Origin of the sequence: Myxococcus sp. CA023, assembly GCF_010998615.1 — a bacterium.
GTDB lineage: Bacteria > Myxococcota > Myxococcia > Myxococcales > Myxococcaceae > Myxococcus.
Genome location: NZ_JAAEAH010000003.1, coordinates 1 through 57,671 on the forward strand (window position 1 = coordinate 1; position 57,671 = coordinate 57,671).

A 57,671-nucleotide genomic window follows, 5' to 3' on the forward strand; every position below is an offset into this window, starting at 1 on the left:
AGCGGCCGGCTTTCAACAGCTCGACCACCCGCTCACGGAACTCCGGCGGGTATGGGGGACGTGACTTCGGCATCGTGGGACCCTTTTCGCACAGCGGGTGGAACTCCACGAAACCGGGGCAACTTCAGTGGAACTGCAAGGGCTGGGAACGGGCATCCATGTCATCCATGCGCCCAATGAGACGGGTAAGTCGAGCCTCATCCTGGCCGTCGCAAGGGCGCTGTTCGACCGCCACTCCACGAAGGACCGAGAGATGAACCTGCTTCGTCCCTGGCAGACCAAGCTCTCTCCGCGAGTGACGCTGGAGTTCGAGACGGGGGGGAAGCGCTACCGGCTTGAGAAGGCTTTCCTGGATGACGCCAGCAGCGTCCTGGATGAGTGGACGGGGAGTCGGTTCGAGCGGCTCGCTGAATCGCAGGAAGCGGATGCGTTGCTCCGAGGCTTCCTCGTCTCCAGCCTGCCCGGAAACGGCGTGACGAAGGTGGGCAACTGGGGCTTGGCCCGGCTGCTCTGGCTGAATCAGTCGGCAGAGCGGTACGACCTGCCCGGCCTCGATACACCGCTCAAGGCCCGCCTCCTGGAGACGGTTGGAGTCGCCGCCCTGAGCAACGAGGAACAGTCCCTCCTGAAGGCGATGGAGGGGGCCTACCGCCGGTTCTTCACGCCCAAGACGGGAAAGCTCGTCACCGGAAGCGACCTCGATCGTGAGGGTGCTCGCATGCGGGAGTTGCGCGAGGAGGCAGCTCGGCTGACTCAGCGGTTGGCGGAGATCGAGCAGCTTGCCAGCGAGAGCATGGACCTCGGCCAGAAGCAGATCTCCCTGGCGGAGGAACGGAGGACCTATGAGCAGCGGCTCGCTAGCTTGCACGAGCGCATCGCGGAGGAGGAGAAGCTGGAGCAGCAGGCGGCGCTCCGGGAGAAGGACGTCGAGCGTCAACGAAAAGAGTGGCAGGCGCTGGACCAGAAGCAGCGAGAGCTTCTCGCGCTCCAGCAGAAGGTGGTCCAGCAGGAGGACCTGCTGGCTCGCAACGAGCCGGCCTTGCAGGAGGCCCAGGGACTCGTCCGGCGCGCCGAGGACGGGGCTCGCGAAGCACGCGAGCGACACAAGGCTCAGCAGGGGGAAATGGAACTGGCGGAGCAGCGCGTGGAACGAGGACGACTCCTCGAAGATGCGCGCGCTTCCCTGGCGGAGCAGCGGAAGGTGGACGGGCTCGTCAAGCAGGGGACGCGGGTGGAGACCTCGGTGGAGAATGCCCGACGCAAGACTGCGGCGCTGAAGGCGCTTCCAGATGCAGAGGTGAAGCGCGCCGAGGAGGTGCAGCGCAAGCTGACTCAGGCCCTGGACAGGCTGGACGCACAGGGGGTCGAGGTCTCCTTCACGGCCGAGGGCCCGCAGCGCATCGAGTGGGAGGCCCAGGGGCACACCACACCGCACAAGCTCACCAGCGAGGAGCAGAAGGTCTTTTCGGGGGTGCGCGCTGGTGCACTGCGCATCAAGGGAGTGGGCGAAGTCCGCGTGCGCACCGCGGCCGAGGAGATTGGCAAGCTCGAAGCGGAGGTCGAGAAGCACCGGAAGGACCTGGCGCGCCGCCTCCATGAGCACGGAGTCGATGATGTGGTGGGTCTGCGCGCGGCCTGGGAGTCCCAGCAGGCCGTGCTTCAGGAGCTGTCGAAGTACGAGGAGGCACGGAGCCAGTTCTTGGAGGACAACAAAGTCGAGAGCGTCGAGGTGCTCAGGGAACAGCAGCGTGAGCAGGCACGGAAGACGGGGGCACTAAGTGCCCAGCTCAATCTTTCGCGGGAGGAGCTACAGACCCACCCATTTCCCGAGCTGAAGGCGCTGACGGAGGAACTCAAGGCCCGCAGGCAGGAGGTGAAGGCCCGGGACAAGGCGCGGGAGGAGGCGGAAGGGGCTCTCCGGAAGGCAGAGCAGCACCTGAAGGTCGTCACTCAGGGGCGCAATTCCGCGCAGGCTGCGGCCCAGGCGCTGGGCTTGGAGCTGAAGACCCAGCTCAACACCCTGGGCTTGTCGCTCGAAGGGCTGGGCGCGGAGGTAGAGCGGGGGGAGGCGGAACTGAACCGTCTGGAGAACATGGTCAAGGGGCTCCGAGCGCAGCTTCCCAGGCTGGAGGCACGCGCCACGGTCGAGCGGAAGAAGCTGCAGGACACGTTGGAGCGGATCGGAGACGAGGAGAAGAAGAACCAGGAGAAGCGCATCCGGGCGCAGGCGTTGCTCGAGCAGGCGGCTGCGGACGGTCTGTACTCGCGGCTCTGCGAGGCGGAGGAGAAGCTGGCGCTGGCGGAAGCCGCGTTCCAGCGACTGGAGACACGGGCCCGGGCCGCGGAGAGCCTCCGCACCATGTCCCAGGCCTGGCAGGACCAGGTGACCCAGACGTTCCTGGCGCCCATCGAGCAGGAGATCCACTCCCGCCTTGCGTATATCCGTGGAGGAGGGCGGCCCGAGCAAATCTTGCTGGACGCGGAATTCAGCGAGGCACGGTTGCAGACGGCGGGGGGCCCCTGGCCGCTGGAGGGCTTCTCGTGGGGGATGCGGGAGCAGACCCTGTTCACTTTGAGGCTGGCGCTCGGGGAACTGCTGGCCAAAAAAGGCCCGCGGCCGGAGCCACAGCTCGTCGTCCTCGACGACGCACTGGTGAACACGGACGCGGCCCGGCACCAGCGCGCCCTAGAGGTCATCGAGAGCGCAGGGGACACGTTGCAGATTCTCATCCTCACGGCCTTCCCGGAGCGCTACCGGACTCTCCGGGGAGTGAAGGAGTTCGACCTGAGGGCTCTGGCTCAAGCGTCCTCGCCGTCTTCCTGACCCGAAAGCAAGTCATTCAACCCCGCTCGCCCGTGCTGACCTGTCGCTAGTCGAAGGCGCGCACGGCCAACTCCTTCGCCATCTCGACGAGAAGCTGCGCGGTGAAAATCCAGGTGCCAGCGAGATGACGAGGATGAGGAGCAGTCCTCGGAGCATGCGCATCCATGACGCGTGCCTTCCCACGACGTCACCGCGGTTGCTCGCCGCGTCGGGGCGGTCGAGCAGCGCATCGGATTCTTCAGCGTGCCTTCAAGGCCTATCGCCGCATCGGCGTGTAGTCATGGGCGAGGGCGGTGCGTACTTCTCTTCGTAGACGCGGGACGCAGTGTCCCGAAGCCGGGAGAATGAAGATGTCGAACATTCAAGGGAAGGTCGTCGTCATCACGGGGGCCAGCAGCGGGCTGGGCGAGGAGACCGCCCGCCACCTCGCTTCCCGTGGCGCGAAGGTGTTCCTCGGCGCGCGGCGAACGGACAGGCTCGCCGCCGTGGTGGCGGACATCGAGCGGGGAGGGGGCCAGGCGAGTGCCCGTGCGGTGGATGTCACGAAGCGAGCCGAGGTCACGGCGTTCATCCAGGCCGCGGTCGACAGGTTCGGGCGCATCGACGTCCTGGTGAACAACGCGGGCCTGATGTCGCTCGCGCCGGTGGCGAAGACGCTGGTGGACGAGTGGGACCGGATGGTCGACACCAACATCAAGGGTGTCCTCTACGGCATCGCCGCGGCGCTCCCGGTGTTCCAGCGGCAGAACAGCGGCCACTTCATCAACATCTCCTCGGTGGCGGGGCACAAGGTCAGCATGGGGGCCGCGGTGTACGCAGGCACCAAGTTCGCCGTGCGCGCCATCTCTGAAGGTCTGCGGCAGGAGGTGGGTGGTTCCATCCGCACGACCATCATCTCCCCGGGTGCGGTGCAGTCGGAGTTGCCGATGGGGAGCTCGGACCCGGAGACCGCCGCCAGCGTGAAGGAGATGTACCAGCAGTTGGCGATTCCCGCGGACTCCGTCGCGAGGGCCATCGCCTTCGCCATCGAGCAACCCGCCGACGTGGACATCAACGAGGTCCTGCTGCGTCCCACGAAGCAGGTGCTGTGAGTCCTCACACCAAAACTCTCAAGGCGAGCCCATCATGAAAACGCGCAAGCTTGGGAATGGGAATCTCAAGGTCTCCGCTTGATGCATCCATCCCACAGAATCAGGAAACGTCGAGTGGATGGAGAAGGTCAGCGACGCTCAATACGGGAGCCGGTCGTAAGGGCCGCGCAGGCGCAGGAAGAATCCGTCGCGAGCAACCGCCACCTGGCGTTCAATACGGGCCGGCTCACCGTCGAGCCCGTCAACACGCGGTCTCAGGGGCTCGTCGGGAAGACGTCACCCTGGCGACCGCGCCCAGCGTCCGAGGAGACAGCAGATGCGCAGAGCGAAGCGCCCGTACGTGATTTGCCACATGGTGCCCTCCATTGATGGGCGCATCGTCACGAAGGGCTGGAAGCTCTCGTCGCGCGCCCTGTCCGAGTACGAGCGGACGGCGGAGACGTTCGACGCCGATGCCTGGATGATTGGCCGGATTTCGATGGAGCCCTACGCGGGGAAGGCGAAGGTCCCGGCACGCAAGGCAGGGCAGCCGATTCCGAGGACGGACTTCATCGCGAGGCACGACGCGGAGTCCTACGCCATCGCGCTGGACCCCTCGGGCAAGCTCACCTGGAAGTCGAGCTCCATCGATGACGAGCACGTCATCACCATTCTCACGGAGCAGGTCTCTGACGACTACCTGGCCTTCCTCCAGTCGAAGGGCGTCTCCTACCTGTTTGGCGGCAAGACGGAGCTGAACTTGACGAGGGTGCTTGAAAAGCTCCGTAAGGACTTCGGTATCAAGCGGTTGCTCCTGGAGGGCGGTGGGAAGATCAACGGCTCCTTCCTGGCAGAGGACCTCATCGACGAGCTGAGTGTCTTGGTGGCGCCCATCGCGGATGGTTCCATCGGAACGCCTTCTCTGTTCGATGCGAGCGAGGGAAGGGGCCCGGTCCGTCATCTCAAGCTGGTCTCCTGCGAGCCGCGGAAGAGCGACATGCTCTGGCTGAAGTACAAGGTGCGCAAATCAGAATCGAAAAGGTGATGAGCAGAACGGGCCGGGTGGACTGCCACGTTAGCGGCGCCATGTGTCACGGGCGCCGTCAGCGGAGCCCAGGGGGCGTGGTGCGGAGCTCGGAGGGGGGCTCGCGGCCCTGCTTCCGGTACTCATGCACGAGCGCCTCGATGATGTCCGGTGGTTGGATGGAGCGGCCCGCTTCACGCGCGATGAGCGCGGCCGTCAGTACCACGTTGCGAATCTGCCCTCCGGCCAGGTCCGCCGTCGCCGCCAGTCGGTTCAATTCCTTGGCGGGAAGTTCGTGCGCCATGCCCAGATGCGTGGTCCAGAGCGCGCGCCGCTCGGCGGGTCCGGGCAGGGTGAAGTCGATGATGGCATCGAGGCGGCGCGTAAAGGCTGTATCGAACCGGCTCTTGCTGTTGCTGGTCAGGATGGCCACGCCATCGAAGGCCTCGATTCGCTGAAGCAGGTAGTTCGTCTGTGCGTTGGCGAACCGGTCGTTCGAGTCCTTCACGTCGGTGCGCTTGGCGAAGAGCGAGTCCGCCTCATCGAAGAGCAGCACCAGGTCGGCATGCTCGGCCCGCGCGAAGAGCTGCGAGAGGTTCTTCTCCGTCTCACCGATGTACTTGCTCGTCACGGATGCCAGATCCACGCGGTAGAGCGGCAGTCCGAGTTTCGTGGCCAGCCATCCCGCGGCGAGCGTCTTGCCCGTTCCCGACGCGCCCATGAAGAGTGCCCGGACACCCGCGCGATAGCGCACCGTCGCGGAGGGGCCCAGGCCGTGGACCAGATCGTCCCGAGCGCGGCACCGCGCCAGGAGAAGCTCCAGTTCTCGTTTCACCTGGGGCACGAGGACGATGGCGTCGTCGTGGATGGCGTCCATCAAGGGCTCCGCGAGCGTGCTCATGCCCTCGGATTCCGCCTCCCAGGCCGCTGCGAGCACGTCTTGCAGCTCGGGCTCCGGTCGCCCGTCCAGCGCCGCTTTCTGCCGGGCCAGCCGGCCAAGTTGGGAAATCCGCCCTGCTCCCTGACGGTGCCGTCGGGCCAGCTCCTCGGCGAGGTTCGGTGCGCCCAGTGAGGACTCCCACAGTGCCCGCCGTTCCTCGCTGGGAGGTCGTGGAACGGACCAGCGCAACACCGCGCGGTCCGTCGCGTCGAGCGTGCCCTCGGGTCCGGTGATGGCCAGCACGGGGCCGCCGTAGTTCGGCAGGTTGGGAAGGACCTTTCGCTCGCCGGGCGCGAGCTCGTGGACATGGACGGGGAGCAGTCCTCGCTGAATCAGGAAGGGCCCCAATCCCGGCTGGTGCTCTGCTCCGAGGAAGAGGGGGGCTCGTCCGAGCGTCCTTGCGACCGCCGCCGCCACGGTGCGGGTTTCAGAGAGGGACGTGCCGCGCAGCACGAGCGTCGACCGAGGCTTGTCTGCGAGAAAGCGCGCATACCGGTGCACGCAATCCATGATGGAGGGAGGCAGCGGGACGTCCATGAGGCGGGCCGAGCCTAGCGTTGCCCCAGGCCAGGTGACGTCGTGGCCAGACAGCGCCAGGAAGAGCGGCAGCGGCATGGCCAGCGTTTGCTCACACAGTGGCAGCTCCTCCCGGAGGCGCGTCAGCAGGCCGCTGCCCAGGGCCGCTCCGGCGGTGAGGAGGAGCAGGGCGTCCTGGCCTCCGGAGGCGGCCGGCGCCAGTGCACTGGAAACCAGTCCCAGCGTTGGCCGAGAGGCCTCCACGGGTGCTTGAAGGTACGCGACGGCCCGGCCCACCATCGGGTCCTGCTCGACGGCTGCGACCAGGGCCACTGCCAGGAGCTCCACCAGGGAGAGCCCGAGCACTTCGCCGAGCATGACGAGTCCAGCATCCTCGGAGCCCGGACGTGTGAGGCGCTCCCGAGCGCGAGCGACCCAGTCCCGCCCCGTTGCATCCAGGTGCTGTCGCAGGAAGCGCAGCTCGATGGCTTCTCCATCCCCTGAGTCCTCTTGTGTGAGGGCCAACGCCGCGAGGACCGTGGTGCGAAGGGGCAGGGAGGACGTCGTCATGCTCCGGTCTCGTCGTATTGATAGTGGTACTGGATGACGCGGGCGAGCCAGGGAACCCATCCCGGGTTGATGTCGAGCCCCGCGCGGCGGATGCGGATGTCCACCTGCGAGGCCGCGAAGACGATGTCCAGATGCGTGCGGGTCACAACGAGGCGGCCGGGACGGAGGACGAGCTCTCTCAGCCCCATGTGTGCCAGCCGTCGCGTGACGCGGCCCACCGCGAGGAGGGCCGCGCGCAGCATGAGGGTGGCGTCATCCCAGGGGAGCCGGTGCGCCAGGGGCGTCGTGAGGCATCGGTCGAAGGGTGGGGGCAGCGCTGCCTCGTGAGACGTCGAGGCGAGCGGCATCCGGGTCCGTGCGTCAAAGGCAACGCAGCGTCCCGTGGATTCGCGGACGAGACGGAACGGTGCTCGCGCGCCGACGCCTGCCTGGAATCGCACGGGGAGGCCGAAGGGGCTGGGCTCGGGCAACGGCTCTGCTGCGGCCTCCTGGAGCACGCGGAACAATGGGTCCGTCGAAGGAACACCCAGGCGCTCGGCGACGTGACAGAGGAAGCGCTCCGGGATTCCAAGGTCGGCAAGGGCCGGGTGGCCTGCAAGAAACTCCTCGAGGCCCAGTGCGTTCAGCATGGGCACGAGGAAGAGCAGTCCCCCTGCGACTGTGGGAAGCGCTTCCTCCGTCACGTAGCGCTGGCGAGTATCCTGAGGCGTGGTTCCGGTGTCTCCGGGGGCCTCGTCAGTGTCCGTGGGTGCGGGGCGTGCCCTCTGCCGCGGAGCCGCGGTCTCACCCGCAGGGGACGCGGGTGTGGCTTCCTGGGGTTTCGTCACGTCGTCGGAAGACGGCGTGCCGGAAAGCGCCCGCGGCGATGGAAGCGGCGACGCTGCGATGCCCGGAACCATGCCCGTGTCAGCGGGGGCCATGGGTGCGTCCGGCTTCGGAGGGGCTTGTCGGGGCGGTTCCCGTGGCGTGGGTAGGTACGCCGTAGGGGACTCCTGGAGCGCCCCAAGCACCCGCCATGCCCGCGATGGAAGATTGGGCGCGGCTACCCGGGATGGCATGTGTGTGCAGAGCGCCACCGCGGCCAGCCACAAGGCACGAGCGTCGCCGGCTCCCCAGGTTCGTGCCCAGCGCGCGAGGGTACTCTGGAGCGGTTCGGAGACCTGCGCCGTCGGGCCCACGTCATCAAGGGGCAGCCGCGGCTCCGGGCGGGACGGCAGGTGTCCCCACCAGGCTCGGGCGAGCGCGGGTCCATCCTGCCATCGCAGCGCGCCCAACAGGGGGGCCAGTGCGCCGAGCGCGTGCAGCTCGGAGACGAGCGTCACCGCGGCGGCATGGCCCGGCTCCGTCCGCAACGCGCTGGCGAGCGTGAGGCGGAGCGCGTCGTCTCGGGATATGCCCGGGTGCAGTCCAGGAACGGCCAACCGCCAGAACCAGGCGTCCAGGGGCAGCCCTTGGGCAAGTCGGGTGGCCAGCAGCACGAACGGTTCCAGTTCATCCCGGAAGTAGACCGCCTGCGCGGTGGCGGCGGCCTGCGACCTCGCATGCACCGCGAGCCGCGCCAGCTCGCGCACGCGTTGCTCCACGACGAGCGAGAGCGTGGCCGGGCTGCGGTCCGCGTGAATCGTTCCGAGCGACAGCTGGCGGATGACCAGCACCCGCCCCCCGGGAGCATCCGGAAGGGATGCGGTGCGCAGTGCATCCTCCAGGAGGACAGCCCCTCTCCGGACGAGCGCGGTGCTGGCCGCCGCGAGCTTCACCTGGCGCACTCGCCGTTCCGCGGTCACCGGAGCAGTGTCCGCCGCGGCGTCGGGAGCAGGCCGCCTCGCTGCTCGGGCTCGGAAAACTTCGCCACCGTCTTCTCCGCGAGGTTCACGCTGGCCGCGCTCGTGGAGAAGACGCGCGCGCGGGCCGTTCCGGTGCCCAGGTCCTCCACCACGGCCTGGACCGTGTGAACGCCGGATGCGAGCAGCACATGGGTGCCTACGCGGATGCGCGATGGGTCCACTTGCAGGTCCAGCACCGTTCCCACCCTGGCGGGGGCTGGCTTCGGCAGGTGCCCGGCGACGATTTCTCCCACGGGGGCGTGGCTCGCGAGCAGCAGCGCCGAGCGCACCAGGTCGTTCATCAGCGCCACGGCCTCGGTGCGTGACGGGTTCATCTGCGCGAAGAGCCAGTCCACCAGCTCCTGAAGCTGGCGCCGGCTCGTGACCTCCAGCGTGTTCCACTGGGGCAGCCGGGCCAGGTCCCTGAGGTCCCACGGCGCGTCATACTCGCTGAGCATCGACGCCCATTCCATCCGGACGCGTGGAGGCACCTCGCCGAAGAGGAAGTAGAGGTACGTGGCTACCTTGGCGGTGTTTTCCAGCTCACGGGCCGCGGCTTGAGCGACGTCCGGCCGCCCGTGCGCGGTGTCCATCAGGTCGCCGAAGGAGGTGATGGGCAACGCCAGCTTCACCAGCTCTGCCCAGCCGCGGTGGACGAGGCTGGCCAGCTCCAGCGCCGCGGTGACGACCCTGGCCTGGGAGACAACCTGGCTCTGCGCGGTGAAGACACGGTTCACGCCTTCACCCGAGCGGCTGGGCGCGCGGGTGATCTGGGGGAGGGCGGGGGGCACGCGCACCGTGGCGCGCTGCCGAGCGCCTTCCAGGGTCCGGTGGACGAGGTCCAGCCGGTCCAGGCGCTGGAACAGCAATGGCCCCTGCGCGAACCAGTCCAGCGGGGCGTCGCGCAGGAGCTGGATGAGGGCCCAGAGTTCTGGAGGCGCGGCGCGTGTCTCCGCGAGCGCCGCGGGCAGCTCCGACTCGTAGATGCCGGTGTCCAACGCGCGGACGGGCGTGGCGCGGTCCAGGACCTGCTCTCTCGGCCGGTGGTAGACGAGGAAGCGAACGTGCTCGCGCAGCACCTGGGTGCGTCGTTCGTTGATGCGTTGCAGCCGGGTCTGCTCCTCGGCCAGGAGCGCGCGAGCCACCATGACGTCCTGGCGGGACTCGGAGACTTCCGTGCCAATCACTGTCAGGCGCTCGCCTCCCCGTGCCTCATGGGCCCGGAGCACGCTCACCAGGCGCCCACCTTCCTCCAGGGCCTCCCGGTATTGCATGACGCGGTCCTCGAGGTTCCGCAGCACGGCCAGCACGTCTTCGAGCTGGGCCACGGACATGGAGAAGTAGGTGGCCTCTTCCGCTCGCGTGGGCACCTTGGGCGCCACGTAACCGGTGAACACCTGGTTCCAATCCTCCGCGGTCAGGGCACGCAGCTCGCTCAACGGAATGCCGATGCGCTGCTCCGGGGTGGGCGTTGGCTCTCCGGTCCCCGGGGGCACGCGCGACCTCCGCCACGGGGGAACCTTCACGTTGGGGACCTGCACGGCCTCGAGGTTGAACTCCATGCCGGAGAGCAGCGTGAACAGCTTCCCGAGCACCTCTCGCTTGATGGCCATCGCCGAGTGAAGCGTGCCGATGACGGGCGATACCTTGAGGAGCCGGTCCCGGAGGTTGGATTGATCCAGGTAGCGGACCGTGGACCAGCTCACCGTGCGCTTCGCGTTCAGGACCCCGATGAACTTCTCCACGTCCGTCAATGTGGCGACACGCGTCTCGGCCTGCGCGACGTCGGTCAGTACGGGAGACGCCGTCATCACGGCGGAGGTGGTGCTGCCCAGCATGAGCTGGCGGACGCGATGGATTTCCGACTGGACCTGAAGGAAGGCGGCGTCCACGGCCTCGTCGACTCGCTGGATTCGGTTGGACAGGTCGCGCATCAGCCCACGCAGGCCCAGGGTTCGCTGGGTGGTGTGGAGGGGCGAGCGCACCGGCCGATGCCACAGGAGGTTCTCACGCGCCCTGACAATCACATCCAGTTGGTCGCCGCGGCGGATGGCCGCGGGCGCGGAGCGTGCCACCTCGGTGCCGAGCGTCTTCCAGGGCGTCCAGGTGGTGCCATCGAATCGGGCGTACCGGATGCGTCCGTTGACCGCTCGGGACAGGACATCCAGCACGCCCTTGCCTGGCGCGGACAGCGCGGCGGTGAGCGAATGGCTGTTGCCCAGGTCTTTCCACTCGCTCCACACCAAACCGTTGAAGCGCCGGTGCAGCAGGGAGCTGCCCGTGAGCGCGACCAGATCCACGGTGCTGTCATCCGGTGAGGCGCAGGCCTTGAGCCAGCGAATCTCCCGGCCCAGCGAGTGGTTGGTCCAGACCACCGCGCCGTGCGTGGGATCCGGGGAGACGGTGACCTGCTGGATGTTGCGCTGGGCGTCCAGGAGGAAGGCCATGAGCTGGCCCCGTGACACCACCGCCGAGATGGGCTCGCCCTTGAACGCGAGCGGCGTCTCAAAGGGCTTCGGCCGGATGACGCGTGAGGCGGTGACGGTCATCCACCAGAGTGAGAGGACCTGCCCTCGGAGGGCCTGGTAGAAGACGTCCGTGCGTCCCTCGGAGGGTGACACCGCGGCGGCATCTCCCATGACGTCGCTCGCCAGCACGCGAGGGCTGCTCCAGGGCTGATTGCTGACCCGGGTGTCCAGGTAGGTGTTGTGCAGGTTGCCCTGATCGTCGCGGAAGTAGACGTCCAGCCGCCCGCGCGGCCACATCGCCGCGACGGGCACCGAGCGTGACCTGACCTTGCCCTGGAGCACGGGCGTCACCTTGCTCCACGCCCGGCCGTCGAAGGTCCGGTAGCCCAGCGTCCAGAATGGTCCCCGGAACAACACATGCGCCCGGTCCTCGGTGGAGATGACCACGGGCGCGGAGGTGAGCTGTCCGGCGAACTCCAGCCGGGGCGTCGGGTCTCCCTGGGGCCGAGGCAGCAAATCGGAGCGCGCATCGACGGCCAACCCCCAGGACGGCTCGAAGTGGTTCTGGAGGTAGGCCTCGGCCGAGGGCACCGTCTCACCCGACGTTCCGTAATCCTCTTCGGTGGGGTTCGTCGGGTCGGCGGCGGGGATGTAGCGCGCCTCGTCCGGGTCGGCTTCCGGGTCCACCAGGGGGTAGTGCTTTCCGGTGGCGCCGTACAGGTTGTCCTTGAGGGTGCTCATCCGTGCGCGCACGACGATGCGCCGCTTCAGCCATCCGCCCAGGCGCTGAAGTCCTTCTTCGATGGCAGCGAGGAAGGCGGGGTCCAGCGGTGCGTCATGCAGCAGCCCCGGCTCATAGACGGCGCCAGGCACGGGGACGAGGATGCGAACGCGCTCCTCGCGGGTGATGTCCAGCGGCTCCAGGGCCGCGCTGGCCATCGCCACCGTGTCGAGCTGCTCCAGTGGAATGGGGACCGCCTCCAGCTCGAACCGGTCGGGGAAGAAGCGCCGCGTCCAGGCGCGGTAGTCCACGGCATCCGGAGGCAGCACGCCCACGGGCGGCAGGCGGCGGAAGTAGAGGATGGCCTTGTCCTGGGCGAGCCGCTCCGGGGGAAGCTCCGCCAGGTGGTCGTTGAACTGGAGGATGCGCGCCTGCCACAGCACGGGCGAGCCGCGGGACTTCAGCAACGGCGTGCGCGCGCGTGGCAGTCCACCCGCGCGTGCCACCGCGTGCCGGTCGACGAACAACGCCTCCGGACCGTCCGGACCCTGCCCGAAGCCCATCAGTCCAAGAGGAACGCCCGCGTGCTCCCAGGGAGCGAGCAGTCCACTCCGGCGACGGCGTTCCCGCTCGAAGAGGCTGTACACCAGCCGGCTGCGCCAGCGCAGGGAGTAGTCCTGCGGCATGTACCAGCCCTCGGGCCAGCCCCAGAGCACCAGCGCCGCGCCCTCCGTGCGCACCGCGTCCTCGAATGCATAGGACTCCGGGTCCACCTCGCAGGCGTCGGTCTGCGAGGCCGGTGGCGTCAACACGGACGTGGTGGGGACCAGTACCAGCACCGCGGCTTTGGGAAATGGCGGCGGGTCCGCAGGGGGCTCTTCGTTGGCGAGTGCCTCCAGGGAGAACGTGGAAGGGTCCCGGTGTCCCGGGAAGAGGGGAATCGCTCCCAGCGGGGCGCGGAGCTGCCGGCGGACGATGACGTCCTCGCCTGTCACGGCGATGCCGTTGCCGGGCCGGACATGAACGAAGGTCTGCGTGCCCACCCGCTCCAGATGAACCTCCAGCCCGGCGACGATGCCCGGCGTGAGGTGCTGGCCCAGGAGCGCGAGCCTCCCCGCGCGATGTTCCTGTTCCAGCGCGAGCGCGTCCGCCGACACGGCGCGTCCCGTGAAGAAGTGGGCCCTCCTCCGCCACTCGGCGTCCACGCCGAAGGGCGCCATGCGTGGCTCCACGCGGAGCACATGCTCGTTGGCCAGCGGATCCGCAATCGGCTTGGTAATCATCTCTCAGCTCCGCAGCGCCAGGAACGCCTCGTCGAGCGACACACCTTCGTCCAGCAGCTTCTTCAACTCCGTCACGAACGTGGCGTAGGCCGCGGCGGTGAGCGTCATCACGTAGGCCCCGATGTCGGGCATCCGGTAGGACGCGGCCAGGGTGGCCAGCGGCACGTTCAGGAGGCTGGGGGCCGCCTCGAGCCTCGCCAGGCCCTGCTTGACGGTGGCAGGGAAGCGGTTGAGCGCGGCCATGTACTCCTTGTGCTGGATGCGCTCCAGCCGCAGCGTGGCGGAGGCCATGCCCGCGAACTGCCACCGCGTGGTTCCGTGGGCGAGCGTGTTGAGCAGGGGAACGAGCTGGCCAATGGCCATGGCGGTGCCGCGCTGGGGCAGGGCGGAGAACTCGTCATAGAGCTCCGCCTGCCGGAGCTTCTTCACCAGCTCCTCGAAGTGCTGCTCGCCGTCGTGGTCCTCCGGCTCGGGCAGCGGCTGGCCCGCCGCGGAGTGGTGGAGCGGCAGGCTGCGTCGGCAGGCATACCAGAGGGTCCGCGAGCCGGAGAGCAGCTCGCTCCACGCCGCGTCCACCAGGTCTGTCACGGGCGCCTCGGGCACGGGCTGGACCTGCCAGCGGCGCGTGAGGTCCAGCAGGGCATGCGCGGGCAGCCGCCGCGCCACCTGTCCCACCGCCGCCGCCCGCAGCTTGAGCGGCGCCGCGCGCAGCACCTCGCGGAGGCCCTCCAGCCGCTGCGCCATGCCATGGCGCGCCACGGGCACCATCACCAGGACGGACACCGACTCCAGGGCCTCGCCCGTCTGCGTGAGGTCGATGGGGGGCAGTTGAAGGGACTCGTCGAGGATGGCGCCGAGCTCGTCCTCGGCCACCACCGTCAGCTCGACGTCCACTTCGGGCGGGAAGTAGAACTCCGTGAGGCTGCCCGCCTCGATGGCCGCCGCGGGCAGGGTCCCCGCGGCGGGCAGCGTGAAGAAGTGCTCGCTCGCGAGGAACCGCTCGCTCTGGCCCGCCGCGCGACGCGCCTGGAGCACCTCCTTCAGGTGCTGCTGATATTGAAGCGCGTGGGCTTCACGCAGCTCGCGTGGTGCCACGCCGAAGCCCACTACGCTGCGCTGTTCGGCGCCCACCTCACGCCGCACCAGGAAGGTGTCCAGCCAGCGGAGGGTGCCTCGGTCCAGTGCCAGCATCGCCAGTGGCAGCGCGTCCACGGGGAGGTTCCGCATCCCCGCACCAGCGAAGACTTCATGGGCCGCGCGGCTGCGGCGCGTCTCGAAGGTGCCACCGCTCACCGGGTCTGGGTAGGGGATGAGCGTCAGCGCCACCGCCTCGATGATGTCGCCGTCCTGCGTGGTCCGCGCGGCGCCCAGCGATGTGGGGTACGAGGCAACGGGGTTCGCCGTGTACTCCACGGGGCGCAGCACCAGCACGTACAACCCAGAGCGGCTCCGCGCCAGTTCGCGCGGCACGGGGGCGAGCCCGAAGGCCGCGTCCAGCCGTTGAATCTCCGGGATGTCGTCCAGGCGGATGCCCGTCAAGTCACGAGGCACGACCACCAATTCGCCGCCGGGTGTCAGTCCATGGCCCAGGCGGACGGTGAGCGTCGTGCGGTCCTGGCTGGGCGTGACGGTCAGTCCGTGCATCACCCCGGTGCCATTGGCCCGTGAGAGGTCGGCCTGCCGCGTGAGGAAGTAGGTCTGCTCCCGCGTGAGGTCCTTCGCGGTGAGGAAGCGCCCGTCGAAGAAGAAAGAGCGCACGCGCCGGTCGTCGTGCACCATTGCCCGGGCGGTCTCCAGCGCTTGTGCCGTCTCCCAGGTGAGCTTCTCCCGGGCGGGTCCACTGGTTGGGTTGAACACGGTTATCCCCCTTCGAGAGAGTCGGGCCTAGAAGACGCCCATCCACCGGGCGAGCGCGGCGGTCGAGAGGCTGAAGGGCCTCAGGTCATTGTCGACGTAGACATTCCCCTGCCGCGTGGGCCGCACCTCCGTGCCGCGCACGTCCTCCACGTCCGTTGCTCCGATGACGACGCGGGCGAGGAAGACCCACGCGGGATCCCTCACCTTCAGGTCGGGCTGGGTCGGGTCCGTCAGCAGCGAGGCCGGGATGAAGGTGTCGCTCCACAGCTTCGCCAGCTCCTGTTCGCGGCTGCCTCGCCAGGCGTTGAAGATGGCCTGCCGAAGCTTGATGCGCCGCTGCACCGGGTCTGGTTCGTCCACGGGGTCCGGGAAGGGGCTCTTGGGGACCTCCGGAGGGGGATACGCCGTGGAGCGCGGCACCAGTCGCAGCTCGTATCCATCGCGAATGCGCGAGGCGACCACGGCGTCCATGGCGTCGAAGGGCCCCGCCGCGAAGGCAGGCGTCTTGCCGCGCTCGCACTGGAGGAAACGCAGGAACAGGTCCGCCACCACCCCCGTGGGCGGAAATCCCGCGGCACCGGGGCTCAGCCGGTACTCGGCCGGGGTGAAGACGCCGAAGTCGGCCATCTCCAGCGGCTCCTGCCAGTACCAGCGGTCCAGCTTGAGACACGCATCCATGGGCACTTCCACCAACCGGCCGAAGGGGTCCAACGCGAGCCCGGCGGACACCCGGATCTCCTCATGCTCCGGCTCGGTGCCCTCGTGGTGACTCACCTTGAGCCCGGCCACCGTCCCGACGCCGTGAAGGTACGCCAGGGCCCGGGTGAGCCGGCCTCGGTGATAGGTCTGCTCGGCGGTGAAGTCTCCCGCGTCCAGGAGCACGCCGGTGTCGTAGTGGAGCCGGTCTCGTGTCTCCGCGTCGAGCAAGGCGTCATTCGGGGGCGACATGGTCATCAACCTCCTTCCAATCTGGGGTCCAGGCTCGACGGGCGCTCAATGACGTCCGCGAGCCCCAGCACGCTGTGGCCCACTCGCACCGAGGTGGGGGCGGGGGCGGGTCCGACGTAGGTGTCCACGCCCACCAGCGACGCGACTCCGACGAGCAGCGGACGGCTCGCGGTGATGACGGAGACCTGCACGTGCGCGGGGGCCTCCTGCTCCGCCACCTTCCGGATGAGGCCCAGGGTCCGCGTGTCCGTGCCCTGGTGCACCAGCACCGTGAGCCGGTGTGCCAGCCTCTCCAGGAACTGCTCCACCGCCTCCGCTTCCGCTCGCGTCTGAAGCGTTGCGTCCCCGAAGACGGCCAGGAACTCCTTGCGAGTCTCATCCCCGAGGAGGAGCGTGTCGCCCACGTAGGAGTTCCCGCTCCGTGCCAGGCCCGGCAGCAACGGGTCCTCCGCGTCCGCGAGGTCCGCGCCGAGGATGGTCGCCAGTGTGCGCCGAAGCCGGAAGTCCTCCACTACCACCACCGCGCCTCGGTTCACCGCGCCGTCCGTGACCAGGTCCAGCGCCAGGCGCAGGCCCTCGACGCAGCCGCGCCGCCGGGCGAGCGCGGGCGCGGACCGGAGCATCGCGCGCCGCTGGCTCTCGCCCACCACGGGGTCGAAGGAGAGGCCTACCCAGCTCGCGAGCCACTCCAGCGAATCACCCGGCACGTGCCCCGGGTCGGTGAGCACGTGCGCATGGGCGATGCGGTCCTCGATGGGCGTCAGCACACCCTCGACGATGCCGAGGAAACGCTCCAGGAAGTCCGCGGGAGTCGCCCGGCCGGCGGTGTCCGCGTCCTCGCCGAAGAGCTCCTCGCGATAGAGGGACGGCAGGTAGTTGTCCACGTAGGAGAAGCGCGATGCATACGCGCGCAGCGCTCCCACTTCGGGCGTCCGGCGGCCGTCGCCGAACAGCTCCACCCGCACCCACAGGTACCGTCCGGAGAGCGCACGCACCTTCGCGTGGGCGCGCTGGATGAGGACGGTGAACAGGCCACTCTCACCCGGGGCCGGCGGCGTGGGCAGCATCCCTGGTTGGAACGGCACCTCCGACGGCAGCGGTACCCAGCTCCCGTGCGGGACGTCTGGATGAACAGGGGCTTCCGGGATGAGGCCCAGGCGATGCTCGTGCCAGTGTGGCGAGGCGCTCGGCGGAGCCAGGGGTTCGTCGGTCGCGGCAAGCCAGACGCGCACCCCGGTGCGTGGGGGCAGCAGCGCCTCCACGTACAGGCGGTGCCACACCGTGCGCCCGTCGCCCGAGTCGAAGGGTCGGTTCGGCGGGTTGGCGGCGCGGCCCCGCTCGGCGCACCGGGGCAGCGACAGGGCTTGAAGCGGCACGGGCGCCATGTCGGCCAGCCCTGGGGTGACGGCGTGGTGCGGAGGCTGCGCCCCCTGGAGAAAGGGACCCCCGTCATGGCCGGGCAGGGGAAAGTAGTCCCCCTGGGGAATCGCCTCTGACGCACCGGCCGGGAGCGCGTAGGCCACCGCCTCCACCTTGCCGTCGTCGAGCAGCGACAGCACCGCGGCGCGGCCGTCCGGAAGGATGGCGAGACTGAAGGGCCGCAGCACACCCGGGAGCGCGACGGGCGTGGAGAAGCGGCCCGTGTAGAAGCGCAGCCGCGCGTGCGCCGCGTCTGGGGGAACACCCGCGAGCGCCGGGTCCATGACCCAGCTCAGCACCGCAAGCCGTCCCTCGGTGTCACATGCGAGCGCCACCGGCACTTCGCCAGGCCACGCGAGCGTCTCCAGCACCCGGGTCCGAGGCGGGTCCGGGTTCTCTTCCGTCGGGCGGAACAAGCCAGCGCCGGAGGGAATGGACAGGACGTCCGGAAGCGGCTGCCCGTCCACCCGGCCGAGCACGGCGGGTGGTGCGTTGGGCGCGAAGGAAGGCGGACCACTCAGGACATAGGCGCCACCCCGCGGGTCCGCGGCGATGCGGTGCGCGGCGATGCCTTCGGCCGGGAAGACCACGGCGGACCACACCTTGCGCAGGTGGAGCGCCACCACGCGCTGGGCCACCGCGAGGTAGAGGATGCCGCCAACTCCAGGCGACAGGTCCGTCACCGCGCCGGACAGCCCTACCTGCGCGGGCTCGAATCGCAGGGTGGTGTCAGCGCCCCCGCCCGCCGCGCGCACCTGCCCGGCCACGTTGTCCCACCAGGCCCACGTGCCGAAGGCGTCCACCGCGCCCGGTACGCGAGCGAGCCTGGGCTCCAGCACCGCGAGGTCGAGCGCCTCATCGAAGGTGCGGCTCTCTCCCAGGCTTCCCAGCCGGAGCGTCCTGCGCTTCGCGTCGTAGAGACACACCTCGCCCGCGGAGACCGAGCTCTCCGTGACCCAGTCCGGCGCGTCCGCCAGCATGTAGAACCGGAGGCGGTTGGCGTCCATCAGCAGACCTCGGGGACCATGGGCACCGCCACGCCCGCCTGCGAGGAGTCCATGCCGCCGCTTCCCTCATCGCCGATGCCGTGGAGCATCGTTGGCACCTCTCCATCGGCATTCACCGCCACCTTGAGCAACTCCGGGAGCTGCCAGTCCGCGATGGACAGCTCCACTGGCGTCGTCGCGGTGCTGCCCTTGAGCTGGAGCCAGCTCGGGTTGACTGGGCCCTCGGCCTGCCGGACGGACGGAGCAGGGGGCTCCACCGTGAAGCGCGCCACGTCGGCCGTGGCACCGGCGCGGCGAGGGTCTCTCAGCACGCGCGTCACCGTTCCCCAGGCGAAGAGGCTCACCCCGGCGATGCTGGCCACCCCGGGGACCTGTGCCACCGCCACATAGAGCTCCCGGTCCTGGACGTCCCGGCCCAGCGGCCAGCCCTCTCCGGTGGGACCTCCCGCCGGCAGCGGGAAGATGAAGCGGCGCACGGCCTGCCGCACCGCCTGCACCACTGTCTCCCTGCCAAAGCCCTCGCGCACGGTGATGCCCACGCCGAGCCCCAGTGGGACGTACTCGCAGCCAATCACGTAGAGCTCGGTGGTGAGCGGCCGGCGCGCATCCAGGTAGGCATGGACGGCTTCCAGCAGCGGCCGGTCCGCCCGCGGGTAGGGCGGCTCCAGCCGCGTGGCCGTGGGCAACACCATGACGGAGACGACGCCGGGAACACCGTCTCGCCGTCGCCTTGGCTCGAAGCGGGGCAGCACCTCCACGCGCCCCAACTGCACGCCGGGGGTGCTCGCCGCGAGCCGCCGGTAGTCCTCCTCCGTCACGGCCCGGTCCACGTGGCGCAGCAGCGCGGGGATGCGGCGCTCGGCCTCCGCCAGCGTCTCCGCGTCCCGGCCACCCAGCGTGGGCTCCGGCTGTTGTACCCGCAGCCCCGGCGCGGGGCTTCCATCGACCCGGAAGGCGCTGATGTCCTTCAAGCTGCCAGGCGGGAGATTTCCCGCGGCGCCGCCTCCGCTGCGCATCCGGGCCACCAGCACCTGGGCACCCGCGGGAGGCACGCGTCCGCGCACGCCATCTCCACAGCGGGCGGCGCCCGCCTCGGAGTCCAGGGCGTAGACAGGCTCGTCGCGGCGGGCCAGCGCGAGGTCTTCGATGAGCCGCCACTCGCGGTAGCCCGCCCCTGGCTCTTCGATGAAGAGCTGGAACGTTGCGCGCTCCACAGAGCCGGAGGGCAGGCGAAACTCCTGCTCCGCGTTGCCGTCGCTCTGTCCAATCAGGCGTCCGCCGGTCGTCTCGCGCTGGTCCACTTCAACCGCGTTGATGTCCACCCAGCCCAGCGCGAAGCGCTCCGGCTTGCCGCTGGGACGCAGGCGCAGCCAGGTCACCAATCGCGCCGCCACTCTTGGGTCGTCCAGGCGTGGCGGCCGGTCGCCCAGGCCGGCGCGCGCGTCCGTCCTCACGTCATTGACCGGCGCGCCCAGGTCGGATGGCAGCAGCATCCGTACGACGCCCCGGCGGGACAGCTCTTGCGTCGAGTCCGCCACGACGGTGAGCCGGTGATACACCGGCAACCCGTCCGCGGCGGGCGTGCCCGTCACCTCCCAGACGTGCGGCAGCCGGCCGCGCGCCCCGAGCAGCTCGGACAGGGCGGGGACCTCCATGACGGGGGAGACGCCCACGCTCAGGACGCGAGGCCCCTGTCCGTTCCCCTTCGTCAGGTCCTCACGGAGGGCCACCACGTGCTCCGTCTTGGGGGCGAGCAGCGCGAGCCACAGGCTTCCGTCCACCGTCTCCGTCACCAGGTCCAGCCCGCGCGGGTCAGCGGCGCCGAGGGGGAACACAGGCGTCGTCGCGTAGAAGCCGTGCTGGGCCTTGGGGTCCAGGCCGTAGACTTGTGCGAGCCGGGGCAGCATCGACGCGTGCTGCTGACGCTCCGTCTCCGTGAGCGGGCGCTTTCGGTACGCCTCGGCGGTGAGGTGCACCACGGTCAGCTCATCCAGCGTTTCGAAGGGCACGGGCTTGCGCAACGAGGCGAAGGCCCGCAGCGACACGGAAGGCTGGAGCACCTCGGTGTCGAAGTGCACGCTCACCACGCCGGTGGCGGCCTCGGCGGGGCGCAGGCTCGCGCCCAGCAGCCGAAGGAAGGCCAGTCGCTGGCGCTCGGGAATGAGGTTGGCGCGGTAGAGGATGGAGTCCGCCAGCCAGGCGAAGAGCTCCAGCAGAGTGCGCCCCGGGTCGCCCACGCGGGCATGGGTCCACTCCGGGGTATGGCCTGGGATGCGGGAGAGCAGCTCCTCGACGAGGTCCGGGAAGCTCCTGTCGTCGAGTCGGGGAGGAATGATGGGCATCTAGCCTCCGAGGTCCATGGCGAGCCCGAGCTGCTGCACGTCACCCGTGCGGCGCAGGCGGTAGACGATTTCCACGCGGACCTGGGCGGGCAGGTCCGCCAGCTCCAGCACGTCCACGCGGATGAGTTCCAGGCGCGGCTCCCACTCGGTGAGTGCGCGCTGCACCAGCTCTTGGATGCGCCGGCGGGTGGATACGGTGTTGGGCTGCCCCATCATCCGCTCCAGCCCGGCGCCGAAGCCCTGTCGCATGAGCTGCTCGCCGGGGCGCGTGCGGAGGATGACCTCGATGGACTGACGCACGCTGGCTTCCAGCGAAGGAAACGCCAGCTCGCCGCGTTCGTCCGGCACGAGCCGCAGCGGAAAGCCCACGGGAGGGCGCCTGTCGGAAGGCTTCGGGCTCATGGCGCGGTCAGTCCTCGAACCGCTCGCGCAGCGAGGCGGGAATGGGGATGCAGATCTTGATGAGGGCAATCCAGAAGAAGACGATGTTCAGCAGCGACAGGAAGAGGTTGAGGACGATGAAGGCGCAGAGGGTGATGATGGGAATGTTGAACCCACAGAGCCACCCGATGCCCTGACCTGAGGGGGGACTGGCTGAGCCTTCGAGGAAGTCCTTCGGCGAGTTCTTGTTCAGCAGCTCGTTCATCCCCGGCGGCACCTGGAAGGTGACGTTGGGCTTGAAGGCGCTCAGGTCCTTGAGCGACGGAAGGGGGATGAGGACGGGCGGCCGCTTTCCACGCTCGTACCAGACGGCGATGGTGAAGGGAGCGCTCTCCTCGCTCCAGACGATGGCGGGTGGGCAGCCATCCTCGCGGTGGACCCGGACGAAGGCCCTGGCCACGTAGCGTGAGCCACGCCGCTCGAAGCGCCGCTCGGGAGGGATGAGGTCCCGCATCCGTGGCGCGGTGGCGGCCTTCGCCGCCTGGAGGACCTGGGCCGCATCCGAGGCATTGGGATGCGTCCACGAACGAGGCAACACCACCGTGCCCGTCTTCCCCTGGACGAGGACGTCCGCCAGCCCGGAGAGCGCCGTGCCCGCGGGCCGCTTCTGGCCATTGCCATAGTCGAGCTGCACGCGGTTCATCGCCGTCATGAACGCGGGCACTTGGAAGGCGTCGAACACCGCGACCAGTCCACGCAGGAAGTCGATGAACAGGGCGAGCTTGTCGTGCTTCGCCTGCGGCAATCTGCGCTGGGCGACGTCCTGGTAGGTGACCGACAGGCCTTCGAGCCCTGTCCAGTCCACCGTCTTTCCCGCGGCGAAGTAGGGGGACAGCAAGCTCCGCACCTGCGCGTCATCGAAAGCGGGCGCTGTGCTGGATGCGCCCTCCGGTGCTTCTCCGCTCGCCACCTGGAGGAGCCCGTACAGCACGGTGCGCTTCGCCGCGGCGCACGCGTCGGGCGGTGCGATGAAGAGCGATGTCACGGTCTCCTGGTCCCGGCTGGTGGCCCGCATGAGGCGCAGCAGCTCGCGCCGGACGTCCGCGGGACCGGGGCCCGCGGGCCCTTCGCGCCGTCCAGGGTCGGGGTCGCGCTCCTGTTCCTCACCGTCGAGCGGGACCCAGCCAGCGACCTTGCCGTCCCGCCGCACCCAGGCCTCGCGCGTATTGCCCGCGCCCACGCGTCGGATGACGAGCCCCGCGCTTTCGATGCGGTTCGCCTCGACCCGAGGCTCACCGAACACGTCGCAGCAGGCCTCCAGCAAGGCCACGTTGAACACCCCGTGAACGGGCTGGAGCAGCTTGAGCCCCTGGGGGGTGAGCGTCCCATCGGAGATGAGGGTGCCCGCCAGCGCCTTGCGGCCTTCCTCGGACCTGAGCTCGCCGAAGATGGCTTGAACGAACTCCTGGTCCTGCCGCTCGATGAACGCGGGGGCGCCGCGCTGGGCCGCCAGCGGGGCTCCAGTGGCTCCGTCGAAAACGAGCCCGCGCAGCTTGACGGGGTGGCTCACCATACGTTGCCCGCCCCTGGCGTGTACGTCACGCCCATCACCGAGTTGGTCTGCAGCACGTCGCACTTCACGACGCCCGAGAAGGACGACATCGCCGAGTTGACCGTGACCTGACCGGCGCTCACCTCCACCTGACTGGCGGTGACGGACACCGTGGTCGCGGCCCGGACGGTGACGCCCTGCTGGTCGAGCGTGACGGTGTTGCCCGCTGCCTCCAGCGTGAGCTCGCCTCCTTTGGCCTGCTTCAGCGTGGCGCTCACGCCACCGGGGACTTCCAGGGTGATTTGCGCGGTGCCCTCGCTCGCTTCGACGATGGCGATGCGGCTGCCATTCCGGGCCTTGATGACGTAGCGGTCCACGCGACTTCCACCGGGCGTCTCCGGCGGACGGGCGCGCCCGTTCCACAGGCCCCCCACGACCAGCGGCTGGCGCGGGTCTCCTCCGGCGAAGACCACGGCCACCTCGTCATCCTTGTCCGGGAGGAAGAGCGCGCCCCAGCCACTGCCGGAGAACGGAACGGCGACCCGCGCCCACAAGGCCACGTCTGCATCGGCCAGGCCCTCGGGCGCGGTGAGCAGGCGGACCTTGACGCGCGCCAGGTGGTCGGGGTCCTCCACGGACACGACCTTCGCCAGATAGGTGCCGAGCATGGCGCCCAGCAGGCGGCGCTCCTGTGCGTGTGCGGTGTCGGTCATGGCTCTCCCAGGAAGGCGCACTCGGCCTCGAAGTCCGTCTCATAGCCGTGGAGGGTGTCGTAGCGGTGGCTGGCACGGACCACGTAGTAGGTGTTGTCGAAGCGAGCGCTCATGCCGCTGAGCCTCACGTGGGTCCCCACGCGGAGCGCGGGGGTGCCCTCCGCTGTGGCGTCGATGCGGACGAAGCGCCGGGCGCGCGCATCGAAGGCGGCCCTGGCGATGGCGGTGGCCTCGTCGCTGGTGGACACGGGCAGCGAGCCGAGGTGCTCTGTCCGAGGGCCCAGCGTCTGCTGGAGCAGCTCCGCGCCGGTACGCCCCGCGCCCGGGCCGGGACGCGAGCCGGAGCTCTGGCCGGAGACCCTGGCGCCCTGGATGGCGTTCCACCCGGTGCAAGTGACCTGGGTGGCCTGATGTGCCAGGTCCGCCGTGACGCGCACCCGGCGGAGCTCAGAGTAGAGGGTCAGCTCCAGGGTGCCCCGGCGCACCGCGCTCCGTGCGGAGACGTGGAGCTCGTCACCCGTCACCTGCAGGTCCGCATCCCGTGTGGCCAGCAATCGCCGCACGAAGGCCAGGTCGCTTTCGTTCCACTGGACCTGGAGGCCCAGGGACTCTCGAAGGCCTGTGATGATGGGAGTCAGGCCCAGGTCCCGGGCGAGCTTCTCCGCCAGTTCGGCCAGCTTGATGTCGCTGTGGACATGCGTGCGCCGCGCGAGCCTTGCTTTCTGCAGTGCGTCCTCGGCGAGCACGACGAACTCCGGCGCGGAGTCGTGCGAGAACACGGCTTCGATTCCGGTGATGACGCCGCGAAAAATCTCCTGAGGGGCGCTCTCGGGACCGGTGTAGATGCCGATGGGGGCCCCGAGCCTGAGCAGTTGCTCGTCCTCGAAGACCTGCTCGGCCACGGTGTCGGCGTAGCGGGCGACTGCCTCGAAGCGCAGCTCGAGCGAGCACAGGCCGCCTTCGGCTTCCTCGACCCGCATGCTGCTGACCAGACCGGTGACGCGTGCGTCGGCCTTGCCGAAGATGCGCACCGTGGGGCGGTGATGTTCTGGCTGTGACGTGGCGTCAGTCATGGAGAACGGAGAGCGGATTCAGTCGGCGAAGAGGCGGGCCTTGCGTTGCGTGATGAGCCGGATGGCGCGGGCAATCGATGTCGGATCCACCGGAGGCGGCGTGAGCGCTGGCTCCGCGGCCGGACGCTGGCTCGTGTCTGGCGTGGAACCCGAGACGACGGACCCCTGGACCTCGTCGAAGACGATGGACATGGCTCAATCTCCCTCGAAGCGGAGGCGGCCCCGGGGGGGCAGGGTCGCGCCGAAGCGGGGCCTGGTGACGCGGGCGCGTCCTCCGAGCTCGAAGAGGCCGTCTCCGGTGGTTTCGTAGGTGTAGGTGTCCACGTGCCCGGTGGAGCGCACGGTCTCCAGTCGGACGGAGGTGAGTGGAGGTCCGGCACGCAGTCCCACGAACGCGCCTGCTGTGGCCGAGAGGCCCGCGGAGGCCTGCGCGCCAGACCAGGCATTCGCGGTCCAGCCCGAGGCGGATGCCCCCGTGGTCGCGGGGAAGTTGGCTCCCGCGGAGAAGGACGCCCCCGCGGAGAAGATGGGGTTCGATGCGGACGCACCCACGCCGAATGAGGCTGAGCCTCCCGCGACCGCCCCCGCGGTGAAGGTGGCGCTGCCTCCGAACGAGGCGCCGGCTGAAACGCCAGCCCCCGCTGCGAAGCCACCGCCAGCCGAGAAGCCACCACCAGCCGAGAAGGCACCACCAGCCGAGAAGCCACCACCAGCCGAGAAGCCACCACCAGCCGAGAAGCCACCGCCGGCAGCGAAAATCCCGCTCGCGCCAATTCCACCGCCGAGGCCCAGCCCCGCGCCCGCGCTGAATCCACCGCCAACGCCGAAGCCGGCCCCCGCGCCGATTCCACCCCCCATGCCAAACCCAGCCCCGGCGCCGGCGCCGGCCCCCAATGCTCCTCCAGGTGCGCCCGTGGCGAACGCGGCGGGCGAGGCCAGCGGGACGGAAGGGTCGACGGTCATCACGTCCTGACTGGGGAAGCGCGGATTGTCCTCGCCATTCTGCTCCGCGACGGCGCGCGGGATGGGCTGGTTGGGAGCCGCGGCCACTTGCCGCGAACGCTCTCCCTCGGCGCCTCGTGCGAAGATCTGCTGCTGCCGCGTCATTCCCAGCGCCACCGTTGAACGCAGCGGGATTCCATCGGCCGAAAAGAAGTCGATGGTCTCCTGATAGGTCTCCACCAGTCCGGTGAACTCGAACGCGCCCCAGCGGAACGTGACGTCCGGAGGAATCTGGGTCTTGGTCCCCATCATCCGTGCGATCCGGATGGTCTGGTCGCAGACGTTGGCTCCCGTGTCCGTGGTGTCGAAGACCAGCTCCATCGAGAGCTTCGCGTTGCTCTCCGCGACGAACTGCTGGTGCTCCTGGCCACGGACGTTCTGCAGCTTGTTGTTGACGGTGTACTGGAGCGAGCCCGGATTGAAGTGCACCGGGAGTTCCTGGCCGTTGCTCTCGTTGATGAAGCTCGCGCTCTCGGGAGTCCTGTCTCGCATGGGCTCATTCCTCCTCGAGGGTCAGCCCCTCGTGGACGAGGTGCAGTTCTTCGATACCGACCTCGCTCGACCGAGCGTTGAAGTCGGCCGCCTTGAACTTCACGGGCAGGGCCCGGTCGAGCTTGTAGGTGAGCACCGTCCGCAGTTCGCCATTCTCCGACGGCGCCTTGAGCCGGATGCGCACCGTGCAGCGGTAGCCGTAGTCTCCCGACGTGACTCGCGCGAACCAGCGCAGCAGCCGTTCGCCTTCCGAAATGCCCCGCTTGAGCACCACCGTGCCGAAGGTCACGGGACCTGCGCGCTGAACGGCGCCCAGGTTGTGGCCACCGACCTGAATCACGCGCGGTTCCATCGTGGCCTCCAGCCCGGAGCACTCGGAGAACGCGCCATCCACCGGAGCGTCGCCCCCACCGCTTCCGGACAGCGGCTCCGGCTGGAACGCGAGCTCGAAACGGAAGGTGTGCAGGACAAAGGTCGCATCGCTCATACGGCGTCCTCCTGCCGTAGCGTGACGCCGCCCTCCAGCGACGAAAGCCTCACCTGCAAGCGCTTGAGTGAGGCCGCGGGATCCAACTCGACCGTGACGACGAGGCGGCCTGCATCCAGGTCGTCCTGTGTCATGGTGGTTCGGTCGCACCGCACGGAGAACGCCTCGCCGCTGCTCGCTCCGCGCAGCGCACCCGCTTCGTAGTAGCGGCCCAGCATGGCCTCGAACTGGTAGCGGAGCTCCCGCCAGGTGGTCTCGTTGGAGGCCGAGAACGTCAGGTCCACGCCCATCTGCCGCGCGGCCTTGAGGACCGACGATAGCAACCGGCTCACCGGTGCCTGCCGGTGGCTCGCCATGTTGCTGGAGGTCACATCCGAGAGCACCTGCAGCCCGAGCGGCGTTGGGCCCAATAAGGACACGCGCTCGAGCAGTCCCCTCGGGCCTGCTTCCGGGGGCCGGGGCGTCAGGTCCCGTGTCGAGGGAATCGGGAAGACTCGCCGCACATCCGGCAGAGGCAGCCCCAAGGCATTCCGAAACGTCCCTCTCAGCAGCGCATTGCGCGCCAGGACGCCCGTCAGGACGCCCTCCGGCGCCTCGAGGTTCTCCGGCAGGCCCACGGAGCCAGAAGTCTGGAGCCAGGGATAGGCGAGCTGGATGAAGGCGCTCTGGAACGGGAGGAGGAGGCCGTGCTCGTGCAGGAACCGCCCCATGTCCTGCATCGCGGTGCGCTTCCCGGCCGCTGTATCGAAGACGAGGCTGGCGGAGGGGAGCGGCAGCGATGCGACCAGGTGTGTCTCTCGCAGACGCCGGTCACGCAGCAGCTCCGCGAGGATGGCGAGGAAGCCGGCCCAGTCCTGGTAGCCGGTCAGGTCACAACGCGGCGCCTCGCGCTCCGGCGTGTGCCACTGGGGTTCGGCTTCTCCCAGGGGAATCACACACGGGCCAAATCCCGGAGCACCGAGGGGCGGAAGGCGAGGAAGGGGCAGGGGCTCGGGCACTTCCGCGACCAGCTCTGGCAGGTCCGGAAGGCACAGGAAGGAGACGTCGGGCAGGCCAAACAGGTGCGCCACGCCGTGCCACGTCGTCCGGTCGATGGCGGACGCGGCATGCTCCATTCCAGGAGGCGCGGGCGGCCGACTGCCCGGAAGCAGCAGATTGAGGCGCTGAAGCCGTGTCGGGCGGTCCTGCTCCGGAGGGAGCGGGTCCGCCATCCGTATCACGTAGCACTTGCGTCCCCCCTGCGCGAAGAAGGAGCGGACCGCGGCCCCAAGGGCCGTGGGCTCATCGGGCGTGAGGCCAGTGCGCGCTCGCCAGTCGAAGTGCCGCTCGAAGGCGCCAAAGCTCTCGAAGGGCAGGGGGACGTCGGTGAGGGGATGCTGCGGATCGCTGGGGTCCACGCGGAGCGTGGGGGCGGTCATCCACCCTTGCTCGAACAAGTAGCGCGACAGGGCCGCCGCCACGGGCGACTCCGGACGACGGCGGACGAAGCCGACGAAGCAGGCCACGTCCATCCGCTCGGGCGCGCTGGGCGCCACGCGCTCTGTCGCTTCGAAAGTCAGGCGCCGCATGGACCTGGGTCCCCCATTGCGCTCCGCTCAGTCCACGTCCGGGAAGCCCATCCGCACCGTTTCAGCGGAGAGGACGAGCTCTTCCATGGCCACGTCTCCGCCACCCTTGGCGGCCAGCGTGGGGCCGGAGAACTTCATTGGGGTGACGTTCACCAGCTTCCAGGACTGCACGGGGTTGCGCGCCTCGTCGAGCAGCCGGATGGTGACGGCCGCCTTGCGCCCGAGTGGACCGTTGCGGCGCACGTCCTCCACCCAGCTCCAGATGGCCCGTGAGTCGACGATGCCGCGCTTGAGCGTCACGTCCCCGGTCTTGAAGGGACCGGGGACCTTGCGCACATGGTTCTCCGGGTCGTTGCCGTCGCGGTACTCGGAGATGGTGATTTCGGTGTTCAGCCCGGACACGTCGGAGAATCCACCGAAGGACGTTCCATCGAAGCTGACTTCGAAGTTGAAGGCGCCGTAAGGCGTGGGACGGGTGGTCATGGCGACTGGTCCTTTGCGTTAGGTCCGGGCATCCGCCGTCTTCTGGCCGACGCGGAAGATGACGAACTCGGCGGGCTTCACCACCGCGACGCCGATGAGACAGACCAGCCGCCCGTTATCGAGGTCGTTCTGGTCCATGGTGGTCCGGTCGCACCGGACGAAGAACGCCTGCCTGGGTTCGGTGCCGAGGAACGCGCCGGTGCGCCACTGGTTCTCCAGGAAGCTGCCGATCGTCTCCCGGATGTTGGCCCACAGCCGCTCGCCATTCGGCTCGAACACCGCCCACTGCGTCCCCTCGTCGATGGAGCGCTCGAGGAAGTTGAAGTAGCGCCGGACGTTGACGTACTTCCATTCCGGGTCGGAGCTGATGGTGCGGGCGCCCCACACGCGGTAGCCGCGTCCAGGGAAGAAGCGCAGGCAGTTGATGCCCTGCGGGTTCAGGGTCTCCTGCTGTGCGAAGTTGATGTCCTGTTCGAAGCGCAGCGCGCCACGGACCACCTCGTTCGCGGGGGCCTTGAACACGCCACGCTCGATGTCGCTTCGCGCGTAGATGCCGCACACGAACGCGGAAGGCGGCAGCGCGATTTCACGGGGGACGTCCGCGGCGTCGGGACGGGCCAGCGGGTTGGCGACGACGACCCATGGGTAGTAGAGCGCTGCCTTGGTGGAGTCGAGCTGCGCACGCACGTCCATCGCGTCCTGGGGGCCCAGTCCGCGCGGCGTATCGAGCACGGCCACGCGATAGGCACGCCGTTTCTCCGCCGCGCTGATGAGGCTCAGCCGTACTGCTTGCGCCGACGCATAGGCGGACGAGCCTGGCGCGGCGATGATGGAGATGTCCTCCACACCGCCCAGGCGGTCCAGGGCGTCGTCATACTGTGCGGCTCCGGGTGCCGAACCGTCCGTGCCTCCCGTGAGCGCGAACGGTCCCGAGGCCAGGGCCGTGCGGAGCGCGAACACCGACACGCCGGTGCCTGCCTCGAACGCGTACAGCCGCTCCATCTGCTCGGAGAGCGTCGTTGGCGTGGACGTGAGCACATTGCCGAGGTAGCGCGGGTGGGCACGGTCGAGGCCCAGCCCTTCGTAGGTCCGTTCCTGCCCATCCGCGTCCTGGGTGATGACGGTCAACGTGACGAAGCTGCTCCCTCCCGGGAGCTGCTGGAACTGGGAGGCCGCATCCGCTGGAAGGGGGAGCGTGTCACTTCCGTTGGACCAGGTACTGTCCGCCTGCTTCACCCACCACGTCTCGCCGGGCGTACCGTCCGCGCCGGGTTCGACCGTGGGCGCGTCGAGACCGAGCGCGCTGGAGCTGACCGCCGTCACCTCCAGCGTGTGGCCGGCACCAGGAACCGGGTGGGAGATGACGAGCTTGCTGTCCTCAACCGAGGCATTCGCGTTGGCGCCCAGCAAGGCCTGGAGGTCACCCAGTGTCACCTCGCCCAGGTCGCCCACGTTGTTGTTCGCCGGGTCCGCCGCGTTGTCCACCGTCTGGGCGTCCAGCTTGAGCTGGGGATTCGCGGAGACTTCGATGAGCGCCTGGGTGCCTCGGGCGTCCGTGCCCAGGATGAGCCGTCCGGCGGGTGCCGCGTCATCAGCGCCGCTCAGCCGGGCGTAGCCGCCGCGGACTTGCCGGTTGAGGAGGTCCACGACCTCCAAGGGCGCCAGCGGGCCGTCGGTGGGCAGGGTGAGCGTTTGCACCTGTCCGCCCAGGGTGACGGTGAGCGTGCTGTTGGCTTCAAGGAACGTGGTGGTGGGGTCGAGCTCCGCGGTCGCACCCGCCTCGGCGTTCCGGCCCAGGAAGGTGAGGGTGACGTCCGGGCCTCCATCGATTTGGAGCGCAAGCGTGGTGCCGTCAGGGAGGTTGAACGGCGGCGGGAGGGTGCCCACCACGCGAGCGGCGGAGGCCGCGGTCTGATTCAGCCGCACCATGCTGCCAGCGGGCGCGCGCCGCATGGCACCGACAGTGGCAGGCGTCAGCACCTCCTGCGCCGTGATGGTTCCATTGCCGCCGCTGCCCGGAAACCGTGCGGTGAAGCGCGCACGCAGGTTGGCGTTGGCGTTGGGGATGACCTCCGCCTGTGCGGTGGCGCTGTCGGGCGCGCCCGAGAAGACCCGCGCCACGTAGAGGCGCGCGCCGCCTTCGTTGAAGTACGCACGCACCGAGTGCGCCAGGTAGTTCGTCGTTTCGTCCGTACCGGTCAGGTCCAGATCGCCAAGACCCCCAAACAGCCGGATGAACTCGGCGAAGCTCGTGACGAGCGCCGGCGTGCCATTCGTGGGACCCTTGCGAGCAGGACCCGCGAAGCCACTGGTGCTGGTACTCACTCCCTCAATGGACCTGGCTCGGAAACTCGTCTCTTCGACGTAGACACCAGGTGTGAGATATTCAGGCACGCGAGCCCCCTCTCTTCGTGGTTACGTGGCGCGCAGCCGCGCCGTCAGGGTCAACAGTCATGGATTGGCCCAGGTGAGCTGGATGGTGGCGGTCACCTCTTCGCCAGCGGCTATCTCCAGGGTGGTGCTCAATGGCTGGAACGCGGCGGCGAGCGAATCAGGGTCGGGGGGCAACGACGAAGGCGCCCATGCGGCCCGGATGCTGAAGGTGAAGTGGGGCGGGGCTTCGGGGTTGCTCCAGTTCGCGACGGGGATGCCAGCAATGGGGATGAGCGCATCTCCGTTGTGGTTCGACAGGCCCCATCGTTCGATGCTCGGCGCGGCCAGGGTCAGGGACACGAGCGCATCGGACAGCGGCTTGCCGTGCGCATCCTCCACCCGGAGCCGCACCACGGCGCTGCGGACGGAAGGGCGCATCAATGGGGAGGGATAGAGCGTGACGTCCACGGGCCGGAAGACCGAGTCAGCGGGCAGCGGCTGTCCTGGTGGCGGTGGGGTCGTGCTTCGCGGCAGCACCACGGTGAAGCTCCGGTCCAGGTAGCGACGGGAGGCGTCGCTCGCCACCAGCGTGAAGGGCGTGGGGGGCGGTGGTATCTCCGGTGCCTCGAAATGATCCGTGTAGTCGGCGAAGCCTGGCGCCGCCGCGACCACGAGCAGCCCGCTCGTGTTTCGCAGGATGCGAATGCCTTCTCCGGAGAGGGTGACGGGCTCCGCGACAGGGCGCAGCGTCTCCGCGTCGAGGAGGCGGATGGCGGCGAGGGCCCTGCTCTCGATGCGCTCCATCCTCATCGCTTGGGAACCTCGTTCGTGAAGTCGAAGCGACGCGCCACCACGGGTCTTCCAGGCGGCTTGCCCTGCACGTCGATGCACACCACGCGCGCCACGTACGTCAGGCTGGGCCGGTAGGGGCGGCGCAAGGCATCCCAGAGCCGGGCGAGGTCTTCGTGGCTGATCTCCGCGGGGATGATCTGCACGAGGTCATCGGGTCCCCAGGCTCCCGCGGGGGTGAGGTCCGAGGCGCTCAGGGCCTTGTGCATGTGCAGTCGCAACATGACCCAGGCCATGAGGCGGTGCTCGACGTCGACGGAGTCTGCCCAGACCGTGAGCAGGTAATGCAGGTCCAGGGCGAGAGGCGGGGGGCCATCCGGCCTGGATTCGTTGCGCAGGTGCTCGTTGACGGAGACGCGGTAGAGGAAAAGCGTGACGCCGGGCGTGTCTATCGGTGGAGCATTGGTCTCACTTCCAGCCATGGTCGCGCTGGGCACGAGACTGAAGCTACAGGCCGGGAGCCCATCGTCTTCCCGAGACAACTCATAGGCGTGCCGCAGGTACGAGACCAGCGAGTCACCTACCGAGTAGACGGCGGAAAAACTGGCCACTGCGGAGCCCCCATGTCCGTCAGATGAGTTCGCCTTCCGTGAAGACTGCTCGCACTTTATGTGTCTGAATGGTGTCGGATTTTATACGGGCGTGAGAAGGCCTTGGTGCGGTGGGTGGAATGCGTAGAACCTGTCAGGCCGTCCGCCTCGTCTGGGAGTCTGGCTATTCTGTGTCGATGATTCAGGGGGCATCTGGCCTGGCTTGAGCTGACAAGGAGGCACGGGTGAAAGCGCAGGCGGTTTCCCGTCCAGACGTCCGGGCACGCGCGTCCGAGCCAGTCGCCCGACGCGATGAACAGTCGCGACAGCGAGCGGAGTCCCCGCGCCTGCCGCGCTATTTGATGTTTCGCCTGAGCGCGCAGGCGATATTCCCTTTATCGCAGGGGAACGAATCACCGCTGTTGCAGGCGCCGCGCTCGGAGCCGCTCGACCTGGCGCCAATGAATGGCGAGGCGCCGGGCGCCGCCTTCGTGGATTCAGGCGCCCCCGAATTCCTCTCCGAGACGGGGTTGGACGAACCTGTGATGGAGGACGCCTCGGCGGGGGCGCACAGCGAAGCCTTGGAGGCGCCGCCGGAGGAATCGCCTGTTCCCGATGAAGTGCAGCCGACGGCTGACTCGACGCGTGCGGAGGATGGCGCGGCAGTCGAACCTTCGCCGCATCAAGAGGCAGGCAGCGAGGTGTTGCCTGACGATGCGCGAGACGCGGGCCCCTCCGCTGCCACGGCCAGGGCTTCACAGGACCGTGAGCCATCCGCGCCGGAGGAGGCACAAGGCACGTCCGAGCAGGAGCCACCGGCGGTGGAGGTGGCGCGAGTCGAAGAGGGCCAGGAAGGCGTGGACGCTGGCGGTGGCATGGCGGCGGCTGACGCGGCGCCAGAGGTGCCCGAGCCCACGCCTGCGTTGTCCGATTCCCCCCTGGACGTCGTAGCGGATGCCAGCACGGCGAGCGCGCCCACGATGGCCGCGGTGCGTGCCCAGATTCAGCGCCGGACGGCGGCCATTCAGGTTGCTCCGGTGACGGCGGGCACGGGCGGCGCCCGAGAGGTGCGGTCCGTGACGGAGTCTCGCGCGGAGCTGATTCGCCTCCGCGCCACGGACGTTCCACGCAGTGCCGAGACCGCGATGCCGCCGGTGCCTGAAGGGCTTCCGGAGACACTGCCGACTCCCGAAGACCCGGTTCCCTCGGCCCGAAGGGGCGTCGAGGTGAAGTCGGGGCTGCCACTTCCCACGCAGACGCCCCCCGCGCTCACCGTGAGCCCCTTTGGAAACAACCCGAGGTCGGGAGACCGGCCGGTGTCGGCGGACCTCATCCGCCAGCTCCACCGGGTGCTCGATGAGGGGCCTCCCGTCTCGGACCCCAATGACGAGGCACGATTCCGGCTGCTCATGATGCGCGAGCGCCTCATGGAGCGCTCGGCCCCCGAGCCCGGTCGTGGCACGCCCGTCGCACTTCAGGAGCCCAGGCCCCCTGAAGTTCCTCCGCTCACTCCAGCGCGGCGTACCCAGACGGCGCAGGTCATCGCGCGGCTGCTTGTCCGGAAAGGGGAGGAAGCGCGGGAGTGGGTCTCCTCGGCTCGGAGGAGTGCGTACCCCAACGGCGCGCTCGAGCGCGTCACGGAGACGGCCCACCTGGGCGAGGACACGTTCGCTCCGGAGTTCGAGCGCACGTTGGAGCAACAGCTCAACGCCATCGCCGCCGAGGCAGGTATCGCGGAGGAGGACCTCCAGACGGCCGTCGACGAGCGGCGGCGCGTGCTCGACGAGCGGACCCGCTTGGAAGAGGAAAGCCTCCAGATGTCGCTTCCGGAGGCCACGGCTGAACTCGGAGGCGCGAGTCAGGCGGTCAGTGACGGGGTGGCGGGCGGCCGTATCTGGATGGAGGCGCGCGCGCGCGCGGCGGAGGGAGGGGCCTCTTCACCGACCGCCTCCGTCACCGCGCAGCGAGACGCGCTCCTGGATGACATCAACCGGCGCGTGGCGCGAGCGGACGCGCTGTATCGCCGGTCGGCGACAGTCCGCGAGCAGGAACTCGTCCAGGCCGAGCAGGACCAGCGGGCTGCCTATGAGGCCGCGGCTCAGCGAGACGAGTTCCAACTCGACGAGGACCGGGGCGAGCGCAGTCAGGTGGAGGTCCAGGCGGATGTGGCCCGCAGCACGGCCTGGCTCACCGAGCGACAAGCCTTCCTACGCCGCGAGTTCGAGCGGCTGAAGGGCGAGGCACGCGACGCGGGTCGAGGCTACCGAGTGGAGTTGGCCAGCGCGGGCGACGATGGGCGCGAATCGATTCGCGAGTGGGCCGCGACTCAACTGGGCGAGGAGCGGGACTTCTGGGAGTCGTTCCTGGAGATGCTCGAGGACTGGGCGGACCAGACTCGCGCCAACGCCGAGGCCTGGGAGGCGCTGCAAAACCAGGAGACGGTCCAGGCCGTCGCGGGCGACCTGGCGATGCTCGACCGGGTTCAGCGTGCGGCCTCCGCGGGGATCTCTGAACAAGCGCTGCTTGCCGCCAACGCGCTGTCCGCAGAGGAGCAGGCTCTCGTCCACGCCTACTTCAATCCGGACCCGGCGGAGGGGGCGAGTGATCCGATTGGTGCCGTGGCCGCGGGCATGCGGGCGCGCATCTTCAACCAGCGCAAGGATTCACTGGAGAGTGGCATCCGGGACCTGTTCACGGATTCCGACCTGCACTGGACGGTGTTCGCCGAAGTGGCCCGCGCCGCTGGGAACACTCAATTCGATGCCTCGCATCGGGCGAGCGAAATCTATCGCGCCTACCACGGGGGGATTACGGGCATCGGGACGGACGAGGCCCGCGCCTTCCGAGCCATGACGGGGCTGGGGCCTCTCGAGGCCCTGGCGCTGCGTAAGTGCTACCGGCAGACCTACGGACTGGACCTCGAAAAAGACAGCAAGGGCGAGTTGTCCGGGGCCGAATACCAGCGAGCTCGCGCGTTGCTGGAGGGGGACCGGAACAGAGCTGACGCCGCCGCGCTCCACACGGCGATGAAGGAGGCCGGTTGGGGGACCGGCGCGGGGACGGACGAAGCGGCCATCATGGAGATCCTCCGGAACAAGACTCCGGAGGAGGTCGAGCAAATCTCCCGGTTGTACCGGGAGATGTATCACCAGGATCTCCAGGCCGAGCTGCGGGAGGAACTGGACGACTGGGCCACGTTCACCACGCACGATGCCGATCGCGCCGACGCCCTGCTTCGCAGCGACACCGCGACGGCAGACGCCATCGCCATCAATCAGCAGGTGCTCGGCTTCTCGTGGGCCAACGCGTTCAACCTCACCTATGGCACCTCGTTCGAGGCGGGGGCTCGTGACGAGGTGGCCGCCATCTACGAGCAGGTCCGCAGGGATGTCACGGAGGTGCCCGGCAGCGCGGACTGGTCCAATGAAAAGTTCGAGGCGGAGATCACCCGTCGCGTTCAGGCCATCACCAATGCCTACGGAGGGCTGTCGTCGTACGGCCACATCGGGGGCTCGCTGGAGGAGGACCTCGCCACTCGCTTCAGTGGGCCCAACCGCGACCTGGTGTTGTCGCTGGCACGCAACGACCAGACCGGCGCGGACGCGGCACGCCTCGCCATCGAGCGTCAAAGCACGTTCTACGCCTCCGATGCGGAGATGAACCGGGTCCTCGAGTCGCAGTACGACCGAGCGCTGGATGCAGTCCGGAGGGACATGGCACCCGAGCGGCGCCGTGCCCTCATGGCGCTGCTCGATCTGGAGGAGGCCGAATTCAGGCAGCAGACCGGCCAACGCTGGACGCCTGCCGAGCGCTGGCGGAGGCAGCAGCTCGTCGAGCGTCAGATCGAGGCGGAACTGGAGGTGGAGGCGCGAGCCCTCGCTGACGGGAACATGACCGCCTTGAGCCAGCGATACGCCGGCACGTACAGCGAGTCGCTGGCAACGGCGCTCGATGAATCCACCAGTGGTGTGGACGGCGAGCGCGCGCGGACACTCCTGCGCCAGGGCGGATACCTCACCCGTTACCAGCGCTTCGACTTCTCGGTGCGTGGCGCGGGCACGGATGAGCAGGGGGCTCGTCGAGCCATCGAGGGAGCCTCCCGTGCAGAGCTCGAGGAGATGCGGGCGCAGTGGGCCCGGGAGAATCCGGGCGAGACGCTCGACGGTCGCGCGGCCAGTGAGCTGAGCGGCTCCGATGACATGGACATGCGCATCGCGCTCATGGGGGCCCCGGAGACGATCGAGGACCGGGTCCGTATCGAGCGTGCACGCATGGCCCTGGAGGAACCCTCGCAGGGAATCGCGGGCCCCGAGCAGGCGCTCATGCAGATACGCCTGGCCCAACTGGAGGCTCTCGCCGACCGCATGTACGACGCGGACGTCTCCCCGGAGGAGCGGGCACGGCTGCTGGGTGACTTCGACTTCCACGCCGATGCGGTGCGGACCGCCGTGGAGGACCATCGCGCCGCGGTGGCGGAGATGACCGACAGCATCGCCAACGTGGTGGGGATCACCGTGGCGCTGATTGTGGGGGGAGTGGGAGCGATCTTCACCGGCGGGGCCTCCGCCGCCATTGCGCTGGCCATCATCGCGTCCATGGCGAGCACGGCCGCCTCCATGGGGACGCGGTGGTTGTTGCTGGGAAACCAGTACGGCCACGAGGAAATCCTCATGGACCTGGGGCTGGGGCTGGTGGATGCCCTGGTCGGGGGGCTGACAGCGGGGTTTGGCAATCGCCTGCTGGGCATCAGCCAGATTGGCCGTGCCGTCGCAGCGCCGGTGGTGACGCGCGCTGGCATGAGGGGGGCGGCACAGCGGCTGTCGATGTCGCTGCGGCAGCTCTTCGTGGGCAGCACCGGGCGGCTGACGCAGGCGACCCGTTCCATCGCCATGCTCGAGCGCATGTTGCAAGGCGGGCGGCTCAGCCAGCTCGCCGCACACGGCATCGCGCAGACGATGGAGAACGCGGTGCAGTCGCTGCCCTCCGCCGTCATCGCCAACGTGGCGAACGACCAGGTCTGGGAGCATGGCAACCCGCTGGTGAACATCGTGCGTGGCACCTCGGAGCAGATGGGGCACGGGCTGGCCCTGGGGCTCGCCATGAGTGCAGGGCACGCCTCGGTGAGCCATGTGGGCGGCGCGGCCTGGCGGTTTGCTCGTGGCCCCCGGCTTGGAAGTACCCCGGACGTGTTGTCGCACGAGCATCTGCTGACCTCTCCGGAGTCCCACGAGGCGGCGCTTCGCGAGTTCCAGCGTCGCAACCCGGGGAGCTCGGAGCAGGACTTCCAGGCGCTGGTGAATGAACAACGACGCCTGCATCTGGAAGGGTTCCTGGCGGAGGGCCGAGGCCGGACGGAGGCCGACTTCAACCAGATGCTCGAAGGGGAGCGCGCCGCGCGGATCGCCGAGTACCAGCAGATGCATCCAGGCCGCACGTCGGCTGAATTCGATGCGGACGTAGGCCGCCGCAGCGGTGAGGCACATTCAGAGGTGTCGCGCACGGCGAAGGCCCTGGAAGCGGTGCGGACGCAGATGGAGGAGGGGCTCCCGGAGGACGCGCGGGCACTTGCTCGTGAGGTTCCGGTGACGTCGGTGTCGGCCTCGGAGATGGCGCGCTTGCAGGGCAGCCTCACGGCGGAGGCCGCAGTGGTCATTCGTGATGGCCAGGTGCACCTGGTGGTGCGCGAGGGCGCGAATCCGGCCGCGGTGCGCGAGCAAGCCGCGCGTCTGGTGGAGCTGGTGGAGCCCGGCACCGCGGGGCGCGCGAAGGACCCATCGCTCTCCCTGCCACGAGACCTGCGTGACCGGGTTCCCGTCCACGTCAATCCGAAGCTCACGGGAGGCTCGGTGCAGGTGCATTACGTGTCACACAAGGACGTCATCGTCGGCGTGTGGCTCGAGGTGGGACCACAGGCACGGGCCGTGGACATCCACATGCATGTGCAGACGGCGCGTTCCATGCGCCAGCTCCAGGGCTTGAGCGGCTCCGTGCAGCGGTTGCTGGCGGAGGTCCGGCAGTGGTTCGGCGCCAATCCGGGAGCGAGGCCGGGAACCATCGCGTGGGAGGCCAGGCTCGAGCTGGAGAAGCTCCCGCGAATCATCCAGGAGCGGGCACAGGCGCTTCGGTTGGCCACGGACCCTGACGTCCGGACTCGCATCGCGTTCGAAATCGAGACGTTGCGGCTGCAGGTGGAGACACATACCGCGAACGTCCGGGCGATGAGCCTGGAGCCGGGTGTCGGCTTCGTCGCGGCGACGGTGCCAGATGAGGCGACGGTTGTTGCTCGCCTCGCGGAAATGCCCCCCGAGTTGCGGCAGATTCTTCGGGAACGAGGACCTCTGGTCGAGGCCTACGTGGCGATGAATCCGGAGTTCTTCCGCACGTTGGTGATGCCGCGTGGGGAGACGGCCCTTGCGGCGAATGAAGTCAGCGTGGAGCGCACCCAGAGATTGGCGGACATCCTCCTTCGCTTGCTGGGCGGGCGCGATGCGAGGGATCTGGCGTCACCAGGGCTGCTGCCGCTGGCGGAGACCCACCTCCACTTGGGGGGCATGCTCGAGGCGGAACACATCGTCCGGCACTTGGAGGCACTCATTGATGATACGGCGAACCCCGGAAGCACTCGCGGGGAGCTCAATCGCTGGATCAAGGCCGTCAACGATCTGCTTTCCGGGCGTGAGGAGAGGCGCCGCATCTCCGAAGCGGATCGTGCTCGCTTCACGCAGTCCCAGAAAGACGCGCGGGCCGCCCTCAAGGCGTACGACGAGGCCTACCGATCCTCGCTCGTCAGGCCGACGCCCGAGGATGCGGCCGTCCTCCACGTGTTGCGTGAGAAGCTGATCGCGCGCATCCAGGCCGTTGTCTCGATGCCCTTGGCCGATGCCACGATGAAGCCCTTGCTCACGTCATTCTTCGCCGAGTTCGTTCGGCAGAAGCGATTCCTGCTCGGAAGGAAATCGGGCCTCGAGCTCCTCACGATGGCGGCAAGTGACCTGCATGAGCACGGCGTGTCGATGCTCGAGTTGCGCCAGGGACTCTCCGATCATGTCGAGGCCTGGTTCGAGGCCATGAGGCAATCTGGAGCGGATTTTGTTCAGGGCCTCATTGTCACGCAGGTGAAGAACTACGCGGCGGATCCGAAGTTCATCCCGGAGATCATGCGCCGAATCCGCGATGACGAGCTGGCCTACGTTCTTGGGTTCGATCTGAGCGGGCTGGAATCCGGAGGCCGCGGAAAGGACACGGTGGGGCTGAGAGCTGCCTATCTCAAGCCCTTCCTGGAGGTCCATCAGTACAATCGTCAGCAACTGGTGGGACTGCTCGAAGGCAACGAAGGGCTGCGAGACGGTGTTCAGCAATTCCTCGAGTCCAGTTCGGACCTCCGCTTCCATTTCCTCGTCCAACGTCTCGGTCTACCTGCGAATACACCTCCCCTTGTGGTCGCGGAAAGGCTGGCTCAAGCCATTCAGGATGGGACCGTGGGCGCACGGGAACTGGGCGTCTGGAATCGGGTGATGCGCGACGCCATCACGCACGTCGGGGTTGAGCATCAAACGAACTACCTCGCGCCGCGGGATGGCTTCCGGGGCTTGTTGGGGATCACCGTCCATGCGGGCGAGCAGGTGCGGGGGCAGGTTTCGCTGAGTTCGTTGCTGGAAGACGTGCGTCTCGTCCTCGATTACGGGTCGGATCGCGTCGGCCATGGTGTGATTCTCGGCACCTCCTTCGTCGACCCGGGGCACCCGGTGCGTGTCAACTCCAGGTTGATGGCAAGCCTGGGGTTCAAGGAGCGAAAGGGTGTGTGGGTTCGCGGGAAGGAGCGCTACACGGTGGAGGCGCTCCTGGCGATGGAGCAGAAACGGAGACAACTCCTGGTCCAGGCTGTCAACCTCGGCGTGGTGATCGAAATCAACCCGACGTCGAACGTGTTGCTGAGCGGGCTCGACCCATGGTCGGCACATCCGGTGGCGCGTATGCTGCAGGACGAACCCGCACTTCGCGTTTCCGTGAACACGGACAACGCCGGCATGCACTTGACCAATCCGCGTCTGGAGCTGGCCTACCTGCTGGCGACCGAGTCCTTGACGTACCCTCAAGCCGTCCGGGTGGTCCTTGAAGGATTCGCGTCTCGCATGGGCGGCCGTCCGATTGCGGACGCCGAGAACCTGCGCAAGCAGATGGAAGACGCCATCGTGCTGGCCACGCGGACGAGCGGCGAGCGTATGCTCGTGCTGGAAGAACTGGCGCGCCGCTACGGCCTGCAGGCGCCAGCGCCTGCGACCGGCATCGAAGTCGACGATGGTGCATTTCGACAGGCCCTGTCCCCCTACCTCCGCCTCATCCTGCAATGACCCAGGTCCCGAACGAGCCCCCACGACATCCCGTGTTTGCACGGTGCATCCGCGACTTGGGAACCGAGTTCCTCATCGCGCATCAGCACGCCCGGCTGTACACGCTGCCCGGGATGGCGGGCGCTCCGCGCGTGTTCCTCACGGGACTGGCCGCGATTCGCGACATGCCGTCCTTGCTCGCGACCGTGCGGCTGCATTCCTCTCTGGATGCAAAGCTCCTGGGGGCCAAGGCGAAGCAGGCCGTGGAGCAACTGAACGAGGCCCTGAGCGGCGACGTGGCGAAGGGCGAGGCGCCTGAAGCCGCGTTTGAGCGATGGGTTCAGGGGATGGGGGCGGTGCTGCTTCGGCACGAAGGAGATCGGCTCTTCGATCCGAAGATTCTCCTGGAGCAGCAGCTCTCCATGGGAGGGGATGGCCTGCGGACGGACATGGCGCTTGCGCGCTTCGGCCTGGAGAGGGTGTTGGGCCGCGAGCCCGAGGTTCAGCTTCCAGCGCCCGTGCTCCCCCGTGACGAGGTGCCTTCGCGAGGTGAGGGGAGGGTGGAGGTCATCGAGTTGGGGGACCTCGTCTATGGTTGGTGGGCGGGGGGCGAGAAGCCCTTGATGGATGCGCTGGGTGATGCCCGGAGTGCCGTTCGGTTCCGGTGGGTTCATGGCATCACGGGGTACCGGGCGGGGAGCGTGTTCGCCGCGGGGTTCGCGGAGGCACTCCGAGAAGCGGTTCCCGAACGCTTCTGGGAGGTCATCGAGAAGATCTATCGCTGGCAGAACGACGTGGGGGCGCGTGTCACTCGGGAGGTCGTGAGGGACTTGCCGGTGGACCCCGACGCGGTTCTGGCGCGTGCATCCGCGCCAGACATCATGGAAAAGGTTCAGAGAGACCAGGCCATGGTGACGACCTGCGCCATTCCGCCCATCCGCCCGGCATTCGTCGTGGGACGCAAGCTGTTCCTGGGGCGAGAGAAGTACCCGGAGCTGGCCGCCGAGGTTCGCAGGCTCGCGAGTGTCTTCTGAGATCACCTCGAGTACACCAGAGGTGAAGATTGACATATTCATGGGTGTCGTGAATTGTGCTATTTTGTGGATTCAGAGTTTGCCTTTGGGTGTTCTGATTGAGAGGTGTGCGGTCGACCTTGGCTCATCGAAGCCGGCTTTCCGGCCGACGACATCCTGGTCGTCGACGGTGCTGTGTACGTGGGCCGCGACGCCCACGTGACTCTGGAGGCATCCCGCGAGATGCTCCAGGCCCCCGAGGGGAGCGCAGAGCAGTACCGCACGACCAACCTCGTCGGCACGGGAGTGACGAAGAACTGCGTCAACCCCACCGCCGAGTTCAATACCTATACCAACCTGAGCAAGGGGTTGGATCAGGCCATCATCAACTACAATGAGCGGGGCCTGCGACTCGTCCGTGCCGTGAAGGCACTTCGCTAATATCGGCGGCTGACGACTCCGACGCCCTACGTAGCGGTGGACGTAGGCGACTTACGTCGCACCATGAATCCTGCTCGGGGCGCGCTCGTTATTCCCAGCACGCTTCCGAGGTGGGGAGCCAGTCGTGCCGCAGCAGCGACGAGTGGTGCCCGACTGGCGTCGTCACCGCGTACCGTCGAATACAACGAGCTTGGGCCCTTCGACACGAAGAAGAATGGCAACTTTCGCAGGTTCTCCGGAACACACCGGCCCGTCATGCGGCCCCAGGAAACTGTCGGCTGGTCCTTCTCAGCAACGCCGTCTTCGCCGACGAAGTTGACGCTCGTGTTTGCTCGCCAGAAGGTGTCGTCGAGCGTGATGCACCCCGCCCGATCGTCTTTGCCGGGGAACGCAGGGGCGAAGCCCAAGACCAGCGCCGCCTTGGTGCCGTTCGTCTGGACGAGGCTCGACAGGAGCTGCACGAAGGTGTCAGTCAGCGAGTGCTCCATCCACGAACGCACGTCCTCGCGCACCCGGTTCTTGATCTTATTGTAGGTTGTATCCATCCCGTTCGTCGTCACGATCGCGGTGAAGTCAACATGCGCCGCTGTCGACCCATAGGTGAGCTGCCCGTTGGTTGCCGCCCTCAGCATTTCACCTGCGAGGGACCACCAGTTTTCATAGGGGTTGGCGAAATAATTGCCCTGCGCGACCCACTGCTTCTGGATGTCGTCCCCAATGGGGAGATGTATGGGGAATTCCTCGGCGCTTGCGTTCAGCGCGATTGTGACTACAGGGACGGGCCGCTCATTATGGGGCAGCCCGAAGCCAAGGACTGGAGGGAAGGGCCGGCTCCCGGGCGGAAAGAACTCCGCGAGCTGCGAGTTCCCCCGAAGTTGGTCTCGATGCTGCTGCGCCTTTGCGTAGAGCGTGGCGAATTGTTGCCGTTCCATTCGTACAGCGTACCTGATGCAGCCGTTGTTCGCTTGCCCTAGCCGCAACAGGACTGAGATGCCGTGAGTCTCGGTAAAGCGTTTGCGCATGGGGAGGGGGCTGGCGGTAGCAGCGGGGTGAAGCGCATCCGTTGAATCCTTTCACGCGAAATCTACCTTGACGCTCACCGATGCAAGGTGATGGTTCGTTGCCATCAGAATTGATGGTTGATGGCTTGGCTCCTGCCGGCTCGTCAGAAGGCCTTCAATGGAAACAGGGGGTTACGCGCTCGGAAGAGCTGGCGCAAAACGTGAATTGGGCCGCTCCGTCTGCCGAACGGGCAAAGGATGGACGAGATGGCCAACAGTGAAGTGATGGCGAAGTCGATCAAGGTGGCGGTGGATGTCTCGAGGGGGATCGCTGTACATGCGAAGGGCGATCCCGCAACGATCGTCGCGGTGGGGGCTGCCGCTGGAGTGGCGTTCTTGGCGATCTCTGTTGGAGCTGCTGTCTGGTACGGGGCCCGCGCTGCCTGGGACCAGTCCTGAAGGCGTTGTTCACAAAGCCATCAACTGTGACGAGGAACCTGGATGTCTCTCAACGCCCGCTTGGTGAGTCGAAAGAGTCGTCGCTTATGCGCATGTGGTCGTCGGGCTCTGTTCTGGAGCCCCTCCCGACGGCGGATGCGGTGGATGCCAGATCACCTAGTGTGCCGTCAGTGTTGGCGGAGGCTGGCTGGGTCGTCCCGGACCCTTCGTGGCTGATGGGCCGTGCAAGCATCCATCAATTCTGACAGGATTCCATCCGGAGAACCAATGAGAGACGACCGGAAGCCGACGCGGCCAGCGAAAGTCGAAGAGATCGGAACTGCAAAGCTCCCGCCCCCCAGGTCCACGGGAGCGCTCCGGTATCTTGAACCGCGCGGGATTCAGATCTCCCGTCGAGGTGAGTCGCCAGTCTATCTTCGTATCTATGAGGACAAGACTTATACCTTTGGCCGCGATTCGGATATGTCGGTGGTTTTTCGCGACGATTCCGTGACGCGCATTCACGGAAAGCTCTCTTGTCGTACTGATGGTCGTTGGGTGTACCGCGATCTGGGAAGTCGCAATGGGAGCTTCCTTTCCGAGTACCCGCTCAATGCACCAGATGAGCCACTTGAGCGTATAAAGATAGGCTCCGACACTGTGGTCTCGGTCGGTCATTCAGTGCTACTCGCGAACGCTGGAAGGATCACCTTTGTTCTAGAACTCCCATCAGAGCAGACGTTTGTCGGAAAGATTGGGACGAAGTCTCCAGTCACCGAGCGACTGAACATGGCGGTTCTTGAGGCCTCTCTGAATAGACTCCCTGTGTTCCTCCTCGGCCAGACTGGGTCGGGGAAGAGCTACCTTGCTCGAAAGGTCCATGAACTTAGTGAGTTGGGGGGCGCGTTTTCCTCGGTGAACTGTGCAGCACTCCCCGATAATGCCGACGCAATCCGCAGCGAGTTGCTTGGGCACGTGAAAGGGGCATTCACAGGTGCAAGCGAAGAACGCTTGGGAAAGATACCCTATGCGAACGATGGCACGCTGTTTCTCGACGAGGTCGAGTCGATGCCGGTCGAGGCTCAGCGCTTCTTTCTCGACGTCCTGGATGGAAACTCAGACTATGCGCCGTTGGGGGCTCCCGCTGGGAGGAAATATGAGCGGCCTCGCTTCCGGCTGATCTCTGCCTCCAAGGTGCCTCTCGCGGGTAGCGGACTTCGAAACGATCTGTGCCATCGTTTAAGTCTCGGGAGCATCGTTCGGGTACCGACGCTTGAGGAACGTCGCGACGACATTCCGTTACTCGTGCAGACGTTCGTAAGACGACTTCGCTCCGAACAGCACTTGGACGTCCAAGTCGGTCTTCAGGCGCTTGAGTTGCTTCAGAGGCAGCCCTGGCCGGGTAATGTGAGAGAACTTGAGGGGGTAGTGTGGACCGTTGCGGAAAGGGCACGGAGTCGGCGCACTCTAATGAAGCGGAAGGATGCGTATATTGAGGCAAGGAAGACCTCTCTGAGCCTTAGCCTCGATGAGATTCAGAAGGCTCTGCAGAGCTCGCCACCCGAGCAAGTTGAGTACGCGGCGCAGCCTCCAACGCAGGTGGAACTTTCGTTCGAGTTGCTCTCGGAGCATCTTGAGGCGCGGGCTCTCGCCTTCGGGGGCGATGTCGAGGTGATGACGGAGATGGCATTGCCGAAGTTGGAAGCGCCGGTGAGGAAACGCCCGACTGACCTGACGCGAGAGGATCTGGTGGCTGCACTAACGCGGAGTGGCTGGGGGATCGAGCGAACGGCGAAGCAACTCGGCATTGCGGTGAACACGCTGAAGTCGAAGATGGAACGGCTCGGTATTCCGCGGCCCTCGGCGCGGGGACAACGATGAAGGAGCGCGATACCTTGGGTGCTCGGCTTGCGCTTTGATGGCAGTTAGCTGAGACGCGCCCCGACGTCGAACATCCGTCCGCCACCACAGAGGCTGCGGAAGCAGGCGACTCGCAGCCTCACATCACCCCTTCAGGGTAGTAGGTACACTTCCCTGGAACTTTGACTATGTCTGGCTCTTGTTGCCTTGAACAGCAAGGAAGTGCATGGGTTATGAACAAGTCAGCTCGATTTAAAGTGGATCCTCGGCTTGCATCACTCTTGGGCGAAGGTTATCGCTCGTCTGAGGAGGCGCTGAAGGAACTCGTGGATAATGCTTGGGACGCTGATGCAGAGGTGGTTAGAGTTCAGTTGCCCCATCATGTAACGCCGGGTTCAATTGTTAAAGACCGGCCCGAACCCCACGGACAGAGGGAAGAAAGGCACCAAGCACCATGTCGTGACGGACCGGAAGGGCAGTCCGCTGGCAGTGCTGCTTTCCGCAGCGAACGTCCACGACAAGAAGTGCGCTCTGCCGCTCCTCGATGCCATCCCCTCCGTGCACAACGGGCGCCGAGGCCGGCCACGAAGGCGCCCGGAGAAGGGGCATGGCGACAAGGGCTACGACTTCAAGGACATCCGGCGAGGGCTCCGGCGGCGACACATCATCCCGCGCATTGCCCGCCGGGGCATCGAGTCGAGCGAGCGACTGGGGCGGTACCGCTGGGTGGTGGAGCGCACACTGGCATGGCTCCACAACCTCAAGCGGCTGCGAGTGCGCGAGGAGCGTCGGGACGACATCCACCTCGCCCTCCTCCAGTTGGGCTGCAGCCTCATCCTGCTGAGGAGGCTTGCCCGGCATTATTGAAAGGAGTTCGCCACGGACGGCTTCGAACGCCCGGTTCTTGCTGCCGTGGTCGTTCGGGCGCATGCTGAAAAGGCGGAAACGCGAGCGCCAGAAAGCGAGGGAAATCCGATGGCGACATCACTCTACGACCTCAGCGTGCCCACCTTCCTGCAGACCGTGAGGGCCGTCGCAGGCTTTCTCGACCGTGCGGCCAAGCACTGCGCTGAGACGGGTGTTGATCCCGACGACTTCGTGAACGCGCGCCTTTTCGACGACATGGCGCCCTTCCACTTTCAGGTCGAAGCCACATGTCACCATTCCGTGTGGGGGGTGGAAGCCCTTAAGACCGGTGTGTTCGCCCCGCCGGCCTTAGTCGGACCGGTCCCTTTCGCCGACCTGCAGGCGATGATCGGCAAAGCGGAAGTGGCGCTGGAGGCGTTCACGCCCGACGAGGTTGACCAATGCGCGGGCAAGGACCTGGACCTTCAGATCGGGCCGCGGAGGCTCGCCTTCACGTCGGAGACGTTCATTCTCTCGTTTTCCTTGCCGAACTTCCATTTCCACGCCGTCACTGCCTACGACATCCTCCGCTCGCGCGGTGTACCGCTCGGCAAGCGTGATTACGAAGGCCGGCTGCGCACTAGATCAGCCTAAGAACTCCTTTGAAAGGAGGCTTGCCCGGCATTATTGAAAGGAGTTCTAAGTTGCGCGGGCAGCTCGCGCCCGAAAAGGATGCAGGCCTTCGAAGCCTTGGCACCCCTTGGACGTAACTGACTGATCGTCTGTGAATCTGTCTGGACGACTCGAGCCTCGACGCGAACCGCGCCAACCGCTTGGTTCAGATGGGAAATTATGGCGGTAGGGCACGGGAATCGAACTCGCCAGGGACGCCTCTCGGCGCCCCTCATCGGTTTTGAAGACCGAGCCGGCCACCAGGTCCGGAGGCCCTACCGTTAGCGATTAACGCCGGACCCTCCGGACTCCGTCAACCAAGGGCCACGGGCTCACCGGACCTTCTTCTGCGCCCGGCCCGCCTTCAACCCAGGCAATCCCTTCACCAACGTCGTCACCAGCACCTGCGTCAGCTCGTCCGCGGGCGTGCCCGGGAACCCCGTGCACGTGAGCCTCAAGCTCACGATGCCGTGAACCCCCGCCCACAGCACCTCCGCGAGCTGCTCCGGCTTCGTGCCTTCCTCCAGCCTCCCGGCCGACAGCAGGTCCACGAACACCTGCACCAGCACTCCGAATGACCTTGGGCCCGGGCCCTCCGGGTGGTCCCCGAACAACGCCGTGGAGAGCTTCGCGTCCTCCATGAAGATCAGCCGGTACGTCTCCGGGTGCTCCATTCCAAATCGGACGTAGGCCTCCGCGAGCTTGGGCAGGCGCTCCAGCGGGTCCTCCACCTGGGCCGCGGGCTCCAGCATGGCCAGCAGCTCCTGGAAGCCGCGCACGCACAGCTCCTTCGCGATGGCCTCCCGGTTCTCGAAGTGGAGGTAGAGCGTCGCCGGCGCGTACTCCACCGCGTCCGCCAGCTTGCGCATCGAGAGGGCAGGGAAGCCCTCCTTCACCACGATGTCCCGGGCGACTCGCAGAATCTGCTCGCGCAGTTCCGCCCGCTGTCGCTCCTTCCGCTCCGCAATCCCCATGCTCCCAGTGTAGGCCTTGACCAACTGAACGCCCAGCAGTAGATGAACGTCGTTCATGAACGGTGTTCACAAACCACTCGCCGTTCGGAAAAGGGAGCAGGATATGGGCACGGTTGCGTTGTTCGGCGCCTCGGGCGTCGTCGGACACAGCATCGCGCAGGCGCTGCGGGGGCAGGGGCGGGGCTACCGCGTGGTGGGGCGCTCCCGGGAGGGACTCCAGCGGGAGTTCGGGGCGGACCCTCAGGCGGAGATCGTCACCTGGAATCCCGATGACATGGCCTCCATCCAGGCCGCGGCCCGGGGTGTCCAGACGCTCGTCTACCTGGTGGGCGTTCCCTACTGGCAGTTCCACCTCCACCCGGAGCTGATGAAGCGCACGCTCGACGCCGCCATCGCCGAGGGCGTGGAGCGCATCGTCTTCATCGCCAGTGTGTACCCCTACGGCCGGCCTCGCACGGACGTCGTCAACGAGTCCCACCCCCGCGTGCCGCACACGAACAAGGGCCGCTTGCGCAAGGCTCAGGAGGACCTGCTGCTCGCGGCAGACAAGGCGGGCTCCATCCAAGTCACCATCCTCCGCCTCCCGGACTTCTACGGCCCGGGCGTGGAGAACAGCTTCCTCCACCGCGCCTTCGTCGCCGCCTCACAGGGCAAGCGCGCCCAGCTCATTGGCCCCATCGACACACCCCATGAGTTCGTCTACGTGCCCGATGTGGGGCCCACCGTGACGGCGCTCATGGACCATCCGGGCGCCTACGGCCGCTTCTGGAACCTCGGGGGCGCGGGCGTCACCTCCCAGGCGGCCCTGGTGGAGGACATCTACGCCCAGGCTGGCCACCCCGCGAAGTACTCGGTGCTGGGGCCGGGGATGGTGCGCCTCATCGGCCTCTTCAGCCCGTTCATGCGCGAGCTGGGGGAGATGCACTACCTGCACACCTCGCCCGTCATCATGGACGACTCGGCGCTGCGGGCGCTGCTCGGCGACATCCGGAAGACGCCGTACCGCGACGGCATCCGCCAGGCGCTCGCGGCGCTCAGTCCAGCCCCCGTTGCCACAGGTCATCCTCATCCAGTCCCATGAGGTGACCGACCTCGTGCATCACGGTGATGCCAATCTGCTCGATGAGCTCCTCGCGGGTGCGGGCGAAGCGCTCCAGGTTCTTCTGGTACAGCACGATGGACGCGGGGACGTGGTCGAACGCGTTCGTCACGCTGCGCTCGCCCACCGCCAGGCCGCGGAACACCCCGAGGATGCTCGGTGACAGGGGAGGGTCCTCACCCAGCAGGTCCTCGTCCGCCGGCAGGTCCTCCACCGCGATGGTGACGTTGTCCAGGTACTGCTTCGCGTGGCCGGGCAGGGACTGCACCGCGGCCTCCACCGCGCGGTCGAACTCGGCCTCGCCCAGCTCCACCGGCGGGAAGAACTCCGTCGGCACCAGCGCCTGGGCCTTGGTGAAGCGGCGCTGGGCCTCCTTTTCGTCGCCCCGGCGCTCCGCCAGCAGTCCCAGGTACTGGTGGGCCCAGGCCTCGTCGGGCGTGTCCTTCAGCAACTTGTCGAAGGCGCCCTTCGCGTCGTCGAAGCGGCACAGCTCGAACAGGGCGATGCCCCGCTCCAACTGCGCGTCCACCGAGCGCGGCATGTGCCCCAGCGCCGCGTCCAGGCTCGCCAGGGCCGCGCGGCACTCGCCCACCTGGTTCAGGCCCATGCCCTCCAGGAGGAGGAACTCATAGAGCAGCTCCACGTCGCCGGCCTTCTGCGCCAGGCGCTTGCCCTTCGCGCAGAAGCCCAGGCCTTCCTCCACGGCCTCCCGGTCCTCGCCCGCGCGGCAGATGAGGCAGTCCGCGGTGCCCAGGAGCACCTCCAAGTCGTCCGGGGACACCCTCAGCGCGGCGCCGAAGGCCCGGCCGGCTTCCTCCAGGCGGCCCAGCTCCACCAGGGCGGCGGCGCGCAGGTGCAGGGCGTCCACCGAGTCCGGGGCCTGGGCCAGGCTGCGGTCGGCGGCGGCCAGGGCCGCCTCGAAGTCGCCCGTCTCGAAGGCCTCTGCTGCCGCGTCCAGCGCCTCCATCCCGCTCACCCCCGTTCGCTTCGACTTCCGCGTCCCCATGGGGCCGCGACATATGAAGCCGCGCACTTCGTTGTCAACGCCGCGCACGGCTGCTACGTTCCTTCGCCCGTCCTGGTGCGGCGCTCAGTCCCGTGAACATCCTTGTCGTCGACGACGATCTCGAACTCTGCACGATGCTCTCTCGCTTCTTGGAGATGCATGGGTTCACGGTCTACTCGGCGTCCGACGCGCTCCAGGCGCTCGACGTGCTGGAGCGCAACCAGGTCAGCATGGTCATCACCGACTACGTGATGCCCCATATGGACGGCATCCAGTTCACGGAGATGCTCAAGGCGGACCCCCGCTTCCAGAGCGTCCCGGTGCTGCTGATGACGGGCAGCGAGGACGGCTCGGTGACGGACCGCGGCCTGCGCAAGGGCGTGGCCCTGACGCTCCACAAGCCCCTGGACATGGGCCAACTGCTCACCCTGGTCCGCTTCGCGCAATAGCCCACGGCACCCCTCCCGGCAGGGTGCCTCAAGCCGTCCGCTCGCCTACACGCCCACCCTTCCTGGTTGACATCGTTCAGGCGGCCCTTATGTTGGCGCTCGCCATGGCCGAGTGCTAACGGCCCGTGTCGTACCAGTAAAATCCCCCAGTGAATTCAGGAGGTTGCGATGGCAGCGAAGGAAATTTTCTTCCATCAGTCCGCGCGTGAGGCCATCCTGCGCGGCGTCCGCACCCTGTCGGATGCGGTCGCGGTGACCCTCGGCCCCAAGGGCCGCAACGTGGTCATCGAGAAGAGCTTCGGCTCCCCCACGATCACCAAGGACGGCGTCACCGTCGCCAAGGAGATCGACCTCGAGAACAAGTTCGAGAACATGGGCGCGCAGATGGTGAAGGAGGTCGCGTCCAAGACCTCCGACAAGGCCGGCGACGGCACCACCACCGCCACGGTGCTGGCGCGCGCCATCTATGAGGAGGGCCTCAAGCTGGTGGCCGCCGGCCACAGCCCGATGGACCTCAAGCGCGGCATCGACAAGGCCGTCGAGGTCGTCGTGGGCGAGCTGAAGAGCCTGTCCAAGCCCACCGCCGACAAGAAGGCCATCACCCAGGTGGGGACCATCTCCGCCAACGGCGATGAGACCATCGGCGCCATCATCGCGGACGCGATGGAGAAGGTCGGCAAGGAGGGCGTCATCACCGTCGAGGAGGCGAAGGGCCTCGAGACGACGCTCGACGTGGTCGAGGGCATGCAGTTCGACCGCGGCTACGTGTCCCCGTACTTCGTGACCAACCGCGAGCGGATGGAGGCCGTCCTGGACGACCCCTACATCCTCATCAGCGAGAAGAAGGTCTCGTCGATGCAGGACATGATTCCGCTGCTCGAGCAGGTGGCCCGCTCCGGCAAGCCGTTGATCATCATCGCCGACGACATCGAGGGCGAGGCCCTGGCCACCCTGGTGGTCAACAAGATCCGCGGCGTGCTGAACGTGTGCGCGGTGAAGGCCCCCGGCTTTGGTGACCGCCGCAAGGAGATGCTGCAGGACATCGCCGTCCTCACCGGCGGCACGGTGGTCAGCGAGGACCTGGGCCACAAGTTCGAGACGCTGACGCTGACCGACCTGGGCCGCGCCAAGCGCGTCACGGTGGACAAGGACAACACCACCGTCGTGGACGGCGTGGGCACGAAGGCGGCCATCGAGGGCCGCATCAAGCTCATCCGCACGCAGATTGACTCCGTCACCAGCGACTACGACCGCGAGAAGCTCCAGGAGCGTCTGGCGAAGCTGGTGGGCGGCGTGGCCGTCATCAACGTCGGCGCGGCCACCGAGACGGAGATGAAGGAGAAGAAGGCCCGCGTGGAGGACGCGCTGCACGCGACCCGCGCGGCCGTCGAAGAGGGCATCGTCCCTGGCGGCGGCGTGGCCTACCTCCGCGCGCTGCCCGCGCTCGAGAAGCTGAAGCCGGGCGGTGAGCAGGACTTCGGCGTGGCCATCATCCGCCGTGCGCTCCAGGAGCCGCTGCGGAAGATCGCCAGCAACGCCGGCGTCGAGGGCGCCGTGGTCATCAACAAGGTCCGCGAGGGCACCGGCGCGTTCGGCTACAACGCCCGCACGGAGGTCTACGAGGACCTGGAGAAGGCCGGCGTCATCGACCCGACGAAGGTGGAGCGCACCGCGCTGCAGAACGCCGCCTCCGTCGCCTCGCTGCTGCTGACCACCGAGGCCATGGTCGCCGAGCGCCCGAAGGGCAAGGCCAAGGGCGGCGGCGCTGGCGCCGGCATGCCGGACTACGGCGGCGACGACATGGACTACTGAGCCGCTTCGGAGGGCTCGGGACGTGAGTCCCGGGCCGTCTGGGCCTCGGCAGTCAGCGGCCCCGGATGCCTCGTCAGGAGGCGCCGGGGCCGTTGTCGTTCCAGGGGGGACTTCCTGGCAATCAGGGCACGCGGCCCACGACGCCGCCGGTGCCGCTCTCCTGCGACGTGTAGAGCAGGGTGTCGCCGTCCACCAGCAGGCCACCGGGCCCCACGCCCTCTGGGCCCACGGGCTCCAGGGCGCCGGGTGTGCAGGTGCTCACTCGGCGGAGGAAGCCCGTGCCGCCGGTGCTGACGTCCTTGAAGTAGAGCGTGCCATTCAGTTCCACCGGGAAGGCGGGCCCCTGGAGGTCCGTGGCCACGACTTCCGCCGCGCCGCCCTCGCGTGGCAGGCGCAGCACGCGGCCGTTTCCGCCGCCTCCTTCGGTGACGAGGAAGTGCGTGGGCGTGACTTCCAACGAGGTGCCGGCGGTGATGCTTCCGTCGCGCAGCGTGGCCGGGGCACTGCCGTCCAGCGGCACGCTGTAGAGGCCGGGGCTCTCTCCCGCGGCGACCAGGAACCACACGTCCTGGCCCACCACGCGTGCTCCCCGCACCTGCGTGTAGCCCGTGCCGGCGTAGAGCTCCTGGCGGTTGCCGCCCGAGGCGTCCACGCGGACCAGCCGGCGGTGCGACGTCGCGATGACCACCACGTCCCGGTCACCCATCCGCGCGGGCAGGACGTCCGTGCCGCCAATGGTGACGTTGTTCACTGTGGCATCGAGCGGCCGTGCGTCTTTCGCGCCCGTCGCCTTGTCCACCCGCCACAGCCCGTCCAGGTCGAGCACGTAGACGGAGTCCGACACCACGGCGATGGCATCCGGCGCCCGGAAGCCCGTGGCCACGGACACCGCGTCACCGCCCGCGCGTGGCAGCCGGAGGATCCGCCCGGGGCCCGGCTGGGGCTGCTGCGGATTCAGGGAGTGGGACTCGGCGATGTAGAGGTCCGTTTCGTCCGCCGCGAGTCTGCGGGGCGTGTTCAACCCGGTGAGCAGTGGAGTGCCCGGACCCGAGGCCAGCGGCTCGCAACCCGCGTCGCCGCTGCCCGCATCATCTGTCCCGGTGCCCGCGTCGCCACGGCCTGCGTCCGGCCCGTCCTGCATCGGGGGCTTGTCGGAGGAGCAAGCAACACCCAACAGCAGGACGGACAGGAGCGCGAGTCTCATGGGGTCTCTCGTTTGAATGCGCGGTTCAATTCTCGGCTGAGCGCCGAGGCGTCGGACATCAGCTTGGGAAGGCACGCGGCGGCGCCCGCACGCAGGGACTCCAGCGCCGTCTCCATGGTGAGGTGCTCGGCCAGCACCACGAAGGGAGCGCCCTGGGCCAGCGCCTTGCCCAGCTCCAGCGCCTTGCGCCCGTAGGCGGGCGCGAAGTCCCAGCTCACCACCACGCCCGCGGGTGGCTCCAGCGCGGCCAGCTCCGTCGTCGTCAGGATGCGCGCCTCCAGTCCCACCAGGGACAGGGCGTGGGTGATTTGCGCCGCCGCCGCCGGGTTGTCCTCCAGCACGTCCACCCGGCGCATCGCGGGGTTCGTCTCCAGCGGCGCGGGGACGGGCTTCCGGGCCAGCGTGGAGCGCAGCAGGGCGCGCACCTCGCGGATGTCGTCGAAGGGCTTGAGCAGGTAGTCCACCACGCCCAGCTCCAGCGCCTGCTGCGTCGTCACCAGCGACGGGTAGCCCGTCATCAGGATGACGCGCGAGTCCGTGTGCAGCCGCCGCGCCTGCTGCGCCAGCTCCAAGCCGGACATGCCGGGCAGGTTCTTGTCGGTGACGATGAGGTCCACCGGCGCCTGTTGCAGCAGGTCCAGGGCCTCCTCGCCGCTCTCCGCTTCGATGATCTCGCACTCCTTGCCCATCAGGTCGCGGAAGACCATGCGGATGATGATTTCGTCATCCACCACCAGGACCCGGTGCTTCTGCGTGGGCGGCGCGTCCGTCGCGGGGAAGAGCACGCGAAACACGGTGGCCGGGGGCGGGACGTCGCGAATGACGCCCTGCGGGGCCAGCTCGAGGCGCGCGTGGTGCTCGCGGGCGATGCGCTGGCACACCGACAAGCCCAGTCCGGTGCCTCGCTTGTTGGCGGTGATGTAGGGCTCGAAGATGCGCGCTCGCAGCTCCTCGGGGATGCCCGGCCCCCAGTCCGCCACGTAGAGGGCAGGGGAGGGGCCCTCCATCGCGAGCACCACCTTCACCCGGCCGCGCCCCGCCATGGCGTCGCGCGCGTTGTTGAGCAGGTTCAGGGTGAGCTGCTCGATGAGGCGCGCGTTGCCCTGGATGGTGATGTCCTCCGGGGCCTCCACCTCCAGGGAGATGCGCGAGGAGTCCGGGTTGATGCTGAAGTGCTTCGCCGCCGCCCAGATGGGGGCCGCCAGGGAGAGGCGCTGTTGAGACGCCGGTCGCTCGCTCGACAGGCGGATGAAGTCGGAGACGATCTGCTCCATCCGCTCCACCTGGGCCAGCAGCAGGCGCAGGGGCCCGGGGGCGGCGCCGTCCTCCGCGAGGAGTTGGGCGTAGGCCTTCACGCCGAGGAGCGGTTGTCGCAGCTCGTGCAGCACTTCCGCCGCCAGCTGTGAGGTGTGCGCTCCCGCACGTTGCAGTGCCGCCGCCGCTGTTCGCGCGGCCGTCAGATCCCCTGCCTCCACGGCCTGGAGCAGTTGGGCGAGCGGCGCGGGTGTTTCCATGTGACGAGCATGGCGGAGGCAACCGCTTGTACGCAACGCACCTGGAGGGAATCCGTTGACCCGGACCGTGCCGGCGCGGATGCTGGCCGCGTTCTCATCGCACCATCCGGAAATCCGGATATCGCGACACCGGCCTCGGGAGGGCCTTCATGCCGCAGACCAACCCGTTCCACTCGCTGGTCCCCCGCAAGATGACGGACACCGAGTTGGCCCGCTCCATCCGTCTCAACATCGAGGCGGAGCTGGACGCCATCAACCTCTACGCGGCCCATATCGACGCGACGGACAACGAGGACGCCAAGGCCATCCTCCAGCACGTCATGGACGAGGAGCGCGAGCACGCCGCCCTCTTCTGGGAGCTCATCGCCCGGTTGGATCCAGAGCAGGCCGCGCACGCGAAGGAGGCCGTGGAGAAGTACCGGCTCATCACCTCCGGCGCGTCGCACGAGGCCGTTGAGGCCGTGGGCAAGGAGGGCGCGGCGCCGGCTCCGGCGGACGTCACCCCGGAGAAGCGCCTCACCGTGGGCAGCCTGCGCCGGTAGCCGTCAGGACGCGGAGTGGGCCTGCCGGCGCTCGGCCGGTGGGGCCTCCAGGTCCTTCGCCGCCATGTAGACGACGTTCCGAGAGCCCCGCTTGCCGCGGTACATGGCCCGGTCCGACAGGTCCAACAGCGTGGCCTTGTCCTGGGCGTGCTCGGGGAAGCTGGCCACGCCGATGCACGTGGTGAGCTTGAGCGACAGGCCTTCGCGCGCCAGGAAGTTGTGCGTCTCCATGGTGCGCCGGATGCGCTCGGCCACCTTGAGTGCGCCGCCTGAGTCGGTATTGCGCAGCACCACCACGTATTCGTCTCCGCCGTAGCGCGCGACGACGTCGTGGTCTCTCACGCAGCCCTTCACCACGCGCGCCGCCTCCACCAGCACCTTGGAGCCCACGAGGTGGCCATGGGTGTCGTTGATGGACTTGAAGTGGTCCAGGTCCAGGAACAGCAGGCTGAAGGTGCGCTGTGACTGGAGCGCGTCCTGGACCTCGCGGTCCACCACCAGGTGCAGGTAGCGGGTGTTGAACAGGCGCGTGAGGTCGTCGACGTACGCCAGGTCCTCCACCGCGGCGAAGCGGCCGAGGTTGCGCAGCGCGAGCGCCCAGTTGCGCACCAGGAAGCTGGCCGTCTCGCCCGCCCACTCCGCGCCCGTGCCGCCGAAGAAGAGCACCGCGTGTCCCAGCACGGCGTCTCCCTCCAGCGCGGGGAAGGAGACGGCGCGAGGGAAGGGCGCGTCCAGGCCGTCCAACTCGCGCGGCCCGCGTTCGTTCGTCAGGCGTTCGATGAGCTCGGCGATGAGCGGCTCTTCCAGCGCAGTGGACAGGCCGCTGGTGCCGTGGCGCCGCAGCGCGAAGGCGGAGTCGCGCTCCAGCAGGACCACGGCGCTGGCGGAGGCCATGCTCTGCAGCGCGCTGGCGGTGGCCGCGGCCAGCTTCTCGCGGTCCAGGGTGGTGGCGATGCGTTGCCCTGCCTCCAGCATGGCCACATGGCGGCGCAGCGACGCGTTCTCCTGCATCAGGTCGCGCGTGGTGAGCGCGCGGCGCACGGCGTGCTGCAGCGCCTCCGGGGCCACCGGCTTGACGAGGTACTCCGCGGCGCCGCTCTTGATGGCGCGCACGGCGGGGTCCACCTTCTCCAGGCCAGTGATGACCACCACCTCCACGCCGGGGTGGTGTTCCCGCACGTGCCGCAGGACCTCCATGCCGTCGCCACCGGGGAGGATGAGGTCCGTCACCACCGCGTCGAAGCGGTCGCCTGCGAGTGCTTCCTTTGCCTCTTGTAGCGTGCCCACCGCCGTGACGGCGTGTCCCACGGCGGTGAGGTAGTCGCCGTACAGGGTGCGGGCGATCTTTTCGTCGTCGACGAGGAGGATTCGCGCCATCTCCCATCGGCTTAGCACCAACCGATGGAAGGCTGCTAGGGTCGGCCCCCGTGTCCCCCTTCGAAAGCGGCCGTCGGCTTTGCCTTCTCGTTGAGGCCGGGGAAACCCGTTACGCCGTGGAAGCGACGTCTGTCATGGAAGTAGCGATGCCGGGCGCCAACGGCAGCAGCCTGCGGGGTGTGCTGGAGGTGAAGGATCTCTGCGCGCTGCTGGGCGGGCCGCCCGAGGAAGGCCCGGGCATGGTGGTGGTGCTCGACGTGAGTCCCACCCTGGCGGTGCGCGTGCGCTCCGTGGTGGAGGTGGCGGACGTGGCCCGCGCGCCGTTCTTCCTGCTGCCACCGGGACTGGCGGACTCGCTGGCGCCGCTGAGCCGGGGCGCGGTGCTGCACAAGTCGCGGCTGTACCTGGAGCTCATCGCGGAGGCGCTGCCGCACCGGGTGGGTTCGATGTCGGCGGCGGTTGCCGCCCGGCCCGTGCACTGGGCGGAGGCGGCTCCGGACCGCGCGCTCGTCTTCGAGTCCCAGCGTCGATTGTTCGGAGTCCCCCTGGGCCTGGTGTCGCAGGTCATCAGCCGGGGAGAGGCCTTCAGCGTCCTGCCCGTGCAGAGTGGACCGGTGGCTGGTATTTTTCCGCATGATCAGGTGCTGTGGCCTGTCTGCTCGGTCCCCGCGTTGCTGGGGGAAGCGCCCGTGCCGGAGCCCTTCATCGTCCTCACGGAACTGGCCGGGCGGAACGTGGGGCTGACGGCCACGCGGGTGCTCGGCGTCATGCAACGTTT

At 68.0% G+C, this 57,671-nt stretch carries 39 protein-coding genes, 1 tRNA gene and 1 pseudogene (1 of these 41 running past the window's edge); 15 read left to right on the plus strand and 26 right to left on the minus strand.

All coding sequences use genetic code 11. The annotated features are described in order from the left end of the window. The first annotated feature begins 127 nt into the window (after positions 1–127). The 3 genes from F8M74_RS01270 (at position 128) to F8M74_RS01280 (ending at position 4,939) form a co-directional block, all read left to right on the plus strand. Positions 128–2,824 (plus strand): hypothetical protein, encoded by a 2,697-nt coding sequence (locus F8M74_RS01270; RefSeq protein ID WP_228560893.1) that lies wholly within the window; start codon positions 128–130, stop codon positions 2,822–2,824. Positions 2,825–3,174: 350 nt separating this feature from the next. Then, the gene (locus tag F8M74_RS01275; RefSeq protein ID WP_141257680.1) at positions 3,175–3,915 is read left to right on the plus strand and encodes an SDR family oxidoreductase; all 741 of its coding nucleotides are present in this window, start codon (positions 3,175–3,177) and stop codon (positions 3,913–3,915) included. Between the two features lie 316 nt (positions 3,916–4,231). Continuing rightward, entirely contained in the window at positions 4,232–4,939 is a 708-nt protein-coding gene (locus tag F8M74_RS01280; RefSeq protein WP_141257679.1) for a RibD family protein, read from the plus strand. Between the two features lie 58 nt (positions 4,940–4,997). Here the strand turns inward: F8M74_RS01280 and F8M74_RS01285 are convergent, their stop codons facing one another. The 19 genes from F8M74_RS01285 to F8M74_RS01375 form a co-directional block, all read right to left on the minus strand. After that, on the minus strand, positions 4,998–6,944 hold the full coding sequence (locus F8M74_RS01285; RefSeq protein WP_141257678.1) for an ATP-binding protein: 1,947 nt from the start codon (positions 6,942–6,944) through the stop codon (positions 4,998–5,000). Beyond that, positions 6,941–8,710, minus strand: a complete 1,770-nt coding sequence (locus tag F8M74_RS01290; protein ID WP_228560892.1) for a hypothetical protein — start codon at positions 8,708–8,710, stop codon at positions 6,941–6,943. Before F8M74_RS01290 ends, F8M74_RS01285 begins: the two co-directional genes overlap by 4 nt. Before the next feature lie 14 nt (positions 8,711–8,724). Beyond that, on the minus strand, positions 8,725–13,239 hold the full coding sequence (locus F8M74_RS01295; RefSeq protein WP_141257676.1) for a hypothetical protein: 4,515 nt from the start codon (positions 13,237–13,239) through the stop codon (positions 8,725–8,727). Positions 13,240–13,242: 3 nt separating this feature from the next. Then, positions 13,243–15,096 (minus strand): hypothetical protein, encoded by a 1,854-nt coding sequence (locus F8M74_RS01300; RefSeq protein ID WP_141257675.1) that lies wholly within the window; start codon positions 15,094–15,096, stop codon positions 13,243–13,245. 27 nt (positions 15,097–15,123) lie between these two features. Beyond that, positions 15,124–16,044 carry a hypothetical protein gene (locus F8M74_RS01305; RefSeq protein WP_228560563.1) on the minus strand — a complete coding sequence of 307 codons (921 nt, stop codon included), beginning with the start codon at positions 16,042–16,044 and terminating at the stop codon, positions 15,124–15,126. Between the two features lie 5 nt (positions 16,045–16,049). Then, positions 16,050–18,470 (minus strand): phage tail protein, encoded by a 2,421-nt coding sequence (locus F8M74_RS01310; RefSeq protein ID WP_141257673.1) that lies wholly within the window; start codon positions 18,468–18,470, stop codon positions 16,050–16,052. Continuing rightward, entirely contained in the window at positions 18,470–20,812 is a 2,343-nt protein-coding gene (locus F8M74_RS01315; protein ID WP_141257672.1) for a putative baseplate assembly protein, read from the minus strand. The genes F8M74_RS01310 and F8M74_RS01315 overlap by 1 nt, the downstream gene beginning before the upstream one ends. Then, entirely contained in the window at positions 20,813–21,214 is a 402-nt protein-coding gene (locus tag F8M74_RS01320) for a GPW/gp25 family protein (RefSeq protein WP_141257671.1), read from the minus strand. Positions 21,215–21,221: 7 nt separating this feature from the next. Then, positions 21,222–22,766 carry a hypothetical protein gene (locus F8M74_RS01325; RefSeq protein WP_216620644.1) on the minus strand — a complete coding sequence of 515 codons (1,545 nt, stop codon included), beginning with the start codon at positions 22,764–22,766 and terminating at the stop codon, positions 21,222–21,224. Beyond that, positions 22,760–23,458 (minus strand): phage baseplate assembly protein V, encoded by a 699-nt coding sequence (locus F8M74_RS01330; protein WP_141257669.1) that lies wholly within the window; start codon positions 23,456–23,458, stop codon positions 22,760–22,762. The genes F8M74_RS01325 and F8M74_RS01330 overlap by 7 nt, the downstream gene beginning before the upstream one ends. Further along, positions 23,455–24,531, minus strand: coding sequence for a phage late control D family protein (locus tag F8M74_RS01335; RefSeq protein ID WP_141257668.1), 1,077 nt, complete (start codon positions 24,529–24,531; stop codon positions 23,455–23,457). Before F8M74_RS01335 ends, F8M74_RS01330 begins: the two co-directional genes overlap by 4 nt. Before the next feature lie 18 nt (positions 24,532–24,549). Beyond that, positions 24,550–24,723 (minus strand): hypothetical protein, encoded by a 174-nt coding sequence (locus F8M74_RS01340; RefSeq protein WP_163884309.1) that lies wholly within the window; start codon positions 24,721–24,723, stop codon positions 24,550–24,552. Positions 24,724–24,726: 3 nt separating this feature from the next. Continuing rightward, positions 24,727–26,025 (minus strand): hypothetical protein, encoded by a 1,299-nt coding sequence (locus F8M74_RS01345; protein ID WP_141279672.1) that lies wholly within the window; start codon positions 26,023–26,025, stop codon positions 24,727–24,729. Between the two features lie 4 nt (positions 26,026–26,029). Further along, on the minus strand, positions 26,030–26,512 hold the full coding sequence (locus F8M74_RS01350; protein ID WP_141257888.1) for a phage tail protein: 483 nt from the start codon (positions 26,510–26,512) through the stop codon (positions 26,030–26,032). After that, complete coding sequence (locus tag F8M74_RS01355) at positions 26,509–28,080, minus strand: phage tail sheath protein (RefSeq protein ID WP_141257889.1); 1,572 nt, start codon at positions 28,078–28,080, stop codon at positions 26,509–26,511. The genes F8M74_RS01350 and F8M74_RS01355 overlap by 4 nt, the downstream gene beginning before the upstream one ends. A 27-nt stretch (positions 28,081–28,107) precedes the next feature. Beyond that, positions 28,108–28,563, minus strand: a complete 456-nt coding sequence (locus F8M74_RS01360) for a phage tail protein (RefSeq protein WP_141257890.1) — start codon at positions 28,561–28,563, stop codon at positions 28,108–28,110. 18 nt (positions 28,564–28,581) lie between these two features. Beyond that, on the minus strand, positions 28,582–30,888 hold the full coding sequence (locus F8M74_RS01365) for a phage tail sheath subtilisin-like domain-containing protein (protein WP_228560565.1): 2,307 nt from the start codon (positions 30,886–30,888) through the stop codon (positions 28,582–28,584). 126 nt (positions 30,889–31,014) lie between these two features. Continuing rightward, positions 31,015–31,746 (minus strand): hypothetical protein, encoded by a 732-nt coding sequence (locus F8M74_RS01370; protein ID WP_228565746.1) that lies wholly within the window; start codon positions 31,744–31,746, stop codon positions 31,015–31,017. After that, entirely contained in the window at positions 31,743–32,336 is a 594-nt protein-coding gene (locus F8M74_RS01375; protein ID WP_141257893.1) for a DUF4255 domain-containing protein, read from the minus strand. Before F8M74_RS01375 ends, F8M74_RS01370 begins: the two co-directional genes overlap by 4 nt. 401 nt (positions 32,337–32,737) lie before the next feature. Here F8M74_RS01375 and F8M74_RS01380 point away from each other — a divergent pair, with 401 nt between their 5' ends. The 3 genes from F8M74_RS01380 (at position 32,738) to F8M74_RS01390 (ending at position 42,099) form a co-directional block, all read left to right on the plus strand. Next, entirely contained in the window at positions 32,738–40,666 is a 7,929-nt protein-coding gene (locus tag F8M74_RS01380; protein WP_141279671.1) for a hypothetical protein, read from the plus strand. Positions 40,667–40,698: 32 nt separating this feature from the next. Continuing rightward, positions 40,699–41,679: a hypothetical protein gene (locus F8M74_RS01385; RefSeq protein ID WP_141257895.1), complete on the plus strand. Its 981-nt coding sequence runs from the start codon at positions 40,699–40,701 to the stop codon at positions 41,677–41,679. 105 nt (positions 41,680–41,784) lie between these two features. Continuing rightward, a complete protein-coding gene (locus F8M74_RS01390) occupies positions 41,785–42,099 on the plus strand; it encodes a M57 family metalloprotease (protein ID WP_306441953.1) in 315 nt (104 codons plus the stop codon). A 26-nt stretch (positions 42,100–42,125) separates the two neighbouring features. Here F8M74_RS01390 and F8M74_RS01395 read toward each other — a convergent pair whose 3' ends face one another. After that, positions 42,126–43,031, minus strand: a complete 906-nt coding sequence (locus F8M74_RS01395) for a hypothetical protein (protein WP_141341461.1) — start codon at positions 43,029–43,031, stop codon at positions 42,126–42,128. Positions 43,032–43,367: 336 nt separating this feature from the next. Here F8M74_RS01395 and F8M74_RS01400 point away from each other — a divergent pair, with 336 nt between their 5' ends. The 4 genes and pseudogenes from F8M74_RS01400 to F8M74_RS01415 all read left to right on the plus strand — a co-directional run bounded on the left by F8M74_RS01400 (position 43,368) and on the right by F8M74_RS01415 (position 46,898). Continuing rightward, positions 43,368–43,559, plus strand: a complete 192-nt coding sequence (locus tag F8M74_RS01400; protein WP_162295081.1) for a hypothetical protein — start codon at positions 43,368–43,370, stop codon at positions 43,557–43,559. A 267-nt stretch (positions 43,560–43,826) separates the two neighbouring features. Then, positions 43,827–45,419 (plus strand): sigma 54-interacting transcriptional regulator, encoded by a 1,593-nt coding sequence (locus F8M74_RS01405; RefSeq protein WP_141257898.1) that lies wholly within the window; start codon positions 43,827–43,829, stop codon positions 45,417–45,419. 387 nt (positions 45,420–45,806) lie between these two features. Then, positions 45,807–46,265, plus strand: a pseudogene (locus F8M74_RS01410) (IS5 family transposase); the annotation flags it as partial. A 108-nt stretch (positions 46,266–46,373) separates the two neighbouring features. Further along, positions 46,374–46,898, plus strand: coding sequence for a DUF1993 family protein (locus F8M74_RS01415; protein ID WP_141257900.1), 525 nt, complete (start codon positions 46,374–46,376; stop codon positions 46,896–46,898). A 199-nt stretch (positions 46,899–47,097) separates the two neighbouring features. On the opposite strand, the gene F8M74_RS01420 is transcribed toward F8M74_RS01415, so the two are convergent. Beyond that, positions 47,098–47,196: transfer RNA gene (locus tag F8M74_RS01420), tRNA-Sec, on the minus strand. 52 nt (positions 47,197–47,248) lie between these two features. After that, positions 47,249–47,947 (minus strand): TetR/AcrR family transcriptional regulator, encoded by a 699-nt coding sequence (locus F8M74_RS01425; protein WP_141257901.1) that lies wholly within the window; start codon positions 47,945–47,947, stop codon positions 47,249–47,251. A 46-nt stretch (positions 47,948–47,993) separates the two neighbouring features. On the opposite strand from F8M74_RS01425, the gene F8M74_RS01430 reads away from it, so the two are divergent. Next, the gene (locus tag F8M74_RS01430) at positions 47,994–48,971 is read left to right on the plus strand and encodes an NAD-dependent epimerase/dehydratase family protein (protein ID WP_141279455.1); all 978 of its coding nucleotides are present in this window, start codon (positions 47,994–47,996) and stop codon (positions 48,969–48,971) included. On the opposite strand, the gene F8M74_RS01435 is transcribed toward F8M74_RS01430, so the two are convergent. After that, positions 48,925–49,995: a metallopeptidase family protein gene (locus tag F8M74_RS01435; protein ID WP_171410130.1), complete on the minus strand. Its 1,071-nt coding sequence runs from the start codon at positions 49,993–49,995 to the stop codon at positions 48,925–48,927. The genes F8M74_RS01430 and F8M74_RS01435 overlap by 47 nt on opposite strands. A gap of 92 nt (positions 49,996–50,087) precedes the next feature. Here F8M74_RS01435 and F8M74_RS01440 point away from each other — a divergent pair, with 92 nt between their 5' ends. Both F8M74_RS01440 and groL read left to right on the plus strand, forming a co-directional pair. Beyond that, positions 50,088–50,444 carry a response regulator gene (locus tag F8M74_RS01440; RefSeq protein WP_002639463.1) on the plus strand — a complete coding sequence of 119 codons (357 nt, stop codon included), beginning with the start codon at positions 50,088–50,090 and terminating at the stop codon, positions 50,442–50,444. A 168-nt stretch (positions 50,445–50,612) separates the two neighbouring features. Next, positions 50,613–52,256, plus strand: coding sequence for a chaperonin GroEL (gene groL, locus F8M74_RS01445; protein ID WP_141252816.1), 1,644 nt, complete (start codon positions 50,613–50,615; stop codon positions 52,254–52,256). 121 nt (positions 52,257–52,377) lie between these two features. Here groL and sinM read toward each other — a convergent pair whose 3' ends face one another. Further along, positions 52,378–53,460, minus strand: coding sequence for a signal integration modulator SinM (gene sinM, locus F8M74_RS01450; protein ID WP_141252815.1), 1,083 nt, complete (start codon positions 53,458–53,460; stop codon positions 52,378–52,380). Then, on the minus strand, positions 53,457–54,974 hold the full coding sequence (gene sinK, locus F8M74_RS01455) for a hybrid histidine protein kinase/response regulator SinK (protein WP_153881034.1): 1,518 nt from the start codon (positions 54,972–54,974) through the stop codon (positions 53,457–53,459). Before sinK ends, sinM begins: the two co-directional genes overlap by 4 nt. Before the next feature lie 149 nt (positions 54,975–55,123). Here sinK and encC point away from each other — a divergent pair, with 149 nt between their 5' ends. Beyond that, complete coding sequence (encC, locus tag F8M74_RS01460) at positions 55,124–55,516, plus strand: encapsulin nanocompartment cargo protein EncC (protein ID WP_141252813.1); 393 nt, start codon at positions 55,124–55,126, stop codon at positions 55,514–55,516. A gap of 3 nt (positions 55,517–55,519) precedes the next feature. Here the strand turns inward: encC and F8M74_RS01465 are convergent, their stop codons facing one another. Next, positions 55,520–56,893 (minus strand): diguanylate cyclase, encoded by a 1,374-nt coding sequence (locus F8M74_RS01465; RefSeq protein WP_141252812.1) that lies wholly within the window; start codon positions 56,891–56,893, stop codon positions 55,520–55,522. A gap of 50 nt (positions 56,894–56,943) precedes the next feature. Here F8M74_RS01465 and F8M74_RS01470 point away from each other — a divergent pair, with 50 nt between their 5' ends. Further along, on the plus strand, positions 56,944–57,671 hold the 5' portion of the coding sequence (locus tag F8M74_RS01470) for a chemotaxis protein CheW (RefSeq protein WP_141252811.1). 88 nt of this gene lie beyond the right edge of the window; the window shows 728 of its 816 coding nt (coding positions 1–728); its start codon is at positions 56,944–56,946; its stop codon lies beyond the right edge, outside the window.

Excerpts from the sequence above, each read along its gene's own strand:
- F8M74_RS01330 (WP_141257669.1), bottom strand. The coding sequence starts at position 23,458 with ATGACCGACACCGCACACGCACAGGAGCGCCGCCTGCTGGGCGCCATG.
- F8M74_RS01340 (WP_163884309.1), bottom strand. The coding sequence starts at position 24,723 with ATGTCCATCGTCTTCGACGAGGTCCAGGGGTCCGTCGTCTCGGGTTCC.
- F8M74_RS01345 (WP_141279672.1), bottom strand. The coding sequence starts at position 26,025 with ATGCGAGACAGGACTCCCGAGAGCGCGAGCTTCATCAACGAGAGCAAC.
- F8M74_RS01425 (WP_141257901.1), bottom strand. The coding sequence starts at position 47,947 with ATGAACGACGTTCATCTACTGCTGGGCGTTCAGTTGGTCAAGGCCTAC.
- F8M74_RS01305 (WP_228560563.1), bottom strand. The coding sequence starts at position 16,044 with ATGTCGCCCCCGAATGACGCCTTGCTCGACGCGGAGACACGAGACCGG.
- F8M74_RS01430 (WP_141279455.1), top strand. The coding sequence starts at position 47,994 with ATGGGCACGGTTGCGTTGTTCGGCGCCTCGGGCGTCGTCGGACACAGC.
- encC (WP_141252813.1), top strand. The coding sequence starts at position 55,124 with ATGCCGCAGACCAACCCGTTCCACTCGCTGGTCCCCCGCAAGATGACG.
- F8M74_RS01405 (WP_141257898.1), top strand. The coding sequence starts at position 43,827 with ATGAGAGACGACCGGAAGCCGACGCGGCCAGCGAAAGTCGAAGAGATC.
- F8M74_RS01415 (WP_141257900.1), top strand. The coding sequence starts at position 46,374 with ATGGCGACATCACTCTACGACCTCAGCGTGCCCACCTTCCTGCAGACC.
- F8M74_RS01400 (WP_162295081.1), top strand. The coding sequence starts at position 43,368 with ATGGCCAACAGTGAAGTGATGGCGAAGTCGATCAAGGTGGCGGTGGAT.
- F8M74_RS01360 (WP_141257890.1), bottom strand. The coding sequence starts at position 28,563 with ATGACCACCCGTCCCACGCCTTACGGCGCCTTCAACTTCGAAGTCAGC.
- F8M74_RS01435 (WP_171410130.1), bottom strand. The coding sequence starts at position 49,995 with ATGGGGACGCGGAAGTCGAAGCGAACGGGGGTGAGCGGGATGGAGGCG.
- F8M74_RS01395 (WP_141341461.1), bottom strand. The coding sequence starts at position 43,031 with ATGGAACGGCAACAATTCGCCACGCTCTACGCAAAGGCGCAGCAGCAT.
- F8M74_RS01320 (WP_141257671.1), bottom strand. The coding sequence starts at position 21,214 with ATGAGCCCGAAGCCTTCCGACAGGCGCCCTCCCGTGGGCTTTCCGCTG.
- F8M74_RS01465 (WP_141252812.1), bottom strand. The coding sequence starts at position 56,893 with ATGGCGCGAATCCTCCTCGTCGACGACGAAAAGATCGCCCGCACCCTG.
- F8M74_RS01275 (WP_141257680.1), top strand. The coding sequence starts at position 3,175 with ATGTCGAACATTCAAGGGAAGGTCGTCGTCATCACGGGGGCCAGCAGC.
- F8M74_RS01325 (WP_216620644.1), bottom strand. The coding sequence starts at position 22,766 with ATGGTGAGCCACCCCGTCAAGCTGCGCGGGCTCGTTTTCGACGGAGCC.
- sinM (WP_141252815.1), bottom strand. The coding sequence starts at position 53,460 with ATGAGACTCGCGCTCCTGTCCGTCCTGCTGTTGGGTGTTGCTTGCTCC.
- F8M74_RS01310 (WP_141257673.1), bottom strand. The coding sequence starts at position 18,470 with ATGGACGCCAACCGCCTCCGGTTCTACATGCTGGCGGACGCGCCGGAC.
- F8M74_RS01280 (WP_141257679.1), top strand. The coding sequence starts at position 4,232 with ATGCGCAGAGCGAAGCGCCCGTACGTGATTTGCCACATGGTGCCCTCC.
- F8M74_RS01370 (WP_228565746.1), bottom strand. The coding sequence starts at position 31,746 with ATGAGGATGGAGCGCATCGAGAGCAGGGCCCTCGCCGCCATCCGCCTC.
- F8M74_RS01335 (WP_141257668.1), bottom strand. The coding sequence starts at position 24,531 with ATGACTGACGCCACGTCACAGCCAGAACATCACCGCCCCACGGTGCGC.
- F8M74_RS01350 (WP_141257888.1), bottom strand. The coding sequence starts at position 26,512 with ATGAGCGATGCGACCTTTGTCCTGCACACCTTCCGTTTCGAGCTCGCG.
- F8M74_RS01315 (WP_141257672.1), bottom strand. The coding sequence starts at position 20,812 with ATGCCCATCATTCCTCCCCGACTCGACGACAGGAGCTTCCCGGACCTC.
- groL (WP_141252816.1), top strand. The coding sequence starts at position 50,613 with ATGGCAGCGAAGGAAATTTTCTTCCATCAGTCCGCGCGTGAGGCCATC.
- sinK (WP_153881034.1), bottom strand. The coding sequence starts at position 54,974 with ATGGAAACACCCGCGCCGCTCGCCCAACTGCTCCAGGCCGTGGAGGCA.
- F8M74_RS01295 (WP_141257676.1), bottom strand. The coding sequence starts at position 13,239 with ATGATTACCAAGCCGATTGCGGATCCGCTGGCCAACGAGCATGTGCTC.
- F8M74_RS01355 (WP_141257889.1), bottom strand. The coding sequence starts at position 28,080 with ATGCGGCGCCTGACTTTCGAAGCGACAGAGCGCGTGGCGCCCAGCGCG.
- F8M74_RS01285 (WP_141257678.1), bottom strand. The coding sequence starts at position 6,944 with ATGACGACGTCCTCCCTGCCCCTTCGCACCACGGTCCTCGCGGCGTTG.